The organism is Halobacillus sp. 12SKB, from assembly GCF_052941655.1.
Genome location: NZ_JBRFWR010000001.1, coordinates 2,145,948 through 2,203,618 on the forward strand (window position 1 = coordinate 2,145,948; position 57,671 = coordinate 2,203,618).

A 57,671-nucleotide genomic window follows, 5' to 3' on the forward strand; every position below is an offset into this window, starting at 1 on the left:
AAGAAACAAACAACTTACCGTCTTCGTGACTGGCTCTTCAGCCGGCAGCGTTATTGGGGTGAGCCGATTCCTGTCATCCACTGGGAAGACGGATCAATCACTGCTGTCAAAGAAGAAGAACTTCCTGTGACACTTCCAAAAACGACAGAAATTAAACCATCCGGCACAGGGGAATCCCCGCTTGCTAATATTGATGAATGGGTTAATGTCGTCGATCCTGAAACAGGCATGAAGGGGCGCAGGGAAACGAATACGATGCCTCAATGGGCAGGTAGCTGCTGGTATTATCTGCGTTATATTGATGCGAATAATGAGGAAACGTTCGCTGATTATGAAGCATTGAAAAAATGGCTTCCGGTCGATGTGTATATTGGTGGCGCGGAGCACGCGGTCCTTCACTTGTTGTATGCACGTTTCTGGCACAAAGTCCTTTACGATGCAGGAGTCGTTCCAACCAAAGAACCATTCCAAAAGCTATTCAACCAAGGCATGATTCTTGGAGAAAATAATGAAAAAATGAGTAAGTCTAAAGGGAATGTAGTCAATCCTGATGACATCGTCTACTCTCACGGAGCAGACACTCTGAGACTTTATGAAATGTTTATGGGGCCGCTTGATGCTTCAGTAGCATGGTCTGAGAACGGCTTGGACGGGGCTCGTCGTTTCCTTGATCGTGTATGGCGACTATTTGTTGCGGAAGGCGAATTGTCTGAAGCAATTAAAGAGAATGCAGGGGATACTACGTTAGAGAAGGTCTATCATGAAACCGTTAAAAAAGTGACCGAAAACTTTGAAGCCCTTCGTTTCAATACGGGAATCTCTCAAATGATGGTCTTTATTAATGATGGTTATAAAGCAGACGTTTTACCGAAAGAGTATGTAGAAGGTTTTGTTAAACTTCTATCTCCTGTCGCTCCACACCTTGCAGAAGAACTATGGCAGAAACTTGGGCACGCTGAAACGATCAGCTATCAGCCTTGGCCGGAGTTTGACGAATCTAAACTAGTCGAAGATGAAGTGGAAATCGTGGTCCAGGTTATGGGTAAAGTGCGTGCGAAAATGATGGTAAATAAAGAAGCTTCCAAAGAAGATCTAGAGAAGCAGGCACTTGAAAATGACGACGTCAAGCAGTGGCTGGAAGGAAAGACAATCAGGAAAGTTGTTGCTGTTCCAGGTAAACTAGTGAACATTGTAGCCAATTAAATCATTGATAAGCACCCTGTTTCTATAGCAGGGTGCTTTATTTGTTATTGGTCATATACCTTGACATTAATTAACAGTAAATTAAAATTAATGTGCAAACGATTAATATGGAGGGATGAAAATGAGTCGAATTAAAGAAATTACACCTCAACAAGTGGAAGAGAAAATGAACAATAACGATGACTTTACCATAATTGATGTAAGAGAAGATGAGGAAGTTTCGCAAGGAATGGTACCGAATGCAAAGCATATACGCCTTGGGGATATTCCTGAAAAAATTGAGAGCCTGCCTAAAGATCAAGAGTATGTGATGATTTGCCGTTCCGGCCGCCGCAGCATGAATGCTGCCGAATTCATGAAAGAACGTGGATTTGGGAATGTACAAAACATGGAAGGCGGAATGTTGAAGTGGCAAGGTGAGCTCGTTTTTTAACACGACGGTGTTATGTGATAACTGCTACAAAGAATTTATTACGTGGAGTCAGATTTAACTCCACACATTTGAATCGGCCCTTTCTATATAGAAGGGGCTTTTTTACTCTCTAATAATAGTTGCATTTATCTCAAAGAAATTCTATTAAACTATTGACGTGGGGAAGGTCACCATGTATTATAGATAACGTTGCTTATTTAGCAGCACAGAAAACATCTCATTAAGAGATTTATTTCAACAAATTCTATTAAACCTATTGACGACATATAGTCGATTATGCTAGAATTTGATTACTGTCGGGTGAGGCAGTACTTGATCTTTGAAAACTGAACGAACCAACCAGTACGTCAAAACATTTCTTCTTTATAGAAGAGATTTGAAACAAGCACATTCGGTGTGCAAATGAGCAAGTCAAACTTAACTTTTATGGAGAGTTTGATCCTGGCTCAGGACGAACGCTGGCGGCGTGCCTAATACATGCAAGTCGAGCGCGGGAAGCGAGTGGATCCCTTCGGGGTGAAGCTCGTGGAACGAGCGGCGGACGGGTGAGTAACACGTGGGCAACCTGCCTGTAAGATCGGAATAACCCCGGGAAACCGGGGCTAATGCCGGGTAATACTTTCTTTCGCATGAAGGAAAGTTGAAAGATGGCTTCTCGCTATCACTTACAGATGGGCCCGCGGCGCATTAGCTAGTTGGTGAGGTAACGGCTCACCAAGGCGACGATGCGTAGCCGACCTGAGAGGGTGATCGGCCACACTGGGACTGAGACACGGCCCAGACTCCTACGGGAGGCAGCAGTAGGGAATCTTCCGCAATGGACGAAAGTCTGACGGAGCAACGCCGCGTGAACGATGAAGGTCTTCGGATCGTAAAGTTCTGTTGTTAGGGAAGAACAAGTACCGTGCGAATAGAGCGGTACCTTGACGGTACCTAACGAGGAAGCCCCGGCTAACTACGTGCCAGCAGCCGCGGTAATACGTAGGGGGCAAGCGTTGTCCGGAATTATTGGGCGTAAAGCGCGCGCAGGCGGTTCCTTAAGTCTGATGTGAAAGCCCACGGCTCAACCGTGGAGGGTCATTGGAAACTGGGGAACTTGAGGGCAGAAGAGGAGAGTGGAATTCCACGTGTAGCGGTGAAATGCGTAGATATGTGGAGGAACACCAGTGGCGAAGGCGACTCTCTGGTCTGTTTCTGACGCTGAGGTGCGAAAGCGTGGGTAGCAAACAGGATTAGATACCCTGGTAGTCCACGCCGTAAACGATGAGTGCTAGGTGTTAGGGGGCTTCCACCCCTTAGTGCTGAAGTTAACGCATTAAGCACTCCGCCTGGGGAGTACGGCCGCAAGGCTGAAACTCAAAGGAATTGACGGGGGCCCGCACAAGCGGTGGAGCATGTGGTTTAATTCGAAGCAACGCGAAGAACCTTACCAGGTCTTGACATCCTTGGACAACCCTAGAGATAGGGCTTTCCCTTCGGGGACCAAGTGACAGGTGGTGCATGGTTGTCGTCAGCTCGTGTCGTGAGATGTTGGGTTAAGTCCCGCAACGAGCGCAACCCCTAATCTTAGTTGCCAGCATTCAGTTGGGCACTCTAAGGTGACTGCCGGTGACAAACCGGAGGAAGGCGGGGATGACGTCAAATCATCATGCCCCTTATGACCTGGGCTACACACGTGCTACAATGGATGGTACAAAGGGCAGCGAAGCCGCGAGGTGTAGCAAATCCCATAAAACCATTCTCAGTTCGGATTGCAGGCTGCAACTCGCCTGCATGAAGCCGGAATCGCTAGTAATCGCGGATCAGCATGCCGCGGTGAATACGTTCCCGGGCCTTGTACACACCGCCCGTCACACCACGAGAGTTGGCAACACCCGAAGTCGGTGAGGTAACCTTTTTGGAGCCAGCCGCCGAAGGTGGGGCCAATGATTGGGGTGAAGTCGTAACAAGGTAGCCGTATCGGAAGGTGCGGCTGGATCACCTCCTTTCTAAGGATATTACGGAAACGTACTGTGTTGGTTGTTCAGTTTTGAGAGATCAAACGATCTTTCAACTTGTGAACCTTGAAAACTGGATAAGGAATCATTGTTTCATCTAACGATGAGACATTTGATGACAAGACATCTAATTGAAATTGTAAACGTCTTTTCACGAAGATAGTTAAGTGAATAAGGGCGCACGGTGGATGCCTTGGTACTAGGAGCCGATGAAGGACGGGACTAACACCGATATGCTCCGGCGAGCCGTAAGTAGGCTTTGACCCGGAGATTTCCGAATGGGGAAACCCACTGTTCGTAATGGAACAGTATCCTATACTGAATACATAGGTATAGGCAGGCACACCCGGGGAACTGAAACATCTAAGTACCCGGAGGAAGAGAAAGCAAACGCGATTTCCCAAGTAGCGGCGAGCGAAACGGAATCAGCCCAAACCAGAAAGCTTGCTTTCTGGGGTTGTAGGACACTCCATTGGAGTTACCAAAGAGGAAGATAGGCGAATCGATCTGGAAAGGTCAGCCAGAGCAGGTAACAGCCCTGTAGTCGAAATCTTTCTCTCTCCGGAGTGGATCCTGAGTACGGCGGAACACGAGGAATTCCGTCGGAATCCGGGAGGACCATCTCCCAAGGCTAAATACTCCCTAGTGACCGATAGTGAACCAGTACCGTGAGGGAAAGGTGAAAAGCACCCCGGAAGGGGAGTGAAAGAGAACCTGAAACCGTGTGCCTACAAGTAGTCGGAGCCCGTTAATGGGTGACGGCGTGCCTTTTGTAGAATGAACCGGCGAGTTACGACCGTATGCGAGGTTAAGCAGCAGAAGCGGAGCCGCAGCGAAAGCGAGTCTGAATAGGGCGAGTGAGTATGCGGTCGTAGACCCGAAACCGTGTGATCTACCCATGTCCAGGGTGAAGGTCAGGTAACACTGACTGGAGGCCCGAACCCACGCAAGTTGAAAATTGCGGGGATGAGGTGTGGGTAGGGGTGAAATGCCAATCGAACACGGAGATAGCTGGTTCTCTCCGAAATAGCTTTAGGGCTAGCCTCAGAATAGAAAGTCATGGAGGTAGAGCACTGATTGGACGAGGGGCCCCTATCGGGTTACCGAATTCAGTCAAACTCCGAATGCCATAGACTTTGTTCTGGGAGTCAGACCGTGGGTGATAAGGTTCATGGTCGAGAGGGAAACAGCCCAGACCGCCAGCTAAGGTCCCAAAGTGTGTGTTAAGTGGAAAAGGATGTGGAGTTGCTTAGACAACCAGGATGTTGGCTTAGAAGCAGCCATCATTCAAAGAGTGCGTAATAGCTCACTGGTCGAGTGACTCTGCGCCGAAAATGTACCGGGGCTAAACACACCACCGAAGCTGCGGATTGATCTTATGATCAGTGGTAGGAGAGCGTTCTAAGGGCCGTGAAGTCAGACCGTAAGGACTGGTGGAGCGCTTAGAAGTGAGAATGCCGGTATGAGTAGCGAAAAAAGAGTGAGAATCTCTTTCACCGAATGCCTAAGGTTTCCTGAGGAAGGCTCGTCCTCTCAGGGTTAGTCGGGACCTAAGCCGAGGCCGAAAGGCGTAGGCGATGGACAACAGGTTGATATTCCTGTACCACCTCCTTTCCGTTTGAACGACGGGGGGACGCAGGAGGATAAGGAGAGCGCGCCACTGGATGTGCGCGTCCAAGCAGTGAGACGGTCGGATAGGCAAATCCGTCCGGCAACGTCAAGCTGTGATGGGGAGGGAAATAAAGTACCGAAGCTCCTGAGTTCACACTGCCAAGAAAATCCTCTAGTGAGGAAAGAGGTGCCCGTACCGCAAACCGACACAGGTAGGCGAGGAGAGGATCCCAAAGGTGAGCGGGAGAACTCTCGTTAAGGAACTCGGCAAAATGACCCCGTAACTTCGGGAGAAGGGGTGCTCCTCTGCCGAGGAGCCGCAGTGAAAAGGCCCAAGCGACTGTTTACCAAAAACACAGGTCTCTGCGAAGCCGTAAGGCGAAGTATAGGGGCTGACACCTGCCCGGTGCTGGAAGGTTAAGGGGATGCGTTAGCTTATGCGAAGCGTTGAACCGAAGCCCCAGTAAACGGCGGCCGTAACTATAACGGTCCTAAGGTAGCGAAATTCCTTGTCGGGTAAGTTCCGACCCGCACGAAAGGTGCAACGACTTGGGCACTGTCTCAACGAGAGACCCGGTGAAATTATACTATGTGTGAAGATGCACATTACCCGCGACAGGACGGAAAGACCCCGTGGAGCTTTACTGTAGCCTGATATTGAATGTTGGTACAGCTTGTACAGGATAGGTAGGAGCCTTGGAAGCCGGAGCGCTAGCTTCGGTGGAGGCGCTGGTGGGATACTACCCTGGCTGTACGGACATTCTAACCCAGGACCGTGATCCGGTCCGGAGACAGTGTCAGGTGGGCAGTTTGACTGGGGCGGTCGCCTCCCAAAAGGTAACGGAGGCGCCCAAAGGTTCCCTCAGAATGGTTGGAAATCATTCGCAGAGTGTAAAGGCACAAGGGAGCTTGACTGCGAGACCTACAAGTCGAGCAGGGACGAAAGTCGGGCTTAGTGATCCGGCGGTTCCGCATGGAAGGGCCGTCGCTCAACGGATAAAAGCTACCCCGGGGATAACAGGCTTATCTCCCCCAAGAGTCCACATCGACGGGGAGGTTTGGCACCTCGATGTCGGCTCATCGCATCCTGGGGCTGTAGTCGGTCCCAAGGGTTGGGCTGTTCGCCCATTAAAGCGGTACGCGAGCTGGGTTCAGAACGTCGTGAGACAGTTCGGTCCCTATCCGTCGTGGGCGTTGGAAATTTGAAAGGAGCTGTCCTTAGTACGAGAGGACCGGGATGGACACACCGCTGGTGTACCAGTTGTTCCGCCAGGAGCATCGCTGGGTAGCTACGTGTGGTCGGGATAAGTGCTGAAAGCATCTAAGCATGAAGCCCCCCTTGAGATGAGATTTCCCTTTGCTTTAAGCAAATAAGATCCCTCAGAGACGATGAGGTTGATAGGTCCGAGGTGGAAGCGTGGTGACACGTGGAGCTGACGGATACTAATGGATCGATGACTTATCTATCTGATTATCATCATTCGTGAATGACAATTGCTTTTCAAACAAGATGTTTCCTTATCCAGTTTTGAGGGTTCACCTCAAACTTTATATTGATGTGGTGGTGAAGGCGAAGAGGTCACACCTGTTCCCATGCCGAACACAGCAGTTAAGCTCTTCAGCGCCGATGGTAGTCGGGTTTACCCCCGTGAGAGTAGGACGCCGCCACGTCATACGACAACCCTTCAGGAATATTCCTGAAGGGTTGTTTATTTATGGATATCTGAAAAACATTTGGTAAAATAGTAGTGTACATAGCATTCCTAATTTTTACTAGGCTGATTCAACCGTAGAGTACATGGAAGCAAAGTGATAGGTAATAAATGATGGTATATTTTTTATGAGAGAAAGGATGTAGACCATGGCAGAATTGGTAAGGAAAAGGAATACATTTTGGAATTGGAAATACGCAATGATGCTTTTATTAATTCCAATTGGTTTTTATTTCGTATCGTTGAAGGAGGAAATTGGTTTTCTGCAACATATCTTCTATGTAGGGATTATTATATGGCTGGCCTTTGTCGGAGTATTTGGCATTACCAACCGTTATGAAAGACTAAAAACGTATGGTTTCTTATATTTATCTAGTAGTCTTCTTTTCGCTTATTTAGGACTTGTATTTATTTGGTAGAAATTGTTGAGTTTCCTAGTATTCCTCGTTATACTAAATGAGAGAATGTATGTTCGGAGGGACCCAGATGCAACTAGTGCGGTGGAGCTACTCAAGAAGAAAAATGGTCCGAGGGTATTTTGACAGGTTTCCGCATTCTACGGTTTATTTTAGACGAATACGAAGGTTTTATATTGTGTATATGGTGGATTGGGATGATACAGATCCTCTCGTTTCTCAGGAGGATCGTGAAGAAATGCAACATTTAATAAATGAGGAATTAGGTAGATTGAAAGAATATGAACAAAGAAAGTCGAGAAAGGGCTAACCCTCTCTCGACTTTTTTTGTTCCAAAATTATTCAACTCCGTTTCTAGATAACCGGGATGACGGCAAGCCTCCTCGAGCTCCGCTCAGCGTGGTCTCGCCAGCCAATCCAATCCCCCGGGAGTTTCCAGCTTCCCCCCCATTCGATATTGGTGAGAAAAGAACCCCTAGACCAAGAGGGGAGATTTTCCCCAATCCTGCCATATAGTTGAACAAAATATTGAAACTATGAACACTTTGAAGTCATGCCATCGCTTCCCATGCTGCGTGCATACCTGCGACTCTGCCGGTGACCATGGCTGAGGTGATATTATATCCACCTGTATAACCGTGGATATCAAGGATTTCTCCGCAGAAATAAAGACCTTCCATAAGCTTGGATTGCATCGTGTTCGGGATGATCTCCTTTATTGAAACTCCACCTCCTGTGACGAAGGCTTTTTCAATCGGCTGGGAGTCATAAACATGGACATGGAACTTCTTTAACATGTGAATGAAATTCCGCAATTTTTCATTTGAAATGTTTGCAGATTTCTCATCAGGGGCTATCTCGGATTTCTCAAGAACGAAATCAAGCAGGCGTTCCGGCACCATTCCTTTAATCACATTTCGGAAGGTTTTCTTCGAATGTTCTTCCATCATTTTTTGAAGTTTATCTAATAGAACGTTTTCTTTATCATCAGGAAGAGCGTCAATTTCAATGGTTACAGGACGGTGGCCTTTCATGAACTCTTTCACAACATATTGAGAGCATCTTAGAATAGCAGGACCTGATAAACCGAAATGAGTGAACAACATGTCCATCCGGTGGGTAACAATTTTTCTCCCTTTTTCATTTAACACAGAAACATCAACGTCCCTGAGTGAGAGACCTTGCAATGTCTTGTTTTTAATAAATGGATCTTTGGAAAGAAGGGGCACCTCTGTAGGGAAAAGTTCGGTAATGGTATGCCCAGCTTTTTTTGCCCATGCGTAACCATCCCCAGTGGAGCCCGTATGGGGTACAGCTTTACCTCCTACTGCAAGAATCAGGGATCGGGTCACAATCTTTTCCTTTGATTTTAAAATAACGTGGTGTTCGTTTTCTCCGTAATGAATGGCCTCCACGGGAGTTTCTTTACGAACTTCAATATTCAATTCTTCCATCCGATTCAGAAGGGCTTGTACAACATCTTTGGCCTTATTACTGACAGGAAACATTCGTCCGTGGTCTTCTTCTTTCAGTGCGACACCAAGGTCTTCGAAGAAATCGATAATGTCATAATTGTTAAATACTGAAAAAGGACTGTATAAAAATTTCCCATTCCCCGGAATATGTTTGATGACTTCCTCTTCTGGCAGGCGGTTGGTGACGTTACAACGTCCCCCTCCCGATATGGCAAGCTTTGTTCCTAGTTTTTTTCCTTTATCAATGAGTAGAGTGTCCACACCTTGCTCGGCAGCCGCAATCGCAGCCATGAGTCCTGATGGTCCTCCACCAATGACAGTTACTTGGTAAGTCATGGATGTCTTCCTTTCTTAGGTCATTCGTTCCTTGTTCTTCCTTTATCTATGATAAAATAGATGAGGTCGATTCTACAATAAAATTGAAGGTGAAAAACGAATTATGTCAAAGATACTTAAAGGTACGATGCTATTAACGGCCGGAACATTTTTGTCAAAGTTTCTAGGAATGATTTATACCGTTCCGTTTGAAAATATGGTAGGTACGGAAGGCACAGATTTATTCTCGATTGCTTACGTCCCTTACAGCATATTACTTAGTCTTTCCAGTATGGGGGTACCTGTAGCTGTTTCCAAATTTGTTTCAAAGTATAACTCTTTGGGAGACTATGAAACAGGACGAAAGATGTTAAAAGCTGGTCTGACTCTTATGTCCATTACTGGTGTATTGGCATTCTTAATTTTGTTCTTTTCTGCAGAGCAGGTGGCTGCATGGACGATTGGTGAAGACTCTGATCGCCTTGGACATGCTACGATGGTCATACAAATGGTCAGCTTTGCATTGCTTGTCATCCCTCCGATGAGTATTACCAGAGGATTCTTCCAAGGGCATGAATCCATGGCACCAACAGCTGTATCACAGGTGATTGAACAAATTGTTAGAATTGTATTCCTGCTTGTTTCTGTTTTTATTATTGTACAAGTTCTTCAAGGGCCTATTCCCCAAGCGGTTGGTTTTGCAACGTTCGCCGCGTTCATTGGTGGAATTGCTTCGTGTATCGTCCTTTATTGGTATTGGCGAAAGAGAAAGCCGTTCCTGGATCGTCAGTTAGAGGCTCAGGAGTACACGTATGGTCTCTCCAACAAGGAGATGTTTCAAGAATTATTTGCTTATGCAGGACCCTTTATTTTAGTAGGGATTGCTACACCACTGTATCAGCTTGTCGATCAGTTCACATTAGAAAAAGCAATTAAAGCCTCAGGGTTGGAGTATAACAATGCTTTTTCAATCATTAATTTCCTGAGTCATAAATTAATTATGATTCCGGTCACCCTGGGCCTCGGGTTGTCGTTAGCACTGTTACCGGCGATCACTCAGGCTTATACCAAAAATGAAATGAACCGTCTGAATCACCAGATTAACCAGGCACTGCAAATCGTTGCCCTGTTGATTATTCCGGCTGTCGTCGGTCTTTCAGTTGTTGCCTTTGAGGCCTATGGGACATTCTATGGGGTTGATGATCTCGAGTATCGGGGGGATCTATTGCGCTGGTATGCGCCTGTCGGATTGTTCCTTGCCTTATATACTGTAACTTCATCCATCCTACAAGGGATCAACAAACAGAATTTTGCTGTCATAAGTCTCGGGACAGGAATCCTATTAAAGCTGGGACTGAACTGGTGGCTCATTCAACTATTTGGAGCAAAAGGTGCAATCATTGCAACAGGCATTGGTGTTGCTGCAGCGGTTATCCTTAACTTTGGACGTATTTTCACTTCCATTGAATTTTCTTACCAACAGTTGTTTAAGAGGACGTTGCTCGTTCTGATTTTGACAACAATCATGGCATTCGTTGTGCTCTTGATCAAATGGGTGCTTAGCTTTATTTTAGATCCGATGGAAAGTAGACTGGATGCACTGATTGTTCTGTTCTTCAGTATTGGTGCTGGAGGTCTTGTTTACCTGTGGTTAACCTATCAGACAACACTGCTTGAGCGTGTCTTAGGTGATCGTGTTCGTGTACTGGATAGATTTCTAAAGAGAGGATAAAAGGAGGTTTTGTCCAAGATGAGAATTGATAAACTTTTAGCTAATATGGGATATGGCACGAGGAAAGAAGTGAAAACTCTTTTGAAGGGTGGAAACGTACGAATCAATGGAAACCCTGAAAAGAGCCCGAAAACCCATGTGAATCCTAATGAAGATTTGGTCACGGTAATGGGAGAGGAAGTAGAGTATAGAGAATACATTTATTTGATGATGAACAAACCAGGCGATTTGATTTCTGCGACGGAAGATGCGCATGATCCAACGGTGATTGATATTTTGCAGCCTGAGGACCAGGTGTTTGACCCGTTTCCTGTCGGCAGACTGGATAAGGATACAGAGGGGTTGTTGTTAATCACCAATGACGGTCAGCTTAATCATCGACTAACCTCTCCTAAAAAAGATGTAGGGAAGACTTACTTCGCTGTGATTGATGGAAAAGTAACTGAAGAAGATGTAAGGAAATTCTCAGAAGGAGTCACTCTGGATGATGGGTATCAAACCAAGCCAGGGAAATTGGTTATTCTCAAATCCGGAGATGTTTCCGAAATAGAGTTAACTATCACAGAAGGGAAATTCCACCAGGTGAAGCGGATGTTTGAAGCCGTTGATAAGAAGGTGACGTATCTTAAAAGGGTGATGATCGGCGAACTGGGGCTTGATGAGGATCTCGACCTTGGAGAGTACAGAGAGCTGACAGATGAGGAAATTGACTATCTGATGGGAATCACAAACTTAGAACAGTAGACAACTTTGAATGATTAACCAAAAAAACACCCGGAATCTTTTCCGGGTGTCATCTATATCCTTATCTTCTATGATATTTTGACTTTCTTTTCAGTGATTGTCCATTTTCCACGGTTCGGACTTGATACAAGCCCGTTGTATTCCAAAATGCTTAAGTCCCTCTGCATAGTACGGTCAGTGATACCGAACTCGTCTGATAACTCATTAGTCGATACTGTTCCCCGGTCTCTAATATAGAGGTAAACAGCTTTGATACGATTGAGCATGCGGGATGATGGATGATTCAAAAAACCACTCCTTAATCGTCATTGTATGGAACTTGTGGTGCATGTGAATCTCTGAAGTTGGTTTCATTCTACAATAATGAGATGGAACGTGCTACTAAAATCGTTTTAATTTACAGATTATTCATCTAATTTACAAAATATTAAAAGTTAGGAGGCTGGAACTATGATTTTACTTCGAAAGATCTTTTTGAAGATGGTCAGAGTAAACAATACTATACTTTTTACTGCAAGCGCTCTGCTTATTCTTTTCTCGAGTATTTTAATCGTTGTGGTAGAAAATGATACATTCCCAACTTTTTTTGATGGCTTCTGGTGGGTGATGACAACGGTTACCACGGTAGGATATGGGGATTATTTTCCGGTGACTGTAGCAGGTCGTTCCATTGCGATACTATTATATGTCATAGGTATTGGACTTATTGGTATTGTCATAGGAAAAATTATTGATGGCTTAGCCATCTTTCGAAAAAAACGATTGGAAGGTGATATCGTGTATAAAGATAGTGGTCATTTTGTCATTATTGGGTGGTCTCAAAAAGCCCATTTTGCAGTAAAGGAAATGATAGAAACAAATAAGGAATGCAATATTGTCATCATCGATCAATTAAAAGAAGCTCCAATTCTTACAGAAAATATCCATTACATAAAAGGCGATGCTTCGGACGAGGAGACGCTGCAAAAGGCAAACATATCCCAAGCAAAGGCTGTCCTTATTTTTGCCGATGAGCGATTAGGTAATGAACAGATGACCGATGGGAAAACTCTTTTAATCGCTTCTTCTATTGAGACTGTAGCCCCGAATGTGCATACCATTGCGGAAATTATGGAAGAGAAACATGTGAAAAACTTTAAACATGCTCAAATCGATGAATTCATTGTTTCTAATGAAACAATTTCTTCCCTTGCCGTTCGTTCGGCTTTCAGAAAAGGTGTCTCCGGCATCTATGGACAATTGCTTAAGAGATCGGTAGGGGAAGACTTGTATTATATTCCGAAAAAAAGAAGCTGGAGAACATATCGAGATGCTTTTCAGTCTTTACTTGATGAGGGTGCGACTTTAATTGCTGATCGGAATGACCTAGCCATTAATCGAAAATTAGATGAATCCATACCTGACGAGGCAGAGTTATACGCTGTATGTGACAAGCCGACTTATGAAAAAATTCTTAGTAAAGGAGAATGAAAATGGATTTTCACGCTTTGAGTAAGAGGTATGAAAAGGACTATTTAGAGAACGTAATGGAATTGTTGAAAATTCCGAGTGTTTTCGAGGAAGATCATGTGTATCCCTATGGAAAACCTATCCATGAGGCGCTGGAAAAAATGCTCCGGATCGGGGAAGAAGATGGTTTTCTTACTAAGAATGTAGATGGGCATGGCGGGCATATTGAATTTGGCGAAGGAGATGAGATTATTGGTGTTCTTGGCCATTTGGATGTTGTACCCGCAGGAGAGGATTGGACCACCCCTCCTTTTGAACCGACAATCCGGGAAGGGAAATTATACGCCCGCGGTGCTCAAGATGATAAAGGACCTGTGATGGCTGCATACATTGCTATGAAGATTTTAAAAGAGCAAGGGTTTCAACCCAGGAAAAAAATCCGTTTAATCCTCGGTACAGATGAAGAGCGGGATTGGAAGGGGATCAATTATTATTTTAAATCCGAGACCATGCCTTCACTGGGCTTCACCCCTGATGCATCCTTTCCGGTCATTCATGCAGAAAAAGGGTTGTTAGACAGCTACATCACCTATCCAGTACCTGAAAATGAGGGGGAAACAAAGGTGGTTTCCGTGCATGGTGGTGACCGCTTGAATATGGTTCCTGATGAGGCAGTGGCATGGATTGAATCTCCACTGAATATAGAGGAGGTTTTCAATGTTTATTCAGCTCAGTACAAGCTTAAAGGGACAGTAAAGGCTACAGGCGGGCGGTATGAGGTGAAAGTGAAAGGGAATGCCGTCCATGCTAGCAAACCGGAAGAAGGATTAAATGCAGTTACAGCTTTACTACGTTTTCTGCAATCCCTTCCGCTGAATGATGAGTATAAATTATTTATCCAGAATATATATAAAGCTTTTAAAACAACAGATGGTAAAGGGTTGAATGTAAAACAAACCGATGAAGTGTCCGGAGCGCTCACTTCAAACCTTGGATCGATCGTAATAGATGAACATACATGTAAACTTGGTTTCAATCTTAGGTATCCTGTAAGTGCAGATTATAGTGTCATTGATCAGAAATTAAAAGATTTTGCTGCAAAAAGCAGGGGTGCGTATGAAGTCTATGATCACCTGGCATCGATTCACTTGGAAAAGGACCATCCGTTTGTAAAAACATTGCTTTCTGTTTATAACAAAGTTACAGGTGAAGAAGCGGAAGTGAAGACGATGGGAGGGGCGACCTATGCAAGAGCCCTTGAAGCGGGAGTAGCTTTCGGGGCGTTATTTGATGATAGTCCGGATACGGCTCACCAAAAGGACGAGCATGTCAGGGTATCTGATATGATCAAGGCCATACAAATCTATGCCGAAAGTCTATATGAATTGACAAGATAAAAAGAGAGGGACCACTTGATGGCCAGACATTCCACGGAGAGAACATATCGCTTTATTCAGTTGTTTTACTTTTTTACTTTTTTTGCATTCGGTTCAATCTTTCCACTACTTTCTGTCTTTTTAGAAGAGGAAAAAGGGCTGAGCCACACTCAGATTGGAATGGTTATCGCAGCCCTTCCTCTTGTCACCATATTTGTACAACCGGTTTGGGGAATGCTTAGTGATTATACAAGGAATCCGAAACGATTGTTAATGATCGCTTCCATTTTTGCTTCCGTTCTTGGGATTTTTTATCCCTGGTTGCAACTATTTCCTATCCTTTTGCTGGGCATCATTTGTATCGCGTTGTTCCAGTCAGGGATCGTTCCTCTGTCGGACAGCCTATCATTAAATTTTGTCCAGAGGAATGGAAAGGAATATGGAAACATCAGGTTATGGGGAGCGGTAGGTTTTGCTGTGGCTGTATTTGTCTTAGGACGGTTGACAGAAGCGACTGGTTCGATGAACTGGATTTTTTATTCTTTTTCGTTAGGATTACTGTTCGCCTTAATCACGTTATTTGAATTTCCTAAGCGCGCCGATGAGGTGACGGTTTCCTTTAGAGAAGGATTAAAGACCTTAATCCAAGAAAAGCCTTTCCTGCTTTTTCTTGTATCTAATTTTCTCATCTTTGGTCCTGTCCTAGCGAATAATTATTATTTTGGTACGTTTATATTAGCTGTAGGGGGAACACTTTCAGGTGTAGGGCTTGCTTTTTTGCTTGCGGCTGGAAGTGAGGCTCCATTTATGAAATTCGCCCAGATGGTCATTAATCGTTTTGGAGTCGTATTTATTATTATTATCAGCGCTTCCGTTTCTTGTTTGAGGTGGTTGTTTTATTATTTTGAACCTTCAAGTACAGTTGTCTATGCAACAACGATTGCTCAAGGCATATCCGTAGGGCTTTACATTCCCGCTGCTCTCATTCTAGTACGTGAATTAGCTCCAAACAATGTAAGGGCGACTGCTGTAGGCTTATATTCAGCGGTCGGGAACGGCCTTGGGAATGCTTGCTTTACATTTGCTGGAGGAGTAATTATCGATCTTTGGAGTGTGTCTTTCATGTATGGTGTGTTTGCTTTCATGACTTTTGTAGGGATCATCATTCTCCTGTTCGTTAACAAAATGGTTCAATCTGAAGTGAAGGGGCGTATAGCATGAGTCATTATTTTATTGGTATAAAAGTCCATTCTGAGATTAGTGAAAAATTAATGAACTGGCAATCCATTCTAAGAGATGCGATGAATTATAAAGATTGGACCGCAAAAGAAGATCTGCATGTTACATTAAAGTTTCTTGGTAGTTGTTCCGATGAAACGGTTGAACGATATGTCCAACGTTTAAAAAATGAAAGTTGGCCCTCTGACTATTCTTTAACTGTTGGTCCGGCCGGTGGATTCGGTGATCGGCAGCGACCGAGGGTCTTCCATGCTCAAGTGCAGCGGGCACCTTCTTTAATGGAAACAAAAGAAAAAGTGGACAGTATTGGTGAAGAATTAGGCTTTCAAAAGGAAAACCGTGAGTTCAATCCGCACATTACATTGGCAAAAAAGGAGGCAGAAGGAGTGTCACCATTAATGGAGGCATCCAAGGAATCTGTCCTATTTGAGACATATGAAATGGTGGTAACCGAATTCTCCTTTTTCCGTATCCATCCTGGAAAACATCCAAAATACGAAACTGTTACGACAATTAAAGGTGGTCAGATTATATAATATGGCACAACTGATTAAATTAAGGGATTATATTTCCAGATATGAAACGAATATCTATCAATATCCAAGCCAATTCGTGAAATTGAAAAGTGACCATTGGAATAAAATGAAAAAACGGTTCGAACAAGGATGGAGCGAAAGACCAATAGAAGAAAGCATAAGAAGAGAAGAAGACATGCAAAAAGGAATTAAAAAGTTTTTCAAAAAGAAACCAAGAGAAGAAGAGGAAAAAAACCGGGAAGACCCGGTGAGCGAAGATAGTTTCCCGTCCACTGAGGAAGAGTTGAAACAATACTACCTGGATGGTTTGGTTCCTTTTCAGTTGAAATGGGCTACGACTACTTTAAGAGAAAAATCGTTTCTCGATCCCTCATACAAGCAGAATTCTGACTTAAAATATTTTTTACAGCGGTTCCCGGATACCTTCCTTCTCATGTTTGAGCCTGTTGGGCAAATGAAAAGCGCAGAATTGGAAATCGACCATCTTCTAATCGGTCCATCAGGTATTGAGATCATCGCCCTCCTTTCTCACCAAAACGGCGAAGCTATTCATGCTACTTCAGAGAAGAGTTGGTATATTGAAAAAGAGGGAGTGCAAAGCAAGGTGCTGAGCCCGATGCACTCCCTCAGGAGAACGGAAACATTTGTGAAAAGTGTACTGAATAAGTATCAGTTGGACTTTCCCTATCGTAAAATCGTCTTATCTAAAGATATGTCATTTATTTCGGGACAAGTACCCTATAGAACCGACTGGATTGGTAAGGATCGATATTCCTCATGGTTGCACGAGAAAAGGTCGGTAAGAGCTCCTTTGAAACACGATCAATTAAAGGTAGCAGAAGCTTTGATGAAACATTGCAGGACCATTGCTGTTAAACGTCCGGAGTGGGACATGGACGAAAGTTTTACGGAAGGATGAGTTCCTTTTCAGGCACAGCCTGTGGCTTTCCGATGTAGTAACCTTGACCAAAATCAACACCTAATCGTTGAAGCCATTCCCATTCTTCTTGCAATTCGATCCCTTCAGCAAGAACGTGGATGTTTAACTTTTTTGCTCGCTCCATTACATCGAATAGAAAAGCTTGATTGTTCACATCCGAATGACAATTTTGAATGTAAGAGCGATCGATTTTTAAATAATCCGGTTGAAGCAGGCTGAGCATCTCTAATGTGCTGTAACCGGAACCGACATCATCCAATGCCACTTTCATTCCCGACGCTTTATACGTTTCAAGAATGGATTTTAAATGCTCCACATCATCGATTTTCTCCGTTTCAACGACTTCAAAGACGAGGTCCTCGGGGTCAATGTTGAATTCTTTAACGATTTGAAAGGTGTGCTTCAAGCAAAATTCCGGGACATAAATCGTGGATGGAAGGAAGTTGATAAATATCTTATCCCCGGCATTCAGATGTTCTGATTTTGCTTTTACTGCGGTTCTACGGGCTTTTTGATCCAGCATGGACTGGAGACCAGAGCGGCTGGCATATGAAAATAATTCCCCGGGAGGTACAGAAAGGTCTTTTGTTCGGAGAAGCGACTCATATCCGTACACATGGTTGTTTTTCATGTCAACAATCGGTTGTAAGTGCGATTGGAAAAGCCCGGAATGTATCAACTCTGCTAATTCAGGATATTGTAATCTTTCATATAAATGTTGAATAGATATGGGAAATGATTGAGATCTCTCGGTATTTAGAATATGTATCCAATAATCAGGGGGCGATCCTTCAAGCCAATCAACCAGCGCAAGTCTTAATTCCTCTTTACTCCTATAGGTATAAACTTTCGCCTCCTCACTCTTATGGGTGAGAGGTAGGAATGGCTCCTTTCCTGCTTGATTTGAGTGTTTAGGGTTCAAGACTAATGCACCCTGTTCCGGAATAAATACAGAAGTCCCACAATATTGACAATCCTTCGCCAAAATAAATTCCTCCTTTTTTACTAATAGTATACTAGAATAATAGAAAAGTTGTATAATGATACGATTACAAAGGTAGGAGAAATGTCTCATGTACATAATGATTGTCAATCCAGAAGCTGGTAATGGTAAAGCAATGAGCCTGTTTCGGCGCATACAAAATGAACCGCTTTATAAAAAAGAGAATTGTCGTTCATTCCTAACTGAAGAAGCCGGGCATGCAGAAAGCCTCGCTCTTCAAGTAACCAAAATCCATCATGAGTCTTTAAAAGCAATTATTGTCCTCGGTGGGGATGGGACCCTCCACGAAGTCGTGAATGGGATAAGAAATTATCCTGAAACTCCTGTTTGTTTTATACCAGCGGGTTCCGGGAATGATTTTGCCAGGGGGATGTCCTTAAAGAAGCGAGGGCTTAAGTTGTTTCGATCTTATGTGAGAAGTCCCAAGAAATCGAAAGTATTTCTTGCGAATTACAGTCTTAATCAGAGGCAGAAGCATGGAAGGCGTACGTTTATGAACAGTATCGGCTTTGGTCTGGATGGTATGGTGGCAGCAGCAGCCAACCAGCAAAAATACCGTTCATGGACAAGGAGGCTTCACCTAACTAAACTTACCTATCCTCTAGCTCTTCTTCGGTCCATATCGAAGGCTGAACCCGTCCACTTTAACCTTCTTCTTGACGGCAAACAATTGAACATCCAACAAGCCATGATGGTGACCATAACCAATCATCCTTATTATGGTGGTGGAATGAAGATTGCCCCAAAGTCGAAGATAAACAGTAAAGGGATGTCCATTCTTGTAGTCAAACCAATATCAAAGAAGAAGTTATTGGCCATGTTTATCAGTGTATTCTTTGGTCTGCATACAAAGATGAAGGAAGTGGAAGAGTGGAAAGCTTCCTCTGTACATATAAGTTCAGCACAACCACTTCCTTTCCAAGTGGACGGTCAAAGTGGCTCTTGTTTTGATTGCAGCATCAAGAAAGCGGAAACATCGACAACATTCTACTCGGATTGATAGATATCTCTTGAAAGTTGACAGAATGATGGGTTAATCTAAAATAAGGTAACTGTTGAATCGGTATCATGAAAATTTTGGATCATTACCAAAGTACGATATACTAGAACAACAAACAAAGACGTGATTCAATCACAAGAGGATTTGAGGAATTGAAGGTGAATTGGTTGGAACATATTCTTGGTAGTAATTGGACGATAACACCAGCAGGCGGTTCGACAGGAGAAGCCTACTACGCTCAGACCGAAGGGAAACGTTTATTCCTAAAACGAAACTCTTCCCCCTTTTTAGCCGTTTTATCTGCTGAAGGTATTGTGCCCAAGCTTGTTTGGACCAAACGGCTTGAGAATGGAGATGTAATTACAGCGCAGGAGTGGCTGGAAGGGCGCGAATTAAAGCCTGAAGAAATGAAACATAGACGTGTGGCAAACCTTCTTAGCAAAATCCACCATTCTACCGAACTTCTTGATATGCTCATGAGGCTCGGGAAACATCCCTTAACACCGGATGAAGTACTGAAAGATATAAAAGAAAACCAAAAAATCCTGGATCAAGTAGATCCCCGTATTGAAATTCATCAAGCCATAAAGTTTTTAGAAAAACACGCTCACCATGTCCACCATGATGTACACGTCGTTTGTCATTGTGATACAAACCATAATAATTGGTTATTGTCTTCCAAAGACCAGCTGTATCTTATTGACTGGGATAACGCAATGGTAGCTGATCCTGCTCTTGATCTTGGCATGCTATTGTATAATTATATCCCTGAAGATCACTGGAACGTATGGTTAAAAGAATATGGAATCTACCCTGACTCTCATATGTTTGAGCGAATGAAGTGGTACTCTGTATCCCAGGCGCTGGCTTTCATCCAGTGGCATCAAATGAGAGGCGAATACGATGAAGCTTCCATTCGGACAGAGAAGCTGAAAAAAATTATGAAAAAGCATGAAATCATATAAAAAAGTTCCATCTGAATTTATTCAGATGGAACTTTTTAAATTTCACACATATTCAACTAAATGGCAGGTTTCTTAAAGACTCAGTTTCGATACTTTTATTGAGTGGGTGGGGGCTGCAGGGAATAACTCGCTTTCCGCGGGAGCGCGGTGAGCCTCCTCGGACTGCGTCCTGTGGGGTCTCACCCTGCACTTTTTTCCCTCTTCGATATCCGGTTCCGGCGCCTAGCGGCTAGTGAGACTTCCCTCGCTTCTGTACGATAAGTCAACATCGAATCACTCCGTTCTTCGTGTTTCCTTTATCTCCGCCAGCTCCGTCCAGTCCATACGCCGCTGATCGAGGCGCCTGCACACTTAAGTAAGGAATCTCGCCATTCCCCTCCGCCCTTTGCGATATAAGTGTCTCGAAACCACTTCTAAAAAATCAGCTTGTATGGTTGTGAGAAGTGGAATCCACATACAGGGTAAAACAACTTCCAAAACCGCTGCTCTCTAGTTAAAAAGATCTCTGTATGCTTGCTTAACAAGTATATACGCTTGCGGCTCTCTTAGGTATGAAAAACATAAGTGGTTTCGAGACAATTATAAAGTTAAGGGGCGGAGGGAAACGGTGAGACTCCTATGGGACGTGTGGGACAGGTGAGACCCCGGAAGGCGTAGCCTGAGGAGGCTCACCGCCCGCCCCATGGAAAGCGAACCTTTTCCCGCAGCCCCATCCACTCAACAAAAGTCTCGAAACTGAGTCTTCAAGAAAAGGGAGCGTTAGTGAAAGAGTAGAGGGTTTAATGTGAAAAAAAAAACCGCTGCTTAAGCAACGGTTTTTTCAGTAGCTGGTGTATATTTAAGTTTCTTTTCTTTAACTTCAGCGCTCATCATTTCTGATAATTTTTCAAAAGGATATATAAATAGTGCATACCCTGCAAATAGAACAGAGAAAACAGCCAGTACAGTCAGTTCAATCGTTTTAGAGATCATTTTCATAATTTCGATCATCACTCCTGTTTATTTAATAAGGCACGATACTAATGCTATATCAGTAAGCGCTTACAACCCAACCCCCTAAACCATTCATATTTCGAAATTTATCGTTGATATTAATATTGGTGTATCATTAGCTCATCCATTGTCTTATATAAACGATTTAGATCTGTTTTTCCTCATATAGCAAGCAAAACGAGAAAAATTTTTATTTTTACCAGCTTCGTGGTACCATTTTATCGATAAGAAGGAGGAATCCAGTACATGCGTTTAAGAAATAAACCGTGGGCCGATGATTTTTTAAGGGAAAATGATGCAATTGTCGTCCAACAACCATTTGAAATGAAAGGTAAATGGAAGGAGCTATTCGATAACCAAGAGCAGCCCCTGCATTTAGAAATAGGTTCAGGTAAAGGTCAGTTTATTGCTGGTATGGGGAAACAGCATCAGGATGTTAATTTTGTCGGATTGGAATTTGTAAAGAGTGTAATTGTCGGAGCTGTCAAGAAAGTACTGGCAGCTGAAACTACCAATGTCCGTATGGTTAACGAAAATGCAAAAGACCTAAGGGATTTGTTTGAAGATCATGAAGTGGATCATATTTACTTGAACTTTTCAGATCCATGGCCGAAGAATAAACATGAAAAACGCCGTTTGACTTTCCACACGTTCTTGGAACAGTATAAAGCCGTGTTGAAGGAAGAAGGACAAGTTACATTAAAGACAGATAACAAAGGGCTCTTTGAGTACTCTCTCGTAAGCTTTTCAAATTTCGGAATGATATTGGAAGATGTCTCCGTGGACTTGCATGCAGATGAAGACCCTTTAAATGTGGAGACAGAATACGAGGAGAAGTTTTCCGCAAAGGGACAGCCCATCTATCGTTGTACAGCACGTTTCTCTAAATGATACCGTTTTCATTAGCTCTAGTTATTGTGATAAACTAGAGCTATCTTTGGTATTGGGAGGAGATTACCGTGGAAAACCTGAAAGTGGGAAGGGCTTCATTGACATGGTTGAATGGTGGGGTGACTCATATGGATGGAGGAGCTATGTTCGGGGTAGTTCCGAAACCTTTATGGAGCAAAAAATATCCCGTCAATGATAACAATCAAATTGAATTGAGAACAGACCCGATTTTGTTAGAGATTGATGGTAAAAAAATGCTGATCGATTCAGGAATAGGAAATGAAAAGATGACAGATAAGCTGAAGCGGAATTTTGGGGTTTGGGAAGAATCATCTGTCGTGCGTTGTTTAGGTAGCTTAAATATCAAGCCGGAAGAAATTGATGCATTGCTTATGACTCATATGCATTTTGATCATGCTTGCGGAATGACACGGTGGGAAGAAGATCACCTTGTTCCTACTTTTCCTAATGCCGTCATTTACACGAGCGAAGTGGAATGGAATGAAATGCGCCATCCGAACATGAGGTCAAAGAATACGTATTGGCCGGCGAACTGGGAAGCTGTTAAAGGAAAGGTACATACATTTAAAGGTTCTCTGGAGGTGCTTCCTGGCTTGAAGATGATTCATACAAGCGGTCATAGTGATGGACATTCCATTATTACTTTTGAAGACGGCGATGATGTATTCATTCATATGGCAGACCTTATGCCAACTCATGCTCACCAAAATCCGCTTTGGGCGCTTGCATATGATGATTATCCTGTCACTTCTGTGCATGAGAAGAAAAAGTGGATGGAGTATGGTTATCAACGACAAGCGTGGTATGTTTTTTACCATGATGCCATTTACAGAGCCTTGAAGTTCGATGAGGAAGGCCGGATCCTGGACGAGATTAAGGAAAAAGAACATCACTATCAATAAAAAATACCCTCGATCCCGAGGGTATTTTTGTATTTAAGCTGTCGTTTCAGCTACGTCAACAATCGTTCCTGTTTCCGTGTCGATGTAAAATTCAAATTGAGATGTTTCGCCGTCCTGGTTTTTAGAAATCCCGCCACGGTACACATCGTAATTGATTCCGTTTTTGTTCAATTCTTCAGGCTTCATGTAAATCCAAGAGCCACTGATCGGTCCTTGCTTTTTAAAAGCTTCTTTAGCAATTTTCAATGCTTTTTCAGGAGTCACTCCTTGGCCATTACTTAATTGCTCTTTTACTACGTAGCCTGCTAATGCTCCTACACCAGCTGCTAGTGCGACTTTTTTCCAGTTCATCAACCAATCACCTCACAACTTATTTCTAATCTTCAGTATACTAAATATTCCCGATAAAAGGAAATCAAAACTTATAAACGTGACTCATTTGTAGAAACGTTTTCAAAATTCCGTTAAACTATGGAAAGAAGGAAAAAAAGGAGATGTACATACTATGAATCAAGAAACGCAAAGTCTTTTTAAAACATTGACCGAACTCCCAGGCGCACCTGGGAATGAAAACCTTGTCCGTCAGTTCATGAGGCAGGAACTTGAAAAGTACTCAGATGAGATCGTACAAGACCGTTTGGGCGGCGTTTTTGGATTGAAGAATGGAAAAGGACCTACCGTTATGGTGGCTGGTCATATGGATGAAGTAGGTTTCATGGTTACGCAAATTACGGATAACGGAATGCTTCGTTTCCAAACCCTTGGAGGGTGGTGGAATCAGGTCATGCTTGCACAGCGTGTTCAAGTCATGACGGAAAAAGGTCCTGTAGTAGGAGTAATTGGCTCTATCCCTCCACATAACTTAACACCAGAACAACGGAAAAAGCCGATGGAAATTAAAAATATGCTCATTGACATCGGTGCAGATGATAAAGACGACGCCAAGGAAATCGGAATAAAGCCCGGTCAGCCGATTGTACCCATTTGTCCGTTTACTCCGATGGCTAACGAAAAGAAAGTTCTGGCTAAAGCTTGGGACAACCGTTATGGCTGCGGCCTCTCCATTGAGCTTTTGAAAGAGTTGCAAGGAGAAAAAGTTCCAAATAAGCTATATTCAGGTGCTACGGTTCAGGAAGAAGTTGGACTTCGGGGAGCCCAGGTAGCTGCAAATATGATTCAACCAGACATTTTTTATGCGTTAGATGCGTCTCCTGCCAATGATATGAGTGGGGACAAGAAGGAGTTTGGACAGTTGGGCAAAGGGGCACTTCTAAGAATCCTAGACCGTTCGATGGTTACACACAGAGGGATTCGTGAATTTATTCTAGATACTGCTGAAACCCACGATATTCCTTATCAGTATTTTGTTTCTCAAGGAGGAACAGATGCAGGAAGAGTTCATATGGCGAACGATGGAGTTCCATCCGCGGTTGTTGGTGTATGTTCCCGCTACATCCATACATCATCCTCCATTATTCATGTGGATGACTATGCTGCAGCGAAAGAACTACTGATCAAACTTGTAAAAACAACAGACCAAAACACAGTGGACCAGATCAGAAGAAACGTGTAATGGGAATGTAAGTCATCCCAGCTGATTTCAGCCAGCGTGACTTTATGCTAAAATTGGTGAACAGGTCCCATTAATCTTGTATGAAGTCGTCGATCAAGAGAAATAATGGCAATAAACGGCTAGAGAAGGAGAAAGGTGCTCGCTATGCTGAAAATTTATGTGGGATCCAAAAACCCTACTAAAATTGAATCCGTAAAAAGTGTATTCCCGGAGATGGAAGTCATCGGTATGGAAGTAGAATCGAAGGTTGCTGCTCAACCTTTTTCTGATGAAGAGACATTAGAAGGGGCAATTAACCGTGCAAGGGAATGTGCTTCGCAAAACAAAGCCCATATAGGAATTGGACTTGAAGGTGGGGTCATGGAGATTGAAGATGACCTCTACCTATGTAATTGGGGGGCACTCGTAGACGGTAAAGAGAACGTGTACACTGCGAGCGGTGCCCGTATCCCCCTTCCTGATGAAATTAAAGCAGGTTTGGAAAAGGGGAAAGAGCTTGGGGAAGTCATGGATGAATTTACGGACAAACATGATGTAAGAAAAAATGAAGGGGCCATCGGTATTTTTACGAATGGTGCTATTCACAGGGAAGAAATGTTCACCCATGTAGTAAAATTATTAAAAGGGCAGTGGTCCTACGATCAATAAGAAAAGGATGCATCTTCATGAGATGCATCCTTTTCTTATGTCCAAGAATTTATTGTATATAAGCTCCTTATTCTTGAAGACTCAGTTTCGAGTTAACCGGGGTTCGTTTGTCATATCTAGCGTTAGGGGTGGTTGGGAAGCCACTCGCTTTCCTGCGGGGATGACGGAGAGCCTCCTCGAGCTAAAGCTCTGCGGGGTCTCTCCAGCCCATCCATTCCCGCGGAAAGCGAGTTATTCCCCTCTGCCCCTTCCACTCCATAAATATCTCGAAATTAAATATTCAACAACCCTGCCATTTACCTTAATTTTTCTAATGAGATTTATTCGTATAAGTAGGAAACGACGTCAAGTGCTTGGTCCAGAGTCTCAACGGTTACATCAGCCTGGTTGGATAATTCTTTAAGTGGATGAACAAGCGATTCAGGTCTTACTAAAATTAACGGCTTTCCTGCCTGGAGAGCAGCACCTGCATCCATGGCTGTATTCCATTGTTTGTAAGACTCACCGAAATAGGCAATGACGGCGTCAGATTTTTGGAGCAGGACTCGTGTTCTGAAATTATTTATGCTGGATGCAGCATCATCACGATACACTTTATTCGGCTGTTCACCAAGAATCTTCTCCCCGATATCATCAGAAAGTGCATGATTCTCCTGAGGGCTTACAAAGTGAAGGGGTAAATTTTCTTTTTCTGCTTTTTTTCTTATCTCATTTCGCCAATCATCATGAATTTGACCTGCTAGATAAACAGTTAATTCCATTAATACTTCCTCCTTAAATTTCCTTTTGCTTTAGTATGAAAGATGTAAAAAAAGAAGTCCAGCAAAGGAGCTTTTGCTGGACTTTCTTGTAGTTATGATGATAGCCTTTCCTCTTGATGGAAAGGTTCTACTTTCCCATTAGATTCCGGGATTGATTGTTCTTCAATGGTTCTCGTTTCTAATTGGTCTTCTGCTTCATCAAAGGATTCACTGTCGATTTCTTCCTGATGATCATCTATGTTTCCTTTTGTTGGTTGATTTTCATTAATGTTGAACTGGCTGATTTCAGCAGATAGTTCCTGAGAAAGTCCTTGGAGGTCAGTAGCTGAATGGTGAATTTTTTCAATTGATGATAATTGATTTTCACTGGATGCCGCGACTTCCTCTGCTGTAGCTACTGCTTCTTCTGAAATGACACTAATACTTTGCAATCTTTCTTTCACTTCCTCATTTACACGATCAACACCTTCAACAGCTTCATTCACTTCTTGAATTTGTTCATTCATAGATTGAACATAGGAAGCGATCCGATCGAAAGCATCCTTAGTCTGAGTGACTGCTTTATCCTGAGAGGATTGGAAGTGTTTAAATTTCTCTGCTTCATCAGAAAGGGTTGTCATCTGGTTCGACATGGTAGCTACCATGTCTTGGATGCTGCCCGCTTCCTGTTTCGAGCGCTCTGCTAACTTCCTTACTTCATCGGCAACGACGGCAAATCCTTTTCCTGCTTCACCTGCCCTGGCTGATTCAATAGCGGCGTTTAAGGCTAAGAGATTTGTACTGTCTGCGATACCTTCAATCGTTGTCACCACTTTATTAACTTCTTCAGATTTTCTTGACGCATTCTGAACTTCCTGTGTCATATGTGAAGCTAGTTCGATAAAGTCTCTGGAAGTCTTTTCTAATTCAGAGACTGTTTGTAAACCGGCACGTCCTTCTGTTTCTGCTTCCATCAGGTTCGATTCGATCGTTCCCGTCGCTTTCTTTGTATCAACGATAGCTTCTGTGACTTGCTCGATGAATTGATGAGTTTCATCAATCTTTTGAGCTTGATCCTGAGATCCAGCAGCTACCTGACTAATCGCTTCGTTCACTTCTTCTGCTTGATTTGTCGTTTGATCAGAAATAGATGCCAGACTTTCAGAAGATGTATTAAGGACACCCGTTGCTTCAAGCACTTTACGTACAGATTGTTCCATTTTGTTGGCCATATGGTTGAACTGCAAGCCAAGCTCAGCCATCTCATCTTTTGAAGTCAAATCCACACGATGAGATAGATCTCCATCCCCAATAATTGTCGCACTTTCCTTAAGACTGTTGATTGATTTTTTAATAGATCGAATTAAGATGAATCCAGTGGTCAAGATCACAAGTAAAATGATTCCGCCGATAATCGCGAGTAATGTTGTAAGCCATTGCTGTCGCTGTTTCTGATCTTCAAGCATGGACGCGTTTAATTCATTTGCTGTTGACATGACAAGATCGACTTGACTGGAAACATCTCCTGCAATCCCTTGAAAAGTCGTACGGATGGCGCTGGCCTGTGAGAAGGTACTATCCATGGAGTTAATGGTTTGTTCATATTTTAAAAGGTTCCGGCTTAGGGTGGAAGACTGCTCGTCATCCAAATTCATTTCTTTAATCATATTTTTGAAATTTTGAGAGCTGGTTTTAAATGCGGATAATTGCTCGGAGTTTGGCTCGTTAATGTAATTTCGTTCGCTTACCTTCATGGCAAGCAAAGAATTCTTTAATGGTTCACTATTCACAGATTCAATGACATCATTGAAATTTTTATAAGACGTTTGAATGTGTTGATGCATCCCTTCATCTTCAGAAAATCCTACTAACTTATACATATTGACCAATGGACCTAATTCTTCTTCATATTGGGATGCTTTCTTAGTGATTTCGGTGAACTGATTTTCGATTTTAGGATAACTTTTATACTTACTAGCAAAGTTGGTAGCTGTCTCTTTTACTGATTGGATAGCGGTTGCTGCCGCCTCCCCTTGCTCAGCGCTCGGGTTATGAAAGAACTTTTGTTGCTCAATCAACGTTTTAGACATTAAGTAATTAATTTTTTGGCTATCAGCGAGTGACTGTTGCACCTCTTTCGTTCGTTGTGCCATCTCTTTTTGTTCCTGGAAGAAATATGTAGAAAAACCAAAGATGGCAAGAATTCCAACGACCGCCACGATTAACAGAAAACGCATTCGGCCTCTAATTGACTTCATTCGACCCCTCCTTTTAAAAATTCACAAATTTCTCTATATACTGATTAATTATAGATCTTTTTATCTAGTAAAACAATAGGAGGTACATGTGATAATGTGAGTCTTTAGGTTTATATTAATGAACAGAAGTGTATTTACACCTGTTTGAATTGGGTGTATGATAGTTTTGGTCAATTCAGGAGGTTGAGCAATGCTTACATTTTTAAAAAGAAAAGGAGTCCAACTGTCCTTTCAGGCTTATTTTGTCACCGCATTAAGCTACATGGCATTAGGGCTGTTTTCTTCATTAATTATTGGATTAATTATTAAAACGATTGGCGAACAGACAGATATCATCATTCTTTCTGAATCATTCATCGATATGGGTACTTTTGCAATGGACACGAAAATATGGGGCGGAGCAATTGGAGCTGCCATTGCTTATGGACTTAAAGCGCCTCCGCTTGTAATTTTTGCAGCTTTATTCAGTGGAGCCGCCGGGGCAGAGCTGGGTGGTCCTGCAGGAAGTTATATAGCAGCCTTATTAGCGACGGAATTTGGAAAAATCGTCAGCAAAGAAACAAAAATAGATATCATATTGACTCCCTTTGTCACGATTATTGTGGGTTATTGTGTAGCAGCAGCGATCGGGGCGCCGATCGGACGTTTTATGACAGGTCTGGGAAGCATTATTAACTGGGCAACACAGCAGCAGCCAATCATCATGGGAGCTCTTGTGGCTGTTTTAATGGGAATTGCTTTGACAGCACCTATATCCAGCCTGGCTATTGCTCTGATGCTCTCTCTAGAAGGTGTGGCAGCAGGAGCAGCCACTGTAGGATGTGCAGCACAGATGATTGGTTTTGCCACGATCAGTTACAAAGATAACGGGTTTGGAGGAGCTCTCGCTCAAGGGATCGGAACATCTATGCTTCAAATTGCGAACGTGGTGAAAAAACCGCTTATCATTCTTCCTCCAACCATAGCAGGAGCTATTCTTGCCCCTATTGCAACCGTTTGGTTAAGTGTAGAAAACAATGCCGCGGGGGCAGGGATGGGGACAAGCGGATTTGTCGGCCAAATTATGACATTCGAGTCTATGGGTTTCTCCTGGGAAATCTTCTGGATCATTATCAGTTTTCATTTTATAGGCCCAGCCCTGATCAGTTATCTTATAGCTCTTTGGTTCCGCAGGAAAGGTTGGATCCAACCAGGTGATATGATTATTCAATACGATTGATGGTGTGCTAGAATAACGTTGGAGGTGACCTGAAATGATTACATTAGAATCAGATCAACAAATGAAAGAACTTCAAAATAATGAATCTGTCATTTTCTTGTTCTCTGCAGACTGGTGTCCAGATTGTAGAGTAATTGAACCATTCCTTCCAGAGTTGGAGGAAAAGTACACAGCTTGGAAATTTGTATATGTCGATCGTGATCAATTCATCCACATCTGCGCAGAAAATGATGTTTTCGGTATTCCGAGTTTTCTCGCTTTCAAAGGTGGAGAAGAAGTCGGCCGTTTTGTCAGTAAGGACCGAAAAACAAAAGAGCAGATCGAAGAATTTATCAACAAACTTGACCAATAAAAGAAACAGACCGTGCGAAAGCGCGGTCTGTTTTTTATTCAATCTACTTTCATTACTAAAGCTCTCTATTCTTGAAGGCTCAGTTTCGAGACGATTGTGTGGTTCTGGGGGCTACGGGAAAAGGTTCGCTTTCCATGGGACAGGTGAGCCTCCTCAGGCTACGCCTTCCGGGGTCTCACCTGTCCCACACGTCCCATAGGAGTCTCATCATTTCCCTCCGCCCCTTGACCAGATGAGTGTCTCGAAATCATTTCTGGAATAGTGGAATTCCTAGATTTCTGGAAGTGTGAGAGATTAAACTCCCAAGCCCTATGTTTGAATCCTACATCCCTGTATCAAGCTTTTATGTTCTCTGGAGAATTCAATATTATCCACTTCCCTCGATCATTCAAGCTGATTTTTAGAATTGGTTTCGAGAAACTTCCATGGTAAAGGGGCGGAGGGGAATGGCGAGACTCCTGCGGGAAAAAAGTGCAGGGTGAGACCCCACAGGACGCAGTCCGAGGAGGCTCACCGCGCTCCCGCGGAAAGCGAGCTATTCCCCGCAGCCCCACCCACTCAATAAAAGTCTCGAAACTGAGTCTTCAAGAAACCTGCCAGATGGTTGAATAGCGTTGTGCTTTTGTTATGTAGGGGGAAATGTGTATAATAGAAAACGATGTAGTCTGAAGAAACGAAAATAGTAAACAAATTCTTTCTTCCCATAATAAAGGAGGAAAAAAGATGAAGATGACAAGTATTAAAATGAAGAAAAAGCTTGAAGAACGTCTAGCGAATGATCAATGGAAAACGACATTCAATAGAGATAAAGATACTTTCCGTGTCGAGTGGAGCAACACAGGAAAAGGAATTACTATAACATTGCCTAATGTGATTTCAAAGTATGAAGCACGTGGAGAAGAAGCCATTGATGAGCTTGAAGACCATGTGAAAGAAGCTCTTCGAGTTATGAATGAGGATCACAAGCTGACAGGGAAAGAACAGCACATCTTCCCAGTCATACGAGCAGCTTCGTTTCCAACCGAAACCGAGCAGGGGAAAAAGTTAGTTCATGTTGACCATACGGCAGAAACACGTATATATTATGCTCTTGATCTAGGCAAATCTTATCAATTAATTGATGAGAAAATGTTGGAAGAAGAGGGTTGGTCTCTAGACAGGATTAAGGAAGTGGCTGGCTTTAATGTGCGTTCCCTTCCTGTTGAGATGAAAAAAGACACTGTGTATGGCAATGACTTTTACTTTCATTCGGCAAGGGATGGCTATGATGCAAGTCGTATCCTAAATGAAGCCCTTCTTGAAAAGCTCAAAGCCGAATGTAAAGGAGAGCTCGCCATCAGCATCCCTCACCAGGATGTCATTATCTTTGCCGATGTCCAAAATTCAGAAGGGTATGATATATTAGCTCAGATGGCTATGAAATTCTTTGCAGAAGGAACGGTGCCCGTTACTTCCTTATCGTTTTTATACGAGGATAAGCAGCTGGAACCGATTTTCATTCTTGCTCAGAAGAAACCGAATAAGGATCGAAAGGAAGAGTAGAACATGGATGTATTTTACAACAAACAAGGAATCGGAGATGTCCTGATCATCCCAATTAAAGAGGGAGACCGTGATACTTTTAAACAGGAAGCCTACGGAGATGTAGTGAAAATTACCGATAGCAAGGATGGTTCTTTGCTCGGCTACAATATCTTCAATGCTTCTAAATATTTTAACATTGACGGGCAAGGGAAAATGCGTTTGACCGAAGAGATGCTCTCTCCAATTAAAGATCTTTTTACAAAAAATCAGCTTGACGATGTTCTTGACTTCGATTTAAGTCCTAAGTTCGTTGTTGGTTATGTGAAGGAAAAAGGAAAACATGAGAATGCTGATAAATTAAGTGTCTGTCAAGTGGATGTTGGAGAAGAAACATTGCAGATTGTTTGTGGTGCGCCGAACATCGACCAGGGACAAAAAGTCGTTGTTGCTAAAGTAGGAGCGGTTATGCCTGGTGGAATGAAAATTAAAGATGCAGAGTTGAGAGGCGTTCCTTCCTCCGGCATGATTTGTTCCGCAAAAGAGTTGAACCTGCCAGATGCACCAAAAGAAAAAGGAATCTTAGTTCTTGACGAAGATGCTGTTATTGGGCAGCCTTTTGAAGTTTAATCAGGATACAGATAAGCAAAGTAGCCCAGCTGCTTTGCTTTTTTTGATTCAAAAGTCATTTTTAAAGGTATTGTAAACCAACCAATGCCTCAAACCTGTTAAAATAGGGATAATCCTATAAGTGATTTTAAAATTGAAAAGAGAGTGAACGTAATGTGGAAAGACTTAAGAAATAAGATGAAAAAATTGCTGGATACAGAAGAGAAAAATGACCAGGAGACGCTACATAAAATAGAAGAAAGAAATGATGTAAACGCTAAAACAAAAATGACGTACCGCTACCCGAAACAAGGTGAATTTCGTTTTCCTGTTATTCCGGATGCTCCAGGAAATGCTCAAAATGAAGATGGAAGTTATCATCGTCCTCGACGCAAAAAGCCAGTTGAAAAACAAGAGCAGGAGGATGGTGGGTTCCAAAGAAAGAAAAGGCCTAGAAAGGAGGAGGGTTCTGAGGAGTTGCCGGAAACTTCATCGATCCCTTTCACCCCGACCGATGTTCCGTCTCCTATTTACGGCTACCAAGCAAGACAACTTACCAAAGGCTTGGAAAGGTTGGAATATGCCGTAGAAGAACAAAAGTCACAGCCGGAATTTTTCACGGATTCCAATGATGAAAAACAATGGCAGGAATTACGGAAACGGATGAGAGCGCGTGTCGATGAAGAGAACTCTAGACCAAAAACTGCTTCTGAACTTCCGAAGATTCTTGAGCGGGAGGAGGCTGCCACCACGGAAACCACCTTATCTGAGGAGACAATGGAAGAGCGTGGAAGTGAGTACAAAGGTGGTACTAGATCGAGTGTATCCAATGAGTACTCAGGCCTCTCATTCGCTGATGATGATTTCGGTCAAGCAGAAGACGATCAGATCGATGAAACCACTCCAGAAAATGGAAGTATCGCTCGGGATACACTGGAAACTGGAGAAGATGAAGAACACCAAGAGGTTGAAGTTGGAAAGAGTGGACAAGAAAATCTTTCAGAATCTCTGCAAGAGGCGATTAAAAGAGGAGAAGAAGACTCATTAAAAGCGGCAGAGGTGAGCGAATATAAAGAAGAAGAGCATACGGGAACAGAAGCTTCTGATGGTGAACAAGGAACGAATGATAGACAAACGAATTCATTGACAGAATATGAAGAAACAAAAAGTGAAGGCACTCCATTCCATCAAGGTAAAGAAGTGTCAACTTTATCCATGGTGGACGAGCAAGAGGAGTCTCGCTTGACCACAGAGGGTATGGAAGAAGAAGAGCTGGATAATTCATACCCTGAAATGACGGAGAAACAGGATGAGGATGAACACACGGAGATAGAAAGCCAGCAGTTGAACAATGAAGTGGCCGATGCTCCTCATCAAGAGGACCTACCTTCATTTAATAAGAAAGAAGAAACGTTTACCAAAGAAGAAGGTGTGTCGCAGGAAACCGAAATGCCTAATGAGCAACCAGCAGCGGATGGAGACGATCATTCGACCCCAACTGAGCCTTCCAAAGAAAAAACGGAAATGTATCAACAAGCAGAAGTGGAAAAACCTAATAGGGAAGAACAATCTCCATCACAGAACGAAACGAAAAGTAAAGCGGATTCAAACACGCATGAACATTCGAAAAAGAAAGAAGGACAAAAACGCCGTGTGCCTTTCAATGTCCTTATGACGCCACGGGATAAAAAAAATCGCGATCATGAGAAAAAACAAACCATACCAGTAGATCAGCCTGCACCAAAGAAAGAAGAGCCTGAAACCAGGGGTGTGGAAGAACAAAAAAGCGAAAGAATCGAGTATCACACGCCTTTACACTTGCTCGAAGATCCGGTACGTCCAACATCTCTAGATGATAGTTGGATCACAGAACAGATGGAGCTGCTTGAAACGACTCTTCGACACTTCCATGTACGTGCCAAAGTGGTTAATGCAATGAAGGGACCGACAGTAACAAGATTTGAAGTGCAGCCGGAACCAGGAGTCAAGGTGAGTAAAATCACAAACTTGGCGGATGATATCAAACTTAGTATGGCTGCAAGAGACATAAGAATAGAGGCCCCGATTCCAGGAAAACAAGCCGTGGGAATTGAAATTCCTAACAAAGAATCCATGATGGTCGGATTACAGGAAATTTTTGAATCTGCTGCTTTCCAGAGCGATCATTCTCCTTTGACTGTTGGTCTCGGCCTGGATATTGGTGGAGATTCAATTGTTACAAACCTGAAAAAAATGCCTCATGGGTTGATTGCTGGGGCTACGGGTTCAGGGAAGAGTGTATGTATCAACACCATCCTGATCAGTCTTTTGTATAAAGCACACCATGAAGATGTAAAGTTTTTGCTTATCGATCCAAAAATGGTTGAACTAGCACCATATAATGATCTCCCACACCTTGTGTCCCCGGTCATTACAGACGTCAAAGCTGCTACGACAGCATTGAAGTGGGCTGTGAAGGAAATGGAAGAACGCTATGAGAAATTTGTAGAAGAAGGCGTAAGGGATGTTGAGCGTTATAATGAGAAAATGAAGAAGCAACAGCGAGACTCTGAGAAACTCCCTTATCTAGTCATTGTCATTGATGAACTCGCCGATTTAATGATGGTTTCTCCACAGGATGTTGAAGATGCCATTTGCCGCATTGCACAAAAAGCAAGGGCATGCGGAATTCACTTACTACTGGCAACCCAGCGTCCATCTGTGGATGTCATCACCGGATTAATCAAAGCTAATATACCAACAAGAATCGCTTTCAGTGTGTCATCACAGGTCGATTCTAGAACCATCATTGATTCAGGAGGAGCAGAAAAACTCCTTGGAAGAGGAGATATGCTGTTTGTTGAAAATGGTTCCGGTCAGCCTGTTCGCATCCAGGGAGCTTTCGTGTCTGATGATGAGATTGAAAGAGTGACTCACCATGTTAAAAAGATCGCTCCACCTCAATATCTCTTTCACCAGGAAGAATTGATGAAGCAGGTTTCAACGGAAGAAGAAATGGATGAGATCTTTGACGAAGCTGTAGATTTTGTGGTCGAGCAGAACGGTGCGAGTGCTTCACTCATTCAACGCCGGTTCAAAGTAGGGTATAATCGTGCAGCCAGATTGATTGACCAGATGGAAGCGTATGGCATTATTTCGGAACAAAAAGGAAGCAAGCCGCGAGACATTTTATTAACGAGGCAGCAAATTGAAGAAATGATGGAGTAATTCCATCATTTCGGCAAAAACCTTGTGCAAAACTTCTCAATTTTATATGATTAACAATGAATGAAAATGAGAGTGATCATGACCTCTATGTTTAAGGAGTTAAGCCATGAAGGAAATAGCACTGAAGTTAAATGGAGAAATCAGCCGGTTAACAAATAAAACGTTCAAGTTTGATGAACGTGTAGCAGAAGGCTGGTTTTCTGCTGTCTACTTTTTAAAGACACGAGATATTGTAGAAAATCATCTACCTGATAATAAAGTAACGATGCAATTCTTTCAAAAGGATCATGCGGTATTGTGTGGAACTGATGAAGTCATCGCATTGATCCATACGTTCGCCGAGCACCCGGAGGAACTTGAGATCCATTCACTGAAAGACGGAGATAAAATCAGTCCTTATGAGACGGTGCTCACAGTAACTGGACCTTATCAGTATTTTGGTTTCTTAGAAGGAATCATTGACGGGATATTGGCAAGGAGAACCTCTGTCGCTACCAATGTATATAATGTCGTCAAAGCAGCCCGTTCATCCGGCAAGCAGAAGCCAATCATTTTTATGGGGGACCGGGATGATCACTTCACGCAGCAATCCGGCGATGGATATTCTGCTTTTATCGGTGGTTCTACGGCACAAGCGACACATGCAATGAATGAATGGTGGGGGAAAGAGGGCATGGGAACCATGCCACACGCCCTGATCCAGATGTTCAAAGGGGATGTTGTAGCTGCAACGAAAGCCTACCACCAACAATTTCCAGATGACCAGTTAATGGCCTTGGTTGATTACAACAATGATGTCATCACTGATTCTCTGAAGGTAGCTCGGGAATTTGGAGATGAATTGAAAGGTGTTCGTCTAGATACATCAAGGAACTTGGTGGACAAGTACTTTTTAAGAAATCAGCATCTCATGGGTACTTTTGACCCGAGGGGAGTGAACCCTGAGCTGATTTTTGCTCTAAGACGTGCCTTGGATCAAGAAGGCTATAAGCATGTGAAAATTGTAGTCAGCGGAGGTTTCACGAAGGAACGGATTCGGGCATTTGAAGAGAAGAAAGTCCCTGTAGACATGTATGGGGTCGGCGGTAGCTTATTGAAAATCGGAATCGGTTTTACAGGAGACAATGTATTAATCGATGGCGAACCAGAAGCCAAAGAAGGTAGAAGGTACAAGCATAATCCACGCTTGGAATATGTTGAATATACGGGAGCAGAGGAATGATCGCTTGAGAAAGGCACGGACAGTGTTTGTTTGTGCCTTTTGATTGGGTCATATTTACTTTTTCTGTCGTCCATTCCGTGATATGATTGGGTAATGCAAATGCGTGGTTTTTGAGGAGTGCAACTTTAAATCGCATATCCATGAAGATTACATATACTATACTTAAAGTGACCCACTTTATTTTGGAGGTTCTTGTTTATGACAACTTACCATTTCATTGGTATCAAAGGAACAGGAATGAGTTCGCTTGCCCAGATTCTTCATGATTCTGGTGAGAAGGTTCAAGGATCAGATGTTGAAAAACGTTTTTTTACTCAAGAAGTTTTAGAATCTAAGAATATAGAAATTCTTCCTTTTTCAAAGGGAAACATTCAAGAAGGATTGACGATTATTGCTGGGAATGCTTTTAGTGATGATCACGAGGAAATTCAAGAAGCAAAAGAGCTGGGACTGCCGTTTTATCGTTATCATGAATTTTTAGGAGAGTGGCTGCAGAAATATACAAGTATTGCAGTAACTGGCGCTCATGGTAAGACCTCAACAACAGGATTATTGGCACATGTCCTGTCTGAAAATTACCCGACTTCTTATCTTATTGGAGATGGTACAGGTAAGGGCCATGAAAACAGTCAATACTTTGCTTTTGAGGCTTGCGAATATCGCCGTCATTTCCTCTCTTATAAACCGGATTACGCCATCATGACGAATATTGATTTCGACCACCCTGATTATTTCAGTAGTGTGGATGATGTATTCCAGGCCTTTCAGGAGATGGCGAAACAAGTGAAAAAAGGAATCATTGCTTGCGGAGATGATGAGCACCTCCAACATATTCAAGCCAATGTACCGGTTCTGTATTATGGACTGGCAGATACAAATGATTTCCAAGCACAGAACATAACCGAAACATCAGAAGGAACTTCATTTGATGTTTTCGTCAGAAACAATTATTATGATACCTTTACCATTCCGCAGTATGGCAATCATACCGTATTGAATGCGTTAAGTGTCATAGCGTTATGTCACTATGAAAATATGCAGGCTGATGAAATTAAAAAGCTTGCTACATTTAAGGGTGTTAAACGACGGTTTACAGAAAAACAGTGGCATGACCAGATTTTAGTAGATGATTATGCCCACCACCCGATCGAAATTAACGCCACGATTGAAACGGCTCGTAAAAAATATAAGGATCGACCTGTAGTCGCGATTTTTCAGCCTCATACATTTACTAGAACGAAAACGTTCCTTAATGAATTTGCAGAGAGTCTGAATGAAGCGGATGAAGTTTATCTTTGCGATATCTTTGGCTCTGCAAGAGAAAATGAGGGCAAATTGACAATAAATCATTTGCAGGAATTGATTCCTGACTCCCGCGTTTTACACTTAGAGGAGGTCGAGCAGCTTTCCGCACATGAAAATGGTGTTCTATTATTTATGGGCGCAGGGGATATTCAGAAGTTCCAGGAAGCTTACGAAAAGCAGAACGACTAAGTAAACATGCGGCTTAAAAAAGCCGCATGTTTTTTGTTTAATATAAAATATGACTACTTGATTTCAGTATAGCTGGAGTTTGTTCGTAACGAAAAGCGGGGAGTATGGTAAAGTCGGGTGTGTTTTAGTAGGTCCATCAAGCTTTCTCGAACGCAGTTCCTTTAGGGACTACCAATCTGTCCATCCAGTAGAAGTTTCCAAGCTTTCCAACCACCCCCATTTGGTATAGAGGAGCAACGAACGCTATAACAAGTGGGAACGTTCTAAAGGTTTCGTTACTTCCATGACCTGCTAATTTAACGAAAACACACCAAAAGTCCCGAAATGATTATGTTTTCTGTGTAAGCGCTTGTGGGAATGGTCTTTTATCAGAGGATAAAAGCAAAAGGTAACTTTTTTGAACAAAATATCCGAATGGTGAAGGAATTTGGGGATAGGATAGCGAATAAGTCCATTTATAGTAGCCATCACGTTTAGAAATGCCCATTTAGGGTATAAACTAAACTGTGTTGATTACATAAGAAGGAGTGTGCAGGGGGAATGATTATTATTCTGTACATTGCTGCACTAATTGCAGCAGTGGCTTTTGCTGTTCTTGTCATCTTTTTGGCGAGGACGCTGACGGCCGTGCGCCGTACAATGAACAATGTTGCTGACACACTTGAAGGTGTGGAAAAGCAAATGGAAGGAATCACCTTAGAGACAACTGAGCTCTTGAATAAAACCAATAAATTGGCTGAAGATGTCGGAGAAAAGTCACAAAAGTTGAATACTTTAGTTGACGGAGTCAAGGGAATTGGTGACACAGTTCAAGAATTCAACCAGTCTATTCGATCTGTATCCAAAGGGTTAACCCAGTCAGCCCATGAAAACACGGATACAGCAGCTCAAGCCATGAAATGGGGTCAGGTGGCCATCAATTTGTGGAAGAAAGCAAAGAAAGAAGAGACTAAATCTTAAGGAGGAATTCGTTTATGAGTCAACAAAATCAACAAAATGGTAATGGAAGAGATTTCGTACTAGGTTCCTTAATTGGTGGACTTGTAGGAGCTGCCGTAGCACTATTGTTCGCACCAAAGTCTGGTCGCGAACTTAGGGAAAATATAAATAGCAGCTCCAGTGAATGGAAAGAGCGTGCTGGAGAGTGGAAGGACGTTGCTTATGAGAAAAGTGGCGTATGGAAAGATAAGGCCGTAGAGTCTTCTTCCCAACTTTCTAAAAACGTAACAGAGAAATCTCAGCAGTTCAGTGGAGCTGTGAAAGATAAAGTGAAGAACTTCCGTTCAAATGAAGAAGATGAAGCTGAAAAAGCAGCTCAAGAAGTGGCAGAAGCCATTGAAGAAGCTGCACAAGAGCTTGAAAAGCAACAAGATTCCACGACATCATCTAATTTATAATGAAAAGTGAGATGGAGGTTGAACATTCAACCTCCATCTTTTCTGTTGAAGGAGGAATAAGTTTGAAACAAGAAGTGATTAAGAACAAAGAGGAGTTTATTAACATCGTAGAAGGTTGTAAAGAGTTTTTCTTACTGAAGCATAGTCTAACTTGCCCGATCAGTGCGTCTGCTCACCAACAATTTGATCGTTTTGCTGAAGAGACATCTGTTCCTTGCTTCATTCTTTTTGTACAGGAATCTAGAGCCTTATCGAACCATATTGCTGAATACACAGGAATTCGTCATGAATCCCCTCAGGTCATTCAGTTTCAAGAAGGAGAAGCTGTATGGCATGACAGTCATTCGGCTATCACAAAAGAACGATTATTGGAAGTCTAACTTCTACTTCTCATAGGCCTGTATCCAAGCAGGCCTTTTTTTGCTTAGGGCGCTATTATGATGGAGGTTTTATAAACTTTTGATAAAGAATTTCAGGAAAACCTTTTATAGGGGTGACAACTGTCTAAATATTAGCTATAATTGTCCCTAATTATTTAAAGTATTCATCCATTTCATAACACTAAATTCTTGGTAGGGGGACGAACATAATGAGTAATCAAAATCTTGACCAGTTACGTAGTCAATTAGATGAGGTTAATTTACAGCTTCTGAATTTAATTAATAAACGCGGTGATCTGGTAAAGGAAATTGGTCAAATCAAAGAGCAGCAAGGGATGAACCGTTTTGATCCTGTAAGGGAAAGAGCAATGCTTGATCAATTATCTCAACATAATAATGGTCCTTTCGAGGATTCAACAATCGTTCACTTATTCAAAGAAATTTTCAAAGCTGCTTTGGAGTTGCAAGAAGATGACCACAGAAAGGCTCTGCTTGTATCACGGAAGAAAAAGCCTGAAGATACCGTTGTAGAAATCAAAGGGGAAAAGGTCGGAAATGGAGCACCTTCCTTCATTATGGGACCTTGTTCCGTAGAAAGTTACGAGCAGGTATCAACGGTTGCAAAAGCTGTTAAAGACCAAGGCCTTAAACTTCTGCGCGGAGGTGCATTCAAGCCGAGAACATCGCCTTACGATTTCCAAGGGCTTGGCATTGAGGGTCTTAAAATGCTTAAGCAGGCAGCAGACGAACAGGACTTAGCCGTTGTCAGTGAAATCGTAAATCCTGCGGACCTGGAAGAGGCCCTGGATTACTTGGATGTAATACAAATCGGTGCACGTAACATGCAGAACTTTGAACTGCTTAAAGCGGCCGGCTCTGTGAATAAACCGGTCCTATTAAAACGAGGAATGTCCGCGACAATTTCTGAGTTCATCAATGCTGCAGAATACATTATTTCAAGAGGGAACCAGGATATCATTCTTTGCGAACGGGGCATCCGGACGTATGAGAAAGCAACGAGAAACACCCTTGATATCTCTGCTGTACCTATCTTAAAACAAGAAACTCATTTACCTGTAATGGTGGATGTCACACACTCTACCGGGCGTCGCGACCTCTTATTGCCTGCAGCGAAAGCAGCTTTAGCCATTGGTGCAGATGGCGTCATGGCAGAGGTTCACCCAGATCCAGCTGTAGCCCTGTCCGATTCAGCACAACAAATGGATATCCCTACTTTCCACTCATTCATGGAAGAGTTAAAAAATATTTAACGAATCACGCTTTACAGATGAAAAGTCATAAAAAACGAGCAACAGAGATAAAAAGTTAGGCTGGTCAGCCAGTCTAACTTTTTTTGTGTTCAGGGCTATTCCAACACAATAATCTATGGAAATCTCAATGATGGAGCTTCCCTTTATCTTATTCTTTTGCAGGGAAACGGCTATCCGTTATAATAATTAGGGTATAATAATACAGAGAAAAGCTACGAATATTGCGCGGGTAAGCGATTTATCGTATGATTATCCTATTGAACAAAAATGAACGACTGGATTTGACGAAGGAGGATGCATGATGAATGTAACAATATATGATGTAGCAAGAGAGGCCAATGTATCGATGGCGACGGTATCGAGGGTGGTTAATGGGAACCCCAATGTAAAACCGGCGACACGGAAAAAGGTACATGATGCTATTGAGAGACTGGGGTATCGACCGAACGCTGTCGCTCGTGGATTAGCAAGCAAAAAGACAACAACTGTCGGAGTAATTATTCCTGATATCTCAAGTATTTTCTTCGCAGAATTAGCGCGCGGAATTGAAGATATTGCAACGATGTACAATTACAACATTATTTTGAGCAACTCTGATCAAAATAAAGATAAAGAACTTCATTTAATCAACGCCATGTTAGGTAAACAAGTAGACGGGCTGATCTTCATGGGCGGAGACATTACTGAAGATCATATCCGGGAATTCAAAACTTCATCTGTCCCGATTGCTCTAGCTGCAACAGTGGATGAGACTAAAGAAACACCATCTGTAAATATTAATTACGAAGAAGCTGCTTATGATGCAACGAAGCTGCTGCTTGAAAATAACAAGCAAATTGCTTTTGTTTCAGGACCTGAAAATACTGTCATTAATACAGGAAAAGTTGAAGGCTTCAAACGTGCCATGAAGGAAAGTGGCGAAGACCAGCCGGAAAAATGGATGGTTACGGGCGATTACTCTTATGATTCAGGCCTAGAAGCTGTAGAACAAATCGTGGAGATGGACAACCAGCCAACTGCGATTTTCGTCTCTTCAGATGAAATGGCTCTTGGTGTCATTCACGGAGCCCAAGACCGTGGCATTCGCGTTCCTGAGGACATGGAAGTCTTTGGCTTTGATAACACACGTCTAGCTACAATGGTACGTCCAACGCTTTCTACAGTGGTGCAGCCAATGTACGATATTGGAGCGGTGGCCATGCGTCTTCTAACGAAACTAATGAATAAGGAAGAAGTGGAAGAGCAGAACGTTATTTTGCCACACAGAATTATCGAAAGAAACTCAACTCAGCAAAAATAGTACCGATATATGTACTATAAGGTACTTGTTCGAAACTGAGGAGAGAGTGGAATGACAAAAAAAGATTTATTGACTCCCATCGGAATTACTTTCGGTTTTGCCATGGTCATGTTTGGGATCATGGCAAACGCTGGTTTCGGGGGATTTAAGTCGTTTATTCAAGTTTCTTCGATTTTTATCGTTCTTGGAGGACTTGCAGCTGCAATTCTAGTAAACTTCAATATGAGTGAAGTGAAGCTCACGTTCCGTGTGACCAAAGAGGCTTTTAAAACGAGTGACATGAATTTAAGAGAACTGATTTCCTTGTTTGTAAGCTTATCGGAAAAAGCAAGGAGAGAAGGTTTACTTGCTCTTGAGTCAGAACTGGAAGAAGTAGAAGATCCTTTTATTAAAAAGGGGATTCTTCTGGCTGTAGATGGAATCGAACCAGAGGTCATCAACGACATAATGAAAGCAGAAATCGTAGCCGTTGAGGAACGTCATCAAAGAGGGAGAGCCATCATTGAGAAGGCAGGGGAGTATGCACCTGCTTGGGGAATGATTGGGACATTGATCGGGCTGGTTCTTATGCTGCAAAGCTTATCCAACCCTGCAACCCTCGGCCCTCAAATGGCTGTAGCTTTGCTCACTACGTTTTACGGTACATTGCTTGCCAACTTAGTCTTTATTCCAATGGCTGGGAAGCTTGAAAACAAAACTTATGAAGAAATTTTTATTAAACAAGTCATTATTGAAGGTGTCATAGGTGTTCAGTCTGGACAGAACCCTAAAATCTTAGAAGAGAAACTAGGCGCTTTTTTATCTGAAAGTGATAAGAAAGCAGAAGAAAAGGAACAAATAGAGGAAGATACATTAGGAGCTACGGCTAATGAATCTTAAGCGAAGAAAGGATACTAAGAAAGGCGCACCTAAATGGATGACTACATATGCGGATATGATCACATTGGTGCTCGTGTTTTTTATTCTTTTATTCTCTATGTCTCAAATTAACCTGGTGAAGTTTGAAGCCATCGCAGAGTCTTTTCGTAATCGGATGATTTTTGATTTTTACCCATCGGCTATTGAGAATGACTATCCTACAGAACAAACGAAGATTCAAGAGAGTGGGGAAAAAAACAATGAGTTTGAAGACCCCATAGAAAACCCGGACCATGTGGCATCTAATGAGGCTGAAGAGAAGGAAGATCTCGAAGAATTAAAAAAAGAAGTCGATGAATACTTAAAAGAAAACGAACTCAGTGACATCATTGCTGCCACTCAAACAGAGCGTGGTGTCGTATTGGTATTAGAAGAACAATTGCTGTTTGAAACGAGCCGCGCTGAAATTTTGGATGGGGCAAAGCCTTTTTTGGCGAAAGTCGGGACACTCCTTACGAATATTCCTAATTTCGTTAAAGTAGAAGGTCATACCGATAACCGGCAGATCAACACCTATCGGTATCCTTCTAACTGGGAGTTATCCGGAGCTAGAGCAAGCAGCGTCATCCGGTATATCATTCAAAATACGGATGGGTTAGATCCCAAACGTTTTACTGCTGTGGCTTATGGAGAAACAAGGCCGGTAGCACCGAATGATTCAGAAGAGAATTGGAGTAAAAACCGGAGAGTGGAAATCGTCATTCTTGATCCTGATTATGAAAGCTCCTCTACTTAATAAACGGAAAGCCACTACTGAAAGAGTAGTGGCTTTTTTCGTTATTACATAGAATTAAACTTTTTTTGATTATGGATTAATTGTAAGGCTTTGGCTAACACTTTTTTGTTCTTTTCCGTTATTTCTTCTCGGCGGGGAATAGGCTTGAAAGCACCTGGCGGATCATGCCATGTTTCCATCAAGTTTACTGGAGCTTCCTTTTGCCATTTTTGCACCCATTCCACTGGTAAGGAACCTTGGAAAGGGGTTTGGTCATTCATCACCTTCCAAATTTGTGCCCACGCACGTGGAACCACTCTCCAGATATCATATCCGCCCCCTCCGAGAGCAATCCATTTCCCTTCACAGTATTCGTGAGCGAGTTCATGTGCCAATTTGGGAATGGCTTCGTAAATTTTCATTGTAGAGCATAAATGAGTTAAAGGATCAAAATGGTGGGCATCGGCACCATTTTGAGTGACAATGACATCCGGCTTGAAGAAATTTACAATTTCTCTGAAAGCGGATTCATAAACATTTAAAAAAGATTCATCTTCTGTAAAGGCATCGATCGGTACATTAAAGGAATAACCGTAGCCTTCTTTCAGTCCGCGTTCATTTACGTTTCCAGTGCCGGGAAAGAGGTATCGTCCTGTTTCATGAATGGAAAAAGTGCACACGTTCGGATCATCGTAAAAAGCCCACTGTACACCATCGCCATGGTGCGCATCGGTATCCACATACAGGACTTTAGCATTGTATTTTTCTCTTATATATTTAATTCCTACGGCACCATCATTATAGATGCAAAATCCAGAGGCTTTGCGTTCAAAACCGTGGTGTAAGCCACCACCAAGATTCAATGCGTGTTTCACGTTTCCTTCCATGACTGCATCGATTGCCGATAATGTACTCCCGACGAGTAGCTGAGACGCTTTATGCATGCCCTTAAAGATTGGAGTATCCTCGGTGCCTATCCCATATTCCATACCCTCATCTTCTGTCAATAACCCTTGCCCAGCCTTCTTGACAGCTTCAATATACTTTTTACTATGCGCGAGCGACAACTCTTCTTCTGTAGCCAGACGCGGAGCAATAATGTCTTTGTCAGTTAACGCACCTGCAGCTTCTAACAATTCTTTTGTCATCACTACACGCATTTGATTGAAAGGGTGATCGTCACGGAAACGGTATGTCGTAAATTCTTCGGAATAGACGAAACCAGCATGACACGTCATGTTGGAATCCCTGGCATTTGAGGCCACAGAACTTCGTAGCCTTCAGATTTTAAATCCTCGATCGTAGGCAAGGGGTTCATTGTTTGGATTCTTACAACAATGATTTTGTATTTAGGGTCAGGTTTATAAGGATAGATCAGCACAGAGCTGATATTTACTTTTCTTTTCCCGAATACTTGAGTGACCTGAGGGAGTATTCCTGGTTTGTTAATCACTTTCACTTCAATTTGGGAACTTTGGACGTGTGTACCCGTTAGTTGAATGAGCGTGTACAACATATCTTTTTCAGTAATAATTCCGACCAGCTTTTCATCTCGAGTCACGGGTACACAGGCAATTTCCTGCTCATAAAAGATCGAAGCCACTTCTTCTACAAAATCCAGTGGGTGGACCGTCGTCACTGGTGAGGTCATGATGGAACGAATCGGATTCTTCAGCTCATCATGATCGGTTTCTTTTTCAAAGATTGATGGACTGGCATCTCTGACATCGCGATCTGAGACGATTCCAATGACTTCATTTTCTTCATTGATAATCGGGATATGGCGAATGTGATGTTCATGAAGGAGTTTCAGTGCTTTTTCAATGGTTTCTTCAGGGGAAAGTGTAATCACTTTCTCTTTCATGATTTCTTCCACTAACATATAACTACCTCCTCATTCGGTATTGGTGTCTTGTTAAGAACCTTAATTTATCAAATTGTTCAACAGAAGCTTCGGGAACATGACGTCCTATTTTCACCATCAAGCAGTTTGCAGGGTGGGATATAATTTCCGGATCATCGGTCGGGGAGGGGGTCAGTCCTCCTGCTGCCATCATTTTTTCCATGACTTTTCGATAATCCCAAATGTTCAGTCCCGTTCCTTTAAGATCCCAGTGCCAATAATATTCGGTAGAAATAATGATGTAATTTTCCATATACTCATCCATCATAGAGACTTTTAATAGACGTGAGCCAATACGATAGCCGCGGAATTTTGGAATGACTTCTATAGCTCCAAGCTCTATGAGGTCTTCCATATTTCCTTCTGACCAACGTTCCAGAGGGTCTGGATGGAGATAAGTTACATACCCGATAATTTCTTCATTATGCCTTGCAATAATAATGCGTCCTTCTTCAAAGTCTGCAATTCCTTTAATCGCTTCGAATTGTTTTTCTGGGGGACGGAAGGCTGTCAAACCTTCGTTGAATGTGTATTTCTCAAGATCTTCGGAGGGCAATGGACCTTCTACGATGACAGGTCCATGTTCTGTGTCAAATGCCTCGTAATTATACATTTTTTCATGATTCATTCAGCCACCACCTGTCATAGATTAATAGATTTTTTTACTAATTTCCTCCATTATACATGAAACCCTGGTTGTTTTTCATGATGAATAAAAAATCCGACCGGCAAGCCGATCGGATTTTTTATTCATTGTTTAATTTTCCTGAGCGTCTGATCCAGAATCATTTCCTCCTGAACCATCGCCAGCTCCTTCTCCAGAGCCGGAGTCGGAACCGGAACCAGAACCATCTCCTCCAGTTCCACCTTCAGATCCATCTCCTCCAGAGTCCTCTCCGGAGTCATTGCCTTCGGATCCACTGTCACCAGAATCATTGTTTCCTGATCCGTCACCACCGTTGGACTCTCCACCATCTGAATTTCCTTCACCATCTCCAGAATCGTTTCCGTTTGAACCGCTGGAGTTATCGTCCCCCTCATTGGAAGATCCGTTATTGGAAGAGTCATTCCCTGAGTTGGAATTTTCTCCAGAATTGTTACCTCCAGAATTGTTAGAAGAGGTATCTTCATCATCTGACGGTTCTGGTGCGCCAGGGTTCCCTACGGTCGTCGTCCCGGATAATCCTGAAGATTGACCGAAGTAATCCACAGCTCTTACAGCATAAATCCCGCTTTCTCCTGAGAAGCCGAGTGAGTTGTCTGTCGTATTTCCGACAAACGTGAATGATCCACCTGGAGTAGAAGCGCGATAGATACGGTATCCTACAACATCGCTACTGGAGGATGATGTCCATGAAAGAGCTGATCCACTAGCACTCACAGAACCTGGTGCGGCTGGTGCTTGTCCATCATTATCAATGGAAGAAGCTGTTGACCCGATACTTCCTGTGGAAGGGAGAGCCACATTGGACCATGCACCTGAATTCGGCAAGAGTTCTCTTAATACTTCAGAACTTGTGTATCCATTTTCTTCTAAGAATTCAGGGCTGAGTGTAACCCCGCCACCATCGATAATAAATTCGCCAGGTGTATTTGGACCTGCTACGACCAGTTGGTCTTTGACACGTACAAAATCACCGCTGATTAAACTGTCATCAACTTTTGTTGGTGCATAGTCGGCGTCGTACAGATCGCTCTTGGCAAGACCGACAGAAGAACATAGATCAGATGCCAGCAATCCTGATGTTGCACAATAAGATCGTGTAACTAAGCCGCCCGGGCTTTGGAATCCACTGTCCGGAACCATTAATTCAGGACGAATTTCGGAAACAGCATTAACGACGTCTGCCCATAAGCCCTGCGTACGCTGGTTGTAATTCAAGCGCTGCATGTTTCCTTCAGCGAAACCTGTCCACATCCCAACCGTGACATTAGGGTTTGTCGCTACAAACCAGGAGTCTCGAGTTGATTGTGATGTTCCGGTTTTTCCGGCCCAGTCAACGCCTCGGTTGTACAGCATACCGCGGACCCTGGAGCCTGTGCCATATTCCAATACATCTCGCATGACATCGATGGTTAGGTAAGCAGCCTGTGGGCTGTATACTTCTGTTTCTTCAACTTCATGTTCATAGATGGTTTCTCCATCTTTTGTTTCGATTTTTTCAATCATGTATGCATCTACGAATTTACCCATGTTTCCGAAGGTTGCATAGGCGTTTACGTTGTTTTCTACTGTAATTCCGTACCTGAGCCCACCAAGTGCCATGGACTCATTCGTGTAGTCATCTTTAACTAAGTTCTCTTCCATTCCCATTTTAACCAGATAGTTTTCTACCGGTTTTTGAGATTGAATTTTTTTGTATTGTTTTACTGCAGGCACGTTATATGATTGAGCAAGAGCATAACGGGCAGAAACAAATCCTCTATGGTTTCTCGAGAAGTTACGAACTTCCTTTCCGCTATCGTAGTAGTAAGGAACATCTGCAATCACAGAGCCAGGTTGAGCTGCTCCCAAATCAAAACTCGGTCCATATACAAGAAGCGGCTTCATAGTACTACCGTTCGAACGGCGGGCCTGAGTTGCGTGGTTTAGGTTTTCTTCTTCAAAATCATATCCTCCGATGAAACCGTAGATCTTGCCTGTAGAGTTTTCAACAATCAGGCTTCCCAGTTGTAAAGGCGATTTAACCTTTTCTTCCTGGCCTTCACTGTTCAATACCGTTTCTTGCCCCCATGGCCAATTTCCTTTCGTATAAGAATCTCTCACTTTCTGCATCGCGTCATAAACTTCTTTGTCTAGTGTTGTATGAATCTGGTAACCACCGGAAGAAAGTTCACGCTCTGCCATAGTGTTATATTCCTCACGTAAGGATTCATCTTCATTGAGGTCTTTTTGTGTGTGGCCATTTTGCTTCATCAAGTGATCTTTGATTAACGTTTTTGCTCGTTTGTGGACTTCTTGGTTAATCGCAGGATAAGTCCCTAGCACAGTCGCTTTTGGATCTGTTAACGTTTCTTCATTAATCTGGAACTTCATCGCTTCATCATACTCTGCCTGAGTGATGTACCCAGCCTCGTGCATACGTTCCAGAACTTCGTGCATCCGGTCGATTCCCGCTTCTAAGTTTTCTGGTTCTTTTATCGTTCCGTCATTATAAAAAGGGGTATATCCGAACGGGGATTGAGGTAATCCTGCAATAAAAGCGGATTGTGCCAATGTTAAGTCTTTGGCATCCACACCAAAAATACCCTGGGCGGCTGTTTGTACGCCTGCCACATTTTGACCATTCGCATTTCTGCCAAAAGGTACGATGTTTAAATAGGCTTCCAATATCTGATCTTTGTCAAGGAATCGCTCAATTCTCAATGCCAGCAGCATTTCCTTGGCTTTACGTTCAAATGACACTTCGTTCGTAAGTATTTGGTTTTTAACCAGCTGCTGGGTCAATGTACTTCCACCTGTTTTTACAGAGGAGTTAGTCACTTCTTGAACAACCGCACGGATGACCGCTTTTGGAACCACACCTTTGTGTTCCCCGAAATATTCATCCTCTGTCGCAATGACAGCATTTCTCAAATCTTCACTGACCTGATCCAGTTGGACCTCCTCACGGTAGAGGTCTGACCTGACGTCACCAATCTCAGTTTTTTCATCATTGAAAAACATGGTCGAGGTCTCTGAATAGTTATAAATCGTTTCTTTCATTTGTTCTTCACTTCTGACCTCTTCATCTTTCACAAGAGAAGCGAAATAGCCGGCGCCTACACCACCTGCGAAGAATAACCCGATAACACCGATGATGATAAAAAATAAGATGACGTTCCATACGACATCATAGGTGATCCGGCCATTTTTCTGGATGGTGCCACTCTGCCATAAAGAGCGTATATCCAGCTTCTTTCGCCCGTTTTCCGGTTTATTAGACATGATAATACCTCCTAAAAAATCCACCAATATTATAACACACCCAGGGGAGATAGGATATAATTCTACCCCTGGTTTATTGCTTTTTGGATTGTGTTGTGATAAATATATACGTAGATGAATATATGTGCGTTGAAGGACTGGAGTAAAAAACAATTCCCTGTCTCAGAGAACCGGCGGCGGGTGAGAGCCGGTACACAATTGTTTTTGAATTACGACCTGGAGCATTCTTCTGGTATGAATCAGAAGACGGTGAAATGCCGTTATCGATCGGAGTGGCACATGATATGTATGTGCAACAAGGGTGGTACCGCGAGACCTCGTCCCTTTATACAAGGGGATGAGGTCTTTTTTGTTTTCAGAAAATTCATCTCTTAGGCCTTAGCACAAGTCTACTTATAACAGATTGAGGAGTGATCCAATGGATATTTTGAAGGATTTGCAACAACGTGGTTTGATCAACCAGATGACAGACGAAGAAGGATTGAAAAAGCACCTTGAAACAGAACAGGTAACGCTATACTGTGGCTTTGATCCGACAGCGGATAGTCTGCATATTGGACATTTGCTTCCAGTTCTCATGTTGAAAAGGTTCCAACAAGCAGGACATCGTCCGATTGCCCTTGTTGGCGGCGGTACTGGAATGATCGGGGACCCGAGTGGCCGCTCAAGTGAAAGGCAGCTGAACAGTGCAGAGGTCGTTCAAGGGTACAGTGAGAGCATCAAAGAACAATTAGCGAGAATCCTTAATTTCGATGAAGGTGAAAATGCAGCGGTTGCGCGAAATAACCATGAGTGGTTATCTCAAATGACCATCATTGATTTCCTTCGGGATACTGGTAAACACTTTGGGATCAACTATATGTTGGCGAAAGATTCTGTAGAGTCCCGCATTGAGCAGGGAATCAGCTATACAGAATTCTCTTACATGATCCTGCAGTCTCTTGACTTCCAACAGTTGTATCAAAAAGAAAATTGCACGCTTCAAATCGGTGGAAGCGATCAGTGGGGGAACATTACAGCTGGTCTTGAACTGCTGAGACGATCTGCCGCAGGAGAAGAAGAAGTGGAAGTCTATGGTTTGACTGTTCCATTGATTACAAAAGCCGATGGATCAAAATTCGGGAAGACAGCTGGTGGGGCGATCTGGCTTGATCCTGAGAAAACGTCCCCTTACGAATTCTATCAGTTCTGGATCAACGCAGATGATCGCGATGTCATCCGCTTCCTGAAGTATTTCACATTCCTGGACTTAGAGGAAATTTCTGAACTTGAAAAAGAAGTAGAAGCTCAACCGGAAAAACGTGTGGCTCAACGTCGTCTAGCTGAAGAAATGACCAAGCTCGTTCATGATGAGGAAGCCTTGAAACAGGCGGAGCGCATTTCTGCTGCTTTATTTAGTGGAGATATCAAGGCTTTATCAGGCGCAGAAATTGAACAGGGATTTAAAGATGTTCCAACTTACAACTCCGACGAAAAAGAACCGCAGCTGCTGGATCTGCTTGTGAACGCAGGCATTTCCTCTTCGAAGCGTCAGGCGCGGGAGGATATCGGCAATGGTGCTGTTTATATTAACGGAGAACGTAATCAGGATCTCAAACATACGATCAGTGAGGAAGATCGTATTGAGGATCGCTTTACGATTATCCGTCGCGGGAAGAAAAAGTACTTCTTGATTAAATTCCAATAACAAAATAAAGAGGCAGGTCGTGGAGGCCTGCCTCTTTTTTATGAACAATTATAGAGAAAAGAAAGGAGAGTACTTTCTTTTCTCTATAATAATTAAGACATAAAAAAGCACCTTTGGAATGTAAATGACATTCCAAAGGTGCTTTGTCGTCATTCTGCAAAAGCAGAAATTAACGAGAGTAGAATTCAACGATAAGAGCTTCGTTGATTTCAGAAGGAAGCTCAGAACGCTCAGGGAAACGAGTGTACGTTCCTTCACGCTTGTCTTCGTCGAAAGTAAGATATTCTGGTACGAAGTTATTTACTTCGATCGCTTCTTCTACGACGTTAAGCTTTTGAGATTTTTCGCGAAGGCTGATCACTTGACCAGGAGCTACGCGGTAAGATGGGATATCAACGCGACCGCCATCTACAGTAACGTGACCGTGAGTAACTAGCTGACGAGCTTGGTTGCGCGTACGAGCTAGACCTAAACGGTAAACGAGGTTATCCAAACGGGATTCAAGAAGCAACATGAAGTTTTCACCGTGGATCCCTTTCATGTTACCCGCTTCTTCAAACAAGCGACGGAATTGACGCTCAGTCAAACCGTACATGAAACGAAGCTTCTGCTTCTCTTGTAGTTGAAGACCGAATTCGGATAGTTTTTTACGTTGGTTTGGACCGTGTTGTCCAGGAGCGTAAGGGCGCTTTTCAAGCTCCTTACCAGTTCCGCTTAAAGAAATACCATAACGACGTGATTTTTTCCAGGTTGGACCTGTATAACGTGCCATAGGAATTTCCTCCTTTTTATTTTATTTTGCATAAAATAAAAACAGTGTGTCCCTTCGGTCATTGCTCATTATGTTTTCATGCACCTTCGCCCCAGCAGCAGAGAGTTACGCGATGCACCTCAAAGCGAGGAACAAAATGATGACAATGGTGGTTCACATAGGCTGCCATTTATTTTACACAACGAATATTGTAATCTTATTAGAGATGGAAGTCAAGGGGTTTGGTTTGAAAAATAAAGATAAGTAGGGATGAAAGGAAAATTGAAAACAGGATCAACATTCTATATGTAAACATTTAGAGCAGAAACTCCCGGCGTAGGTGAGGGAGAGCAATCCCTGAGTCATCTTAAGTACAATTACAAATCAGCAGTAACTTTATATCCTTGTGAAAATCCCCATGCTCTTCTCTATGATGCCAAAGGGATGTTCTCATCAGAAGGAGGGTATAGTTCAATGCTGGATGATTCTGAACATATAGAGATAGAATGATATCATATTGAACATATAGTTAATAATGATATATTTTTTTACATATTGACGGTCGTATTTATGATTAAAGTAATGGTACAATATACTCAAATCGTTTGTTAGGGAAGATAGGTGAGTCGAATGATTGTCCAATCCCTCATAAATAAGAAAATGGAAAAACTACAAAGTCTTTTGTTCCAATATCTTATTTCGGAATCACCCTATACGTATGAACAGTTTGTTGTCAACCTGACTGATAAAATAAAGGAATTTTCACAAGCCTCTTTTTGCGCCATTTATTTGCTGGATGAGTGGAAAGGTCGGTTTCAAATTCATTCAAAGGATGAGGCAGTGAGAGTATCATTGAGAAGCCACTTTTCTTTGGATGATCTATATGCCGAAACGACAATTCAATCAGACGTGTCACATATCATCGACGCGAAATCAACAGGCTCCTCATTAAGAGTTGCTTCCCTCCACTCCGGTGAAACCGTCTATGGATATCTAGTTTTGAAGGAGAAGTCTGCCGTCCGGATGGAGGAGGAGTTACTGCTTGCGATTAGTTCTGAGGTTACAAAGTGTATAAAAAAGTTCGAAGGTTTTTACGCTTCCATGGAGGAAGAGAAAAAGTACGAGTTATTATACAAAATAACTTCTCATTTCCATTCCTCTATTGATACAGATGGAGTGTTAAAAGAGATCATAGACACTTTAAGAAAAACCTATCCAGATTTTCAATACTATTTATTATTGTCGAATGATTATACAAAAGATAACGATCTTCCTGTCCGCGAGCTCACTTACGACATGGATCTTGAGTCAAGTGCAAGTACACAGGCTTATTTAACAGGAGAAGTACAAATGGAAGACCACCTGGTAGAAAAACGTTCCATTCTATATGCTCCTCTTAAAGGGAAACAAGGCATCTATGGAGTCTTGAAGGTTGTGACACCAGGGTACTTGTATTTCCCCAAAAAAGATGTTGAATTTTTCATTTTCATAGCAAACACAGCAGGAAAAGCTCTTGAAAATGCCCAGCTTTATCAGCAATCAAGAAAGTTAAACAGTGATCTGCAATTAATTAATTCCACCTCGCAAAAACTTAACTCCAATATGCGATTAACAGAAAAGATCAGTTATATGGCGCATAAAATTCAGCAGTCTTTTCATGCAGATGAAGTCGGTTTTGTTACGTATGAAGATCTTTCAAGTCACACCGTTCTTGAAGGGAGTACAGAATACTTTGCTTCATCCGACTCAAGCCCACTGGTGCATCATGTGAAAAGAACCATATCCCATCAAGAGGGCCCGCTTTTCATAAGTGATCTGGAGGCGAAGCCGTTTGAACATGTCCTGCCATACCGTTCTCTGATGGCCGTGCCGATGAAAGATCACGAACATTTCAGTGGTCTTGCCATTGTCCTCCATAAAGATCCTTATTTTTTTACATTTGAGTCATTTAAACTTCTTCAATCGCTTGTCGCCCATTCTACACTGGCCTTTGCGAATTCAATCCTGAGAGAGGAGTTGGAGAAGGCGGTCATCACTGATTATCTAACAAAACTTCATTCCAGAGTTCATCTGGACCGGTGTGTGGAACAACATGTTAAGCATGATGAGATCGGTAGTTTGATTCTCTTTGATATTGATAATTTTAAAACCATTAATGACACTTATGGCCATCAGGTTGGTGATGAAGTCATTTGCCAGGTAGCTGATATAATTAAATCTGTCATTGGAGATCAAGGTCTTTCCGCACGGTGGGGAGGAGAAGAACTCGCGGTCTATCTTCCTATGGTTCCATCTGAAAAAGCCCATGATCTAACGGAAACGATCCGTGAAAAGATAGCGGTCTCAACTTCCCCTGCTGTAACGGTTTCCTGTGGAATTGCTCCTTGGAAGGCCGAATGGCTCAGGCCGGACCGGAAGCAAATTGTCCAACAGGCGGATCAAGCCTTATATAAAGCTAAAAGTTCTGGAAGAAATCGCATAGTAACAGCTCATCCAATTATAGAGAGAAGCTAAAAGAAGCCGCTGGAGTGAAAATACCCAGCGGCTTCTTTTTAAATATATTCTTGCAAAGTTTGTACGAATTCGACTAGTTTCTCCTCATCCACTTCATCAAACCTTCCTTTAGAAGGGCTGTCGATATCAAGGACGCCAAAGATTTCACCATTCTTTACAATAGGTACGACAATCTCAGATTGACTTGCCGCATCACAAGCAATATGCCCTGGAAACGCATGGACGTCCTCGATGCGCTGAACTTCATTTTTAGCTACGGCTGTACCACAGACCCCTCTGCCTGATGGGATCCGGACGCAAGCAGGAAGGCCCTGGAAAGGACCAAGAACAAGCTGGCTGTCTTTCCACAAATAGAAGCCGACCCAATTGACATCATCCAGGAACTGATTGAGAAGGGAGGATGCATTGGACAAGTTTGCGATTTGATCTGGTTCGTCCTCGATGAGAGCTTTTAATTGTTTAATGACCAGATCGTATGTTTCATTTTTTGTACCTGTATAAGAAGTTGATTGAAACATCATTATACCTCCTGAACTTATAGTATTCGACAAAAAGAGAATTTTCTGTCGGTATTTGATGGACGATTGCTAGCAGGAAATCCAACAAATGTAGAGAATCTTTTCCTGAGGGGGAAAAATAATGAGCCGACCAAACGTAACGCGTGACAAAGTGTTAGATGTAGCCTGCCGCCTTTTTTACAGCCAAGGTTTCAATGGAACATCTGTCCGAGATATCGCAAAGGCAGCTAATGTCAATGTCTCGTTGATCCATTACTACTTTAAGAGCAAGCAAGGCCTTTTTGAATCGCTCGCTGTAAGCTATTTCGAGCCCTATCTTGAAATGCTGGAAAACGAGCAACCCTCAGAAGGTGAATATCGTCAAAATGAATTAGTGAAAAAAATTCTACATTATAAACAATCAAATTATCAACTATCTTGTTTGTTAAACAGGGAGCTAACGTTAAACACCACGTTTGCAAGAGAAATGCTCGTCACTTACTTGGCGAAAGAGAATCATTTACTTACTCAAATCCTTTTCGATAAAAACTCCCATATTGATGTCACTTTTAAAGAAAAATTATGCCTGCTTCAATTGAAAGGACTTTTAAATGCTCCGTTCATGATGCCGCATGAGTTTAAAGATCCATTTATTACAGACGCTTCTCTCAACCACTTTGTAGAAATGTATAGTGGACTAATGAATGATCATCGTTCCGTTCAGGAGCTTGCTAAAGCTTGAGAATCCGGTGGTCGATTGAGCTGTATCCTTGACCCAGACCTGATGCTGTATGAGCGTCAGAACCGTATATTAAAGGAATGCCCATGGAAGAGGCTTGTCTTGCCATTTGTAATGGCGGATAAGTCTCTTTGCAATGCTCTTTCACGATCCCTGCCCCGTTATAATCAAGGGTATATCCATGATCCTGAACAAGTTGAAGGAACGAATGAGCCTGTTTTTCCCAATTTTCCGGCGCGGGATAAAGGCGTTGGAATTTCTTCACAAGCGTCATATGTCCGACACGGGTTGGTTTGTATTCGCCTAACTCACTTAGTACCGATTGGGTGAGCGTATTGTAGTAGGCTTGGTAAAGTTGATCCACTCCACCGAAATCATGAATCGCTTCTTTATACATGTCCGGGCTGTAGTCGATACAGTACCACTGGCTTTGTCCCCTTAAGAAGTGAACGGACAGGATGCTGTCATCAAGAGAGGGGCCATAGGTATTAAGAAAGCTTTCCACTTCTTTTTCATACCCTTCGATATAATCCACTTCGAACCCTTTTTGAATGTGAATTTCATTATTGTATTCTGCTTTTAGCTGATCGATATCTTTTAAATACTCTTCCACTTGTTGAAAAGACATTCCGCTGTCCTTTTCCGGGACGGGGTCTTCAAATGTGGAAGGAAGTGGTGCGTGTTCTGTAAATGTCATGGAATGATATCCGCATTTTACAGCTTCTTCAATGTAACTTTTAAGGGTGTCTGAAGAGCCGTGGGGGCAATAAGGTGTATGGATGTGACCATCAATCATAGTCGTCTCTCCTTTGCGCTTGAAATTTTTGTCAATATGATAATAAATTTGAAATATTTTAGCCAAAAGGATGTTTTACATGGTATCATTATAAACAACTAAATCACAATTCGGAACGTAATACATCCGTATGGCACGTTTATTGTAAGGAGGCTGTTTATGAAGTACGTCATCGGGGCTATTTTACTACTCATCGCATTGTTCATCATAGGGCTGATTTGGCGGAAAAAGGTCTATGATGAAGTGGATCGCCTGGAAGGTTGGAAAATGGATATCATGAACCGACGCGTCACTGAAGAGTTATCCAAAGTGAAAAGTTTAAACCTTTCTGGTGAGACTCAGGAAAAGTTCGAAGCGTGGCGGGCTCGTTGGGATCAAATTTTGACAAAAGAGCTGCCTGAGCTGGAGGAAGACCTTTTCGATGCAGAAGAAGCGGCGGATCGCTATCGTTTTAAACGAGTAAAAGTCGTTTTGGCAAACACCGAGAAAAAGTTAGTAGCCATTGAGGAAGACATCAAAATGATGCTTCAAGAGTTGGAAGACCTCCTTGATTCTGAAAAGCAAAGCCGTTTGGAAATGGAATCGATGGAGCCGGAATTGAAAGAACTCACCAAACTTCTTATTCAAAATCGTCATCAATACGGCAAAGCGGTCCGTGTTTTTGAACAAAGAGTGGGCGAATTGAAGGATAAGCTCAGTGAATATGAACAATTAACCGAGCAAGGGGATTACATCGAAGCCAATACTCTTGTGCAAACGATACGTCAAGAGACTACACAATTGCAGGAGGATGTCGAGCATTTTCCTGATCGATTGAAACAAGTGAAAATTGAATTACCTGAACAATTGAAAGAGCTGGAAAACGGTGTGGAAGAGATGAAGGCGGAAGGTTACCGTATCTCTCATTTTGATTTCCTTCCAGAGTTACATAATTATGAGCGGTCTCTTGAGGAAATGCTCGTTCAACTGGAGCAGGGAGATCAATCAGGAATGGAAGAAACCCTGGCAGAAATACAGACAAGAATCCAGGAAATGTATCAGCTGCTGGAAAGTGAAGCGGTGGCCCATCATTATGTGGA

49 protein-coding genes, 3 rRNA genes and 1 other annotated feature (2 of these 53 cut by a window edge) are annotated in these 57,671 nt (G+C 42.7%); of the genes, 38 read left to right on the forward strand and 14 right to left on the reverse strand.

Annotation, left to right across the window (positions count from 1 at the left end):
• From leuS to ACQ4XT_RS10370, 7 genes are all read left to right on the forward strand, one after another.
• On the forward strand, window positions 1-1,203 hold the 3' end of the coding sequence (leuS, locus tag ACQ4XT_RS10340) for a leucine--tRNA ligase (RefSeq protein ID WP_446853612.1). Its footprint begins 1,212 nt before the window's first position; the window shows 1,203 of its 2,415 coding nt (coding positions 1,213-2,415); its start codon lies beyond the left edge, outside the window; the stop codon is at window positions 1,201-1,203.
• A 121-nt stretch (window positions 1,204-1,324) separates the two neighbouring features.
• Window positions 1,325-1,636 (forward strand): rhodanese-like domain-containing protein, encoded by a 312-nt coding sequence (locus ACQ4XT_RS10345; protein WP_446853613.1) that lies wholly within the window; start codon window positions 1,325-1,327, stop codon window positions 1,634-1,636.
• A gap of 423 nt (window positions 1,637-2,059) precedes the next feature.
• Window positions 2,060-3,624: ribosomal RNA gene (locus ACQ4XT_RS10350) — 16S ribosomal RNA — on the forward strand.
• 170 nt (window positions 3,625-3,794) lie between these two features.
• Window positions 3,795-6,711 (forward strand): 23S ribosomal RNA (locus ACQ4XT_RS10355).
• A 90-nt stretch (window positions 6,712-6,801) separates the two neighbouring features.
• Window positions 6,802-6,915: ribosomal RNA gene (rrf, locus tag ACQ4XT_RS10360) — 5S ribosomal RNA — on the forward strand.
• The 16S, 23S and 5S rRNA genes sit together here, the layout of an rRNA operon.
• A gap of 190 nt (window positions 6,916-7,105) precedes the next feature.
• On the forward strand, window positions 7,106-7,375 hold the full coding sequence (locus ACQ4XT_RS10365) for a hypothetical protein (RefSeq protein WP_446853614.1): 270 nt from the start codon (window positions 7,106-7,108) through the stop codon (window positions 7,373-7,375).
• A 67-nt stretch (window positions 7,376-7,442) separates the two neighbouring features.
• Window positions 7,443-7,682 carry a protein YuzH gene (locus ACQ4XT_RS10370; RefSeq protein WP_446853615.1) on the forward strand — a complete coding sequence of 80 codons (240 nt, stop codon included), beginning with the start codon at window positions 7,443-7,445 and terminating at the stop codon, window positions 7,680-7,682.
• Between the two features lie 241 nt (window positions 7,683-7,923).
• On the opposite strand, the gene ACQ4XT_RS10375 is transcribed toward ACQ4XT_RS10370, so the two are convergent.
• Entirely contained in the window at window positions 7,924-9,183 is a 1,260-nt protein-coding gene (locus ACQ4XT_RS10375; protein ID WP_446853616.1) for a BaiN/RdsA family NAD(P)/FAD-dependent oxidoreductase, read from the reverse strand.
• 103 nt (window positions 9,184-9,286) lie between these two features.
• On the opposite strand from ACQ4XT_RS10375, the gene ACQ4XT_RS10380 reads away from it, so the two are divergent.
• Window positions 9,287-10,894, forward strand: coding sequence for a putative polysaccharide biosynthesis protein (locus tag ACQ4XT_RS10380; protein WP_446853617.1), 1,608 nt, complete (start codon window positions 9,287-9,289; stop codon window positions 10,892-10,894).
• An 18-nt stretch (window positions 10,895-10,912) separates the two neighbouring features.
• Window positions 10,913-11,638 carry a pseudouridine synthase gene (locus ACQ4XT_RS10385; protein ID WP_446853618.1) on the forward strand — a complete coding sequence of 242 codons (726 nt, stop codon included), beginning with the start codon at window positions 10,913-10,915 and terminating at the stop codon, window positions 11,636-11,638.
• A gap of 68 nt (window positions 11,639-11,706) precedes the next feature.
• Here ACQ4XT_RS10385 and ACQ4XT_RS10390 read toward each other — a convergent pair whose 3' ends face one another.
• Window positions 11,707-11,904 carry a DeoR family transcriptional regulator gene (locus tag ACQ4XT_RS10390; protein WP_446855650.1) on the reverse strand — a complete coding sequence of 66 codons (198 nt, stop codon included), beginning with the start codon at window positions 11,902-11,904 and terminating at the stop codon, window positions 11,707-11,709.
• A 184-nt stretch (window positions 11,905-12,088) separates the two neighbouring features.
• On the opposite strand from ACQ4XT_RS10390, the gene ACQ4XT_RS10395 reads away from it, so the two are divergent.
• The 5 genes from ACQ4XT_RS10395 to ACQ4XT_RS10415 are packed head-to-tail and all read left to right on the forward strand — an operon-like array spanning window position 12,089 to window position 17,157.
• Window positions 12,089-13,108, forward strand: coding sequence for a potassium channel family protein (locus tag ACQ4XT_RS10395; protein WP_446853619.1), 1,020 nt, complete (start codon window positions 12,089-12,091; stop codon window positions 13,106-13,108).
• A 2-nt stretch (window positions 13,109-13,110) separates the two neighbouring features.
• Complete coding sequence (gene pepV, locus ACQ4XT_RS10400) at window positions 13,111-14,484, forward strand: dipeptidase PepV (protein ID WP_446853620.1); 1,374 nt, start codon at window positions 13,111-13,113, stop codon at window positions 14,482-14,484.
• Between the two features lie 18 nt (window positions 14,485-14,502).
• Window positions 14,503-15,684, forward strand: coding sequence for an MFS transporter (locus ACQ4XT_RS10405; protein WP_446855651.1), 1,182 nt, complete (start codon window positions 14,503-14,505; stop codon window positions 15,682-15,684).
• Window positions 15,681-16,238, forward strand: coding sequence for an RNA 2',3'-cyclic phosphodiesterase (thpR, locus tag ACQ4XT_RS10410; RefSeq protein ID WP_446853621.1), 558 nt, complete (start codon window positions 15,681-15,683; stop codon window positions 16,236-16,238). Before ACQ4XT_RS10405 ends, thpR begins: the two co-directional genes overlap by 4 nt.
• Before the next feature lies 1 nt (window position 16,239).
• Window positions 16,240-17,157, forward strand: coding sequence for an NERD domain-containing protein (locus ACQ4XT_RS10415; RefSeq protein ID WP_446853622.1), 918 nt, complete (start codon window positions 16,240-16,242; stop codon window positions 17,155-17,157).
• On the opposite strand, the gene ACQ4XT_RS10420 is transcribed toward ACQ4XT_RS10415, so the two are convergent.
• Window positions 17,144-18,163: an EAL domain-containing protein gene (locus ACQ4XT_RS10420; protein WP_446853623.1), complete on the reverse strand. Its 1,020-nt coding sequence runs from the start codon at window positions 18,161-18,163 to the stop codon at window positions 17,144-17,146. The two genes, ACQ4XT_RS10415 and ACQ4XT_RS10420, sit on opposite strands and share 14 nt — an antisense overlap.
• Window positions 18,164-18,251: 88 nt before the next feature.
• Between ACQ4XT_RS10420 and ACQ4XT_RS10425 the strand changes: the two genes are divergently transcribed.
• Both ACQ4XT_RS10425 and ACQ4XT_RS10430 read left to right on the forward strand, forming a co-directional pair.
• Window positions 18,252-19,181 carry a diacylglycerol/lipid kinase family protein gene (locus tag ACQ4XT_RS10425; protein ID WP_446853624.1) on the forward strand — a complete coding sequence of 310 codons (930 nt, stop codon included), beginning with the start codon at window positions 18,252-18,254 and terminating at the stop codon, window positions 19,179-19,181.
• A 158-nt stretch (window positions 19,182-19,339) separates the two neighbouring features.
• The gene (locus tag ACQ4XT_RS10430) at window positions 19,340-20,146 is read left to right on the forward strand and encodes a phosphotransferase (RefSeq protein WP_446853625.1); all 807 of its coding nucleotides are present in this window, start codon (window positions 19,340-19,342) and stop codon (window positions 20,144-20,146) included.
• 804 nt (window positions 20,147-20,950) lie between these two features.
• Here the strand turns inward: ACQ4XT_RS10430 and ACQ4XT_RS10435 are convergent.
• On the reverse strand, window positions 20,951-21,136 hold the full coding sequence (locus ACQ4XT_RS10435) for a hypothetical protein (RefSeq protein ID WP_202410053.1): 186 nt from the start codon (window positions 21,134-21,136) through the stop codon (window positions 20,951-20,953).
• A gap of 249 nt (window positions 21,137-21,385) precedes the next feature.
• On the opposite strand from ACQ4XT_RS10435, the gene trmB reads away from it, so the two are divergent.
• Both trmB and ACQ4XT_RS10445 read left to right on the forward strand, forming a co-directional pair.
• Window positions 21,386-22,030 carry a tRNA (guanosine(46)-N7)-methyltransferase TrmB gene (gene trmB / locus ACQ4XT_RS10440; protein WP_446853626.1) on the forward strand — a complete coding sequence of 215 codons (645 nt, stop codon included), beginning with the start codon at window positions 21,386-21,388 and terminating at the stop codon, window positions 22,028-22,030.
• Between the two features lie 68 nt (window positions 22,031-22,098).
• A complete protein-coding gene (locus ACQ4XT_RS10445; protein WP_446853627.1) occupies window positions 22,099-22,953 on the forward strand; it encodes a YtnP family quorum-quenching lactonase in 855 nt (284 codons plus the stop codon).
• A gap of 33 nt (window positions 22,954-22,986) precedes the next feature.
• Here the strand turns inward: ACQ4XT_RS10445 and ACQ4XT_RS10450 are convergent, their stop codons facing one another.
• Complete coding sequence (locus tag ACQ4XT_RS10450; RefSeq protein WP_075034533.1) at window positions 22,987-23,304, reverse strand: PepSY domain-containing protein; 318 nt, start codon at window positions 23,302-23,304, stop codon at window positions 22,987-22,989.
• Between the two features lie 154 nt (window positions 23,305-23,458).
• Here ACQ4XT_RS10450 and ACQ4XT_RS10455 point away from each other — a divergent pair, with 154 nt between their 5' ends.
• Together ACQ4XT_RS10455 and ACQ4XT_RS10460 are read left to right on the forward strand one after the other, a co-directional pair.
• The gene (locus tag ACQ4XT_RS10455; protein ID WP_446853628.1) at window positions 23,459-24,526 is read left to right on the forward strand and encodes a M42 family metallopeptidase; all 1,068 of its coding nucleotides are present in this window, start codon (window positions 23,459-23,461) and stop codon (window positions 24,524-24,526) included.
• 147 nt (window positions 24,527-24,673) lie between these two features.
• Complete coding sequence (locus tag ACQ4XT_RS10460) at window positions 24,674-25,174, forward strand: DUF84 family protein (protein WP_446855653.1); 501 nt, start codon at window positions 24,674-24,676, stop codon at window positions 25,172-25,174.
• Between the two features lie 320 nt (window positions 25,175-25,494).
• Here the strand turns inward: ACQ4XT_RS10460 and ACQ4XT_RS10465 are convergent, their stop codons facing one another.
• Entirely contained in the window at window positions 25,495-25,935 is a 441-nt protein-coding gene (locus ACQ4XT_RS10465; protein WP_446853629.1) for a YtoQ family protein, read from the reverse strand.
• A 92-nt stretch (window positions 25,936-26,027) separates the two neighbouring features.
• Window positions 26,028-28,172, reverse strand: a complete 2,145-nt coding sequence (locus ACQ4XT_RS10470; RefSeq protein ID WP_446853630.1) for a methyl-accepting chemotaxis protein — start codon at window positions 28,170-28,172, stop codon at window positions 26,028-26,030.
• A gap of 190 nt (window positions 28,173-28,362) precedes the next feature.
• On the opposite strand from ACQ4XT_RS10470, the gene ACQ4XT_RS10475 reads away from it, so the two are divergent.
• From ACQ4XT_RS10475 to motS, 14 genes are all read left to right on the forward strand, one after another.
• A complete protein-coding gene (locus ACQ4XT_RS10475) occupies window positions 28,363-29,391 on the forward strand; it encodes a PTS sugar transporter subunit IIC (protein ID WP_446853631.1) in 1,029 nt (342 codons plus the stop codon).
• A 34-nt stretch (window positions 29,392-29,425) separates the two neighbouring features.
• Window positions 29,426-29,743: a thioredoxin family protein gene (locus ACQ4XT_RS10480; RefSeq protein ID WP_226591525.1), complete on the forward strand. Its 318-nt coding sequence runs from the start codon at window positions 29,426-29,428 to the stop codon at window positions 29,741-29,743.
• Between the two features lie 723 nt (window positions 29,744-30,466).
• Window positions 30,467-31,285, forward strand: a complete 819-nt coding sequence (locus tag ACQ4XT_RS10485; protein WP_446853632.1) for a DUF1444 domain-containing protein — start codon at window positions 30,467-30,469, stop codon at window positions 31,283-31,285.
• 3 nt (window positions 31,286-31,288) lie between these two features.
• Complete coding sequence (gene ytpR, locus ACQ4XT_RS10490) at window positions 31,289-31,894, forward strand: YtpR family tRNA-binding protein (RefSeq protein WP_446853633.1); 606 nt, start codon at window positions 31,289-31,291, stop codon at window positions 31,892-31,894.
• A 153-nt stretch (window positions 31,895-32,047) separates the two neighbouring features.
• Window positions 32,048-35,080, forward strand: coding sequence for a DNA translocase FtsK (locus ACQ4XT_RS10495; protein WP_446853634.1), 3,033 nt, complete (start codon window positions 32,048-32,050; stop codon window positions 35,078-35,080).
• Window positions 35,081-35,186: 106 nt separating this feature from the next.
• Entirely contained in the window at window positions 35,187-36,302 is a 1,116-nt protein-coding gene (locus tag ACQ4XT_RS10500) for a nicotinate phosphoribosyltransferase (RefSeq protein WP_220585514.1), read from the forward strand.
• A 198-nt stretch (window positions 36,303-36,500) separates the two neighbouring features.
• Window positions 36,501-37,796 carry a UDP-N-acetylmuramate--L-alanine ligase gene (gene murC / locus ACQ4XT_RS10505; RefSeq protein ID WP_446853635.1) on the forward strand — a complete coding sequence of 432 codons (1,296 nt, stop codon included), beginning with the start codon at window positions 36,501-36,503 and terminating at the stop codon, window positions 37,794-37,796.
• 540 nt (window positions 37,797-38,336) lie between these two features.
• A complete protein-coding gene (locus tag ACQ4XT_RS10510; RefSeq protein ID WP_089650496.1) occupies window positions 38,337-38,756 on the forward strand; it encodes a DUF948 domain-containing protein in 420 nt (139 codons plus the stop codon).
• A 14-nt stretch (window positions 38,757-38,770) separates the two neighbouring features.
• Window positions 38,771-39,193, forward strand: coding sequence for a YtxH domain-containing protein (locus ACQ4XT_RS10515; RefSeq protein WP_446853636.1), 423 nt, complete (start codon window positions 38,771-38,773; stop codon window positions 39,191-39,193).
• Between the two features lie 62 nt (window positions 39,194-39,255).
• The gene (gene ytxJ / locus ACQ4XT_RS10520) at window positions 39,256-39,573 is read left to right on the forward strand and encodes a bacillithiol system redox-active protein YtxJ (RefSeq protein WP_446853637.1); all 318 of its coding nucleotides are present in this window, start codon (window positions 39,256-39,258) and stop codon (window positions 39,571-39,573) included.
• Window positions 39,574-39,782: 209 nt separating this feature from the next.
• Window positions 39,783-40,844, forward strand: a complete 1,062-nt coding sequence (locus tag ACQ4XT_RS10525; protein WP_446853638.1) for a bifunctional 3-deoxy-7-phosphoheptulonate synthase/chorismate mutase — start codon at window positions 39,783-39,785, stop codon at window positions 40,842-40,844.
• A gap of 301 nt (window positions 40,845-41,145) precedes the next feature.
• A complete protein-coding gene (gene ccpA, locus ACQ4XT_RS10530) occupies window positions 41,146-42,144 on the forward strand; it encodes a catabolite control protein A (protein WP_226591507.1) in 999 nt (332 codons plus the stop codon).
• Between the two features lie 51 nt (window positions 42,145-42,195).
• Complete coding sequence (gene motP, locus ACQ4XT_RS10535; protein ID WP_446853639.1) at window positions 42,196-43,023, forward strand: flagellar motor protein MotP; 828 nt, start codon at window positions 42,196-42,198, stop codon at window positions 43,021-43,023.
• Window positions 43,013-43,798, forward strand: coding sequence for a flagellar motor protein MotS (motS, locus tag ACQ4XT_RS10540; RefSeq protein WP_446853640.1), 786 nt, complete (start codon window positions 43,013-43,015; stop codon window positions 43,796-43,798). Before motP ends, motS begins: the two co-directional genes overlap by 11 nt.
• A gap of 44 nt (window positions 43,799-43,842) precedes the next feature.
• Here the strand turns inward: motS and ACQ4XT_RS10545 are convergent, their stop codons facing one another.
• The 4 genes from ACQ4XT_RS10545 to ACQ4XT_RS10560 all read right to left on the reverse strand — a co-directional run bounded on the left by ACQ4XT_RS10545 (window position 43,843) and on the right by ACQ4XT_RS10560 (window position 49,608).
• Window positions 43,843-45,015, reverse strand: a complete 1,173-nt coding sequence (locus tag ACQ4XT_RS10545) for an acetoin utilization protein AcuC (RefSeq protein WP_446853641.1) — start codon at window positions 45,013-45,015, stop codon at window positions 43,843-43,845.
• A complete protein-coding gene (locus ACQ4XT_RS10550) occupies window positions 45,012-45,659 on the reverse strand; it encodes an acetoin utilization AcuB family protein (RefSeq protein WP_446853642.1) in 648 nt (215 codons plus the stop codon). The genes ACQ4XT_RS10545 and ACQ4XT_RS10550 overlap by 4 nt, the downstream gene beginning before the upstream one ends.
• Window positions 45,660-45,663: 4 nt before the next feature.
• Window positions 45,664-46,308 (reverse strand): GNAT family N-acetyltransferase, encoded by a 645-nt coding sequence (locus ACQ4XT_RS10555; protein ID WP_446853643.1) that lies wholly within the window; start codon window positions 46,306-46,308, stop codon window positions 45,664-45,666.
• A gap of 129 nt (window positions 46,309-46,437) precedes the next feature.
• A complete protein-coding gene (locus tag ACQ4XT_RS10560; RefSeq protein WP_446853644.1) occupies window positions 46,438-49,608 on the reverse strand; it encodes a transglycosylase domain-containing protein in 3,171 nt (1,056 codons plus the stop codon).
• 120 nt (window positions 49,609-49,728) lie between these two features.
• Window positions 49,729-49,936: a binding site (T-box leader), on the forward strand.
• A gap of 90 nt (window positions 49,937-50,026) precedes the next feature.
• Between ACQ4XT_RS10560 and tyrS the strand changes: the two genes are divergently transcribed.
• Window positions 50,027-51,295, forward strand: a complete 1,269-nt coding sequence (tyrS, locus tag ACQ4XT_RS10565; RefSeq protein ID WP_446853645.1) for a tyrosine--tRNA ligase — start codon at window positions 50,027-50,029, stop codon at window positions 51,293-51,295.
• 169 nt (window positions 51,296-51,464) lie between these two features.
• On the opposite strand, the gene rpsD is transcribed toward tyrS, so the two are convergent.
• Window positions 51,465-52,067, reverse strand: a complete 603-nt coding sequence (gene rpsD, locus ACQ4XT_RS10570; protein ID WP_446853646.1) for a 30S ribosomal protein S4 — start codon at window positions 52,065-52,067, stop codon at window positions 51,465-51,467.
• Between the two features lie 609 nt (window positions 52,068-52,676).
• Between rpsD and ACQ4XT_RS10575 the strand changes: the two genes are divergently transcribed.
• Window positions 52,677-54,560: a sensor domain-containing diguanylate cyclase gene (locus ACQ4XT_RS10575; protein ID WP_446855655.1), complete on the forward strand. Its 1,884-nt coding sequence runs from the start codon at window positions 52,677-52,679 to the stop codon at window positions 54,558-54,560.
• Between the two features lie 38 nt (window positions 54,561-54,598).
• Here the strand turns inward: ACQ4XT_RS10575 and msrC are convergent, their stop codons facing one another.
• Window positions 54,599-55,078, reverse strand: a complete 480-nt coding sequence (msrC, locus tag ACQ4XT_RS10580) for a free L-methionine (R)-S-oxide reductase MsrC (RefSeq protein ID WP_446853647.1) — start codon at window positions 55,076-55,078, stop codon at window positions 54,599-54,601.
• Between the two features lie 121 nt (window positions 55,079-55,199).
• Here msrC and refZ point away from each other — a divergent pair, with 121 nt between their 5' ends.
• Window positions 55,200-55,799, forward strand: a complete 600-nt coding sequence (gene refZ, locus ACQ4XT_RS10585) for a forespore capture DNA-binding protein RefZ (protein WP_446853648.1) — start codon at window positions 55,200-55,202, stop codon at window positions 55,797-55,799.
• On the opposite strand, the gene hisJ is transcribed toward refZ, so the two are convergent.
• Window positions 55,789-56,592: a histidinol-phosphatase HisJ gene (gene hisJ / locus ACQ4XT_RS10590; protein WP_446853649.1), complete on the reverse strand. Its 804-nt coding sequence runs from the start codon at window positions 56,590-56,592 to the stop codon at window positions 55,789-55,791. The two genes, refZ and hisJ, sit on opposite strands and share 11 nt — an antisense overlap.
• Window positions 56,593-56,751: 159 nt before the next feature.
• Between hisJ and ezrA the strand changes: the two genes are divergently transcribed.
• On the forward strand, window positions 56,752-57,671 hold the 5' portion of the coding sequence (gene ezrA, locus ACQ4XT_RS10595; protein ID WP_446853650.1) for a septation ring formation regulator EzrA. The gene runs 772 nt beyond the window's last position; the window shows 920 of its 1,692 coding nt (coding positions 1-920); its start codon is at window positions 56,752-56,754; the stop codon falls past the right edge of the window.

Excerpts from the sequence above, each read along its gene's own strand:
- ACQ4XT_RS10345 (WP_446853613.1), top strand. The coding sequence starts at position 1,325 with ATGAGTCGAATTAAAGAAATTACACCTCAACAAGTGGAAGAGAAAATG.
- ACQ4XT_RS10365 (WP_446853614.1), top strand. The coding sequence starts at position 7,106 with ATGGCAGAATTGGTAAGGAAAAGGAATACATTTTGGAATTGGAAATAC.
- ACQ4XT_RS10370 (WP_446853615.1), top strand. The coding sequence starts at position 7,443 with ATGCAACTAGTGCGGTGGAGCTACTCAAGAAGAAAAATGGTCCGAGGG.
- ACQ4XT_RS10375 (WP_446853616.1), bottom strand. The coding sequence starts at position 9,183 with ATGACTTACCAAGTAACTGTCATTGGTGGAGGACCATCAGGACTCATG.
- ACQ4XT_RS10380 (WP_446853617.1), top strand. The coding sequence starts at position 9,287 with ATGTCAAAGATACTTAAAGGTACGATGCTATTAACGGCCGGAACATTT.
- ACQ4XT_RS10385 (WP_446853618.1), top strand. The coding sequence starts at position 10,913 with ATGAGAATTGATAAACTTTTAGCTAATATGGGATATGGCACGAGGAAA.
- ACQ4XT_RS10390 (WP_446855650.1), bottom strand. The coding sequence starts at position 11,904 with ATGCTCAATCGTATCAAAGCTGTTTACCTCTATATTAGAGACCGGGGA.
- ACQ4XT_RS10395 (WP_446853619.1), top strand. The coding sequence starts at position 12,089 with ATGATTTTACTTCGAAAGATCTTTTTGAAGATGGTCAGAGTAAACAAT.
- pepV (WP_446853620.1), top strand. The coding sequence starts at position 13,111 with ATGGATTTTCACGCTTTGAGTAAGAGGTATGAAAAGGACTATTTAGAG.
- ACQ4XT_RS10405 (WP_446855651.1), top strand. The coding sequence starts at position 14,503 with ATGGCCAGACATTCCACGGAGAGAACATATCGCTTTATTCAGTTGTTT.
- thpR (WP_446853621.1), top strand. The coding sequence starts at position 15,681 with ATGAGTCATTATTTTATTGGTATAAAAGTCCATTCTGAGATTAGTGAA.
- ACQ4XT_RS10415 (WP_446853622.1), top strand. The coding sequence starts at position 16,240 with ATGGCACAACTGATTAAATTAAGGGATTATATTTCCAGATATGAAACG.
- ACQ4XT_RS10425 (WP_446853624.1), top strand. The coding sequence starts at position 18,252 with ATGTACATAATGATTGTCAATCCAGAAGCTGGTAATGGTAAAGCAATG.
- ACQ4XT_RS10435 (WP_202410053.1), bottom strand. The coding sequence starts at position 21,136 with ATGATCGAAATTATGAAAATGATCTCTAAAACGATTGAACTGACTGTA.
- trmB (WP_446853626.1), top strand. The coding sequence starts at position 21,386 with ATGCGTTTAAGAAATAAACCGTGGGCCGATGATTTTTTAAGGGAAAAT.
- ACQ4XT_RS10450 (WP_075034533.1), bottom strand. The coding sequence starts at position 23,304 with ATGAACTGGAAAAAAGTCGCACTAGCAGCTGGTGTAGGAGCATTAGCA.
- ACQ4XT_RS10455 (WP_446853628.1), top strand. The coding sequence starts at position 23,459 with ATGAATCAAGAAACGCAAAGTCTTTTTAAAACATTGACCGAACTCCCA.
- ACQ4XT_RS10465 (WP_446853629.1), bottom strand. The coding sequence starts at position 25,935 with ATGGAATTAACTGTTTATCTAGCAGGTCAAATTCATGATGATTGGCGA.
- ACQ4XT_RS10470 (WP_446853630.1), bottom strand. The coding sequence starts at position 28,172 with ATGAAGTCAATTAGAGGCCGAATGCGTTTTCTGTTAATCGTGGCGGTC.
- ACQ4XT_RS10475 (WP_446853631.1), top strand. The coding sequence starts at position 28,363 with ATGCTTACATTTTTAAAAAGAAAAGGAGTCCAACTGTCCTTTCAGGCT.
- ACQ4XT_RS10480 (WP_226591525.1), top strand. The coding sequence starts at position 29,426 with ATGATTACATTAGAATCAGATCAACAAATGAAAGAACTTCAAAATAAT.
- ACQ4XT_RS10485 (WP_446853632.1), top strand. The coding sequence starts at position 30,467 with ATGAAGATGACAAGTATTAAAATGAAGAAAAAGCTTGAAGAACGTCTA.
- ytpR (WP_446853633.1), top strand. The coding sequence starts at position 31,289 with ATGGATGTATTTTACAACAAACAAGGAATCGGAGATGTCCTGATCATC.
- ACQ4XT_RS10495 (WP_446853634.1), top strand. The coding sequence starts at position 32,048 with ATGTGGAAAGACTTAAGAAATAAGATGAAAAAATTGCTGGATACAGAA.
- ACQ4XT_RS10500 (WP_220585514.1), top strand. The coding sequence starts at position 35,187 with ATGAAGGAAATAGCACTGAAGTTAAATGGAGAAATCAGCCGGTTAACA.
- murC (WP_446853635.1), top strand. The coding sequence starts at position 36,501 with ATGACAACTTACCATTTCATTGGTATCAAAGGAACAGGAATGAGTTCG.
- ACQ4XT_RS10510 (WP_089650496.1), top strand. The coding sequence starts at position 38,337 with ATGATTATTATTCTGTACATTGCTGCACTAATTGCAGCAGTGGCTTTT.
- ACQ4XT_RS10515 (WP_446853636.1), top strand. The coding sequence starts at position 38,771 with ATGAGTCAACAAAATCAACAAAATGGTAATGGAAGAGATTTCGTACTA.
- ACQ4XT_RS10525 (WP_446853638.1), top strand. The coding sequence starts at position 39,783 with ATGAGTAATCAAAATCTTGACCAGTTACGTAGTCAATTAGATGAGGTT.
- ccpA (WP_226591507.1), top strand. The coding sequence starts at position 41,146 with ATGAATGTAACAATATATGATGTAGCAAGAGAGGCCAATGTATCGATG.
- motP (WP_446853639.1), top strand. The coding sequence starts at position 42,196 with ATGACAAAAAAAGATTTATTGACTCCCATCGGAATTACTTTCGGTTTT.
- motS (WP_446853640.1), top strand. The coding sequence starts at position 43,013 with ATGAATCTTAAGCGAAGAAAGGATACTAAGAAAGGCGCACCTAAATGG.
- ACQ4XT_RS10545 (WP_446853641.1), bottom strand. The coding sequence starts at position 45,015 with ATGACGTGTCATGCTGGTTTCGTCTATTCCGAAGAATTTACGACATAC.
- ACQ4XT_RS10550 (WP_446853642.1), bottom strand. The coding sequence starts at position 45,659 with ATGTTAGTGGAAGAAATCATGAAAGAGAAAGTGATTACACTTTCCCCT.
- ACQ4XT_RS10555 (WP_446853643.1), bottom strand. The coding sequence starts at position 46,308 with ATGAATCATGAAAAAATGTATAATTACGAGGCATTTGACACAGAACAT.
- ACQ4XT_RS10560 (WP_446853644.1), bottom strand. The coding sequence starts at position 49,608 with ATGTCTAATAAACCGGAAAACGGGCGAAAGAAGCTGGATATACGCTCT.
- tyrS (WP_446853645.1), top strand. The coding sequence starts at position 50,027 with ATGGATATTTTGAAGGATTTGCAACAACGTGGTTTGATCAACCAGATG.
- rpsD (WP_446853646.1), bottom strand. The coding sequence starts at position 52,067 with ATGGCACGTTATACAGGTCCAACCTGGAAAAAATCACGTCGTTATGGT.
- ACQ4XT_RS10575 (WP_446855655.1), top strand. The coding sequence starts at position 52,677 with ATGATTGTCCAATCCCTCATAAATAAGAAAATGGAAAAACTACAAAGT.
- msrC (WP_446853647.1), bottom strand. The coding sequence starts at position 55,078 with ATGTTTCAATCAACTTCTTATACAGGTACAAAAAATGAAACATACGAT.
- refZ (WP_446853648.1), top strand. The coding sequence starts at position 55,200 with ATGAGCCGACCAAACGTAACGCGTGACAAAGTGTTAGATGTAGCCTGC.
- hisJ (WP_446853649.1), bottom strand. The coding sequence starts at position 56,592 with ATGATTGATGGTCACATCCATACACCTTATTGCCCCCACGGCTCTTCA.